The organism is Pseudobdellovibrionaceae bacterium (assembly GCA_020635075.1).
Lineage (GTDB): Bacteria > Bdellovibrionota > Bdellovibrionia > Bdellovibrionales > UBA1609 > JADZEO01.
Map to the genome: position 1 here is coordinate 56,715 of JACKAM010000002.1, position 57,671 is coordinate 114,385.

The window sequence follows — 57,671 nt, forward strand, 5'->3', positions numbered from 1 at the left end:
CGCATTGTGATCATACCGTGGTTATTGCGAGCCGCCTTCTTCTTTAATGGCTCAAGTAGGGACTTCTCAGGAGTCGTCTTAGTGATCTCAGAAAAGTCGTATCCAGAGCTGTTACGACGGCCGGGACTACGGGGTTTAAAAACCTTGATTCCCATCCTTATGCTCCCTCAAACAATGTGATTTTCTCGCCCGGAGCCAGTTTGACCATAGCCTTTTTCCAGTACTGCACCCGGCCTTGCCCCAAACGGTTCCGACGAGCTCTGCCACGACATACAGCTGTGCGGACAGAATCCACCTTCACGCGGAAGAACTTTTCAACCGCATCTTTGATCTGGTTCTTATTTGCCTCCCGATCTACTTCAAAAACATAGATCCCCGCTTCGTTCAGCGCGCTATTTTTCTCAGTAATCAGGGGCCTTTTAATCACGTAATACATGTCAGTTCCCCACTCCACATCGGGCAGCGATCTTATCAACCGAGTCCTTTGTGATGATGGCATAGTCATACTTTAACAAATCAAATACGTTCATTCCCTCGGTGCCGTAGTAACGTACTTTGGGCAGGTTGCGGGCAGCACGAGAGAATAGGTCGTTCTTCTCGCCAGTGATCAATACGGCCTTCTCAACGCCAAAACTCTTCAGACGCTTGGCCAACTCGTTGGTCTTGCCGGCTTCAGAACCCATATCCTCAATAATGGCCAACTTGCCTTCTTTCAAAAGAAGAGACAGAGCTGAGCGCAAGCCCATTTGCTTCACCTTTTTAGGTAAAGTGTAGGAGTAATTGCGGGGGTTCGGCCCAAAGGTGATTCCGCCACCTTCCATCAAAGGTGAGCGGCTAGAACCTTGCCGAGCATTACCTGTACCCTTTTGTTTAAATGGCTTTTTGCCACCACCACTCACTTCAGCTCGGGTCTTGGCTTTGTGAGTTCCGGAGCGACGACTCGCCAACTGCCACTTAACAACTTCATGAAGGATATCTTTGCGCACGGGGGCTTCGAAAACCACCGGGCTCAAATCAACTTCACCTACTTTTTTCTTGCTCCAATTAAGGACATCTACAGTTGCCATATTACACTTTCACCAGTTTGACGATTGTGTTGCGGGCACCGGGAACGGCTCCCCTAACAAACAAAACACCCTCTTTGGCATCCACATCTACAACCTGCAAGTTGCGAGTTGTGACGTTAACAAAACCATAGTGACCGGGCATTTTCCGACCAGGCATTACACGGGCCGGCTCTTTATTATTACCGATAGATCCAGGACGACGATGAGTGCCGGATCCGTGAGAGGCGCGGCCTCCACCAAAATCCCAGCGCTTCATGACACCAGCAAAACCACGTCCCTTGGTGCGAGCTGTGACGTTGATTGTGTCACCAGCAGACAGACTATTAATGTCGATCTTCTGACCCACTTCAATTCCCTCAGGGAGATCCTGACGAAACTCGCGAATGAACTCAGCACCGTTCTCAAAGCCAGCCTTGCTCAAGTGGTTCTTTGCGGCGTTGGTTGTACGAGAAGCTCTTTTGCTTCCGCAGGCGATTTGAACTGCAGTGTACCCGTCTTTGTCCTCGGTCTTAATCTGGGAAATAACCCATGGACGGTACTGCAACAAGGTGACAGGAACCGCTTCACCGTTTTCAAAAATCGTGGACATGCCGAGTTTGAACGCAAAAAGGCCGTTGAGCTTTACGCCTTCGGCTTGTTGCTGTTCGTTTGTGTTTTCTACCTCAGCGCTCATCGTAATACTCCATTACTCAGCTGATAATTTAATTTCCACATCAACACCCGCAGACAGGTCCAGCTTCATCAACTGATCAATGGTCTGCTGAGTGGGCTCAAGAATGTCGAGCAAACGCTTATGCGTACGGATTTCAAACTGCTCGCGAGACTTTTTATCGACGTGAGGAGAGCGCAAAACTGTGTAGCGGTTAATCGATGTCGGCAATGGAATCGGGCCGGCTACGCGAGCACCTGTTCTTCTGGCCGTGTCCACGATTTCACGAGTGGATTGATCCAGAAGCTTGTGATCAAAGGCTCTCAAACGAATACGAATCTTTTGACTCTGCATAACTCTCTCACTTTGGCTTAAAGACTCACCAAATTGTTAAAAAGACAAAGAAACCCCCTACTTAAGGGTCATCGACCTCCCAGTTTCGCGGCGAAATTTACTAATTTCAGCGACTTAGGAGTTTAAGACCCAAGGACGTATGGGGCTACAAGTCGGCGAGTATGCCCCTCGGCAATCTAGATTGTCAAAGGAATTCACCAGAAATTTCCAATAGAAGAAGACCTGCAAATCCCCATAGACAGGGGTTTTGAGCCCTATCGACCCAGGCCCTCAAGGATCTCCTTTTCCACCTTTGGGGGAACCGGCGCATATTCTTGAAATTCCATGCTAAAACTGGCTCGGCCCTGGCTCAAGGAGCGCAAGTCTGTGGCATAGCCAAATAGAGCCATAAGGGGCACTTCAGCCTTCACCACTTGATTGCCCCCTTTAGGGGACATGCTGTGAACCTTGCCCCGGCGGGCATTGAGATCGCCGATGGCATTACCCATAAATTCCTCAGGGGTAATGATTTCGACCTTAAAAATCGGCTCAAGGATTTGTGATTTCGCGGACTTGAGTCCATCACGAAGAGCATTGGCGGCAGCCACGCGAAAGGCCATTTCAGTGGACTCTTTGTCCCTGACCTCACCATCCGTGAGAGTCACCTTGATATCTACTAATTGGTAACCACCCAAGGCGCCCACTTCGGCTGCATCTTTGGCCCCTTTTTCTACCGCCTGAACGAATTCACGGGGAAAATCCTTCCCCATCTTGTTTTCAAACAGATAACCCTCACCCCGAGGCAATGGCTCCAGGTTCAAGCGTACCCGGGCGTATTGGTGTTGTCCGCCGATCTCGCGGTCAAAGGATCCTTCTCCCTTAACCCCGCCGACGATGGATTCGCGGAAGGCCACCTGGGGCTTACCCACGTTGGCTTTGACCTTGTGCTCCCTCAGGAGGCGGTCCACTAGAATCTCCAGGTGGAGTTCACCCATTCCGGATAGGAGCATCTGCCCCGTCTCCTGGTCCGTTCGCACACGGCAGGAAGGGTCCTCCTTCAGAAGAGCTTCAAGCCCAGACATCATTTTAGGCTGATCAGCCGTTGTTTTTGCCTCGATCGCAACTGAAATAACCGGCTCCGGATACTGGATAGGCTCCAGGGCTACCGGCCTCTTGATGTCGCAAAGCGTGTCCCCAGTGATGGTGTTTTTCAAGCCAATAACGGCGCCAATATCTCCCGCTTTTAGGACAGAGACTTCCTCCCTGGAGTTGGCGTGAAGCTTAACCAGCCGTTGAATTCTTTCTTTTTTGTTCTCGCGAACATTGAGTAGGGCCATTCCCTGCTTTATTTGACCTGAGTAGACACGGACGAATGTCATGGTACCGGCAAAACTATCCGAGGCGACCTTGAAGGCCAGGCTAGCCACTGGTTCATCGAAATCCGTGGGACATTCAATGGCCTTTTCCTCGTTTTCGGGATCAAAACCAACGATGGCCGGCACCTCCAAGGGGCTAGGCAAAAGAGACACCACCGCGTCCAACAGGGGCTGAACCCCCTTGTTGCGAAAGGCCGCACCACATAATACGGGGGTTGCCTTGAGCGAAATGGTTCCCTGGCGTAGGGCTTGGATCAGACTCTCAGTCGACATCTCCTCACCCTCAAGGTACCTCTCCATCAAAGAGTCATCAAACTCAACAATACGCTCGATCATCTGTTCCCGCTGAGCCTGGGCTTCATCAGCCAAATCAGCAGGAATCTCTTCGCTTTCGTACTTTTCCCCGAGGCCATCGCCCTTCCAAACCAGGGCCTTCATGGAGAGCAGATCCACCACTCCGACAAAGGCATCTTCACTGCCAATGGGGATTTGAATGGGTATGGGATTGGCTCCCAACTTGTCTCTTATTGTACCGACACTCATATAAAAATCAGCGCCGATTCGATCCATTTTATTAACAAAGCAAATCCGTGGAACTTTATACTTATCAGCCTGCCGCCAAACCGTCTCTGACTGGGGTTCAACCCCATTTACGCCGTCAAAAACAGCGATCGCACCATCTAAAACCCGAAGCGACCGCTCAACCTCAATGGTAAAGTCTACGTGTCCAGGTGTATCGATAATATTGATCCGATGATCCTGCCAAGCACAAGAGGTCGCCGCAGCAGTAATGGTAATGCCCCTTTCCTGCTCCTGCTCCATCCAGTCCATGGTGGCATCACCGTCATGGACCTCGCCAATTTTATGGCTTTTTCCGGAATAGTAGAGAATTCGCTCTGTCGTCGTGGTTTTACCGGCATCGATATGAGCCATGATCCCAATGTTACGGGTGAACTTGAGATCCTCTACCTTTTGTGGTTCTCCAGCTGGCATGTTTGGATCATATTCTGTCGGTTAACCGACGGCTTTACCAATTGTAGTGAGAGAATGCCTTGTTGGCTTCCGCCATGCGGTGCACATCCTCTTTCTTCTTAATGGCATTACCGCGATTGTTGTAAGCATCAACGATTTCGCCGGCAAGACGGCCAGCCATGGATTTCTCGCCACGCTCACGAGAGTAACCAACCATCCAGCGCATCGCCAAGGTCACGCGACGAGAAGGCCTTACATCAACAGGAACCTGATAAGTTGCTCCACCCACGCGGCGAGAACGAACTTCCAGAGAAGGCTTACAGTTTTCAACGGCCTTTTTAAACACTGTCAAAGGCTCTTCACCAGATACCTTTGTGCGAAGATCATCCAAAGCTGAATAGAAAACCTTTTGGGCAAGACTCTTCTTACCGCGCTCCATGAGCTTATTAATGAACTTGGCAACCAAGACATCATTGTAAACTGGATCTGGAGCAACTTCCCGCTTGTAACTACTTTTGCGACGAGACATATCCTTCTATCCTTATCCGAATTAGTTCTTCGGTCTCTTGGCGCCGTATTTAGAGCGACCTTGTTTTCTATTAGCCACACCCTGAGTGTCCAGTACACCACGAACAATATGGTAGCGAACACCGGGCAGGTCTTTCACACGACCACCACGGATCAGGACTACACTGTGCTCCTGAAGGTTGTGACCGATCCCAGGAATATAAGAGTTCACTTCAAAACCATTCGACAACCTTACCCGAGCCACTTTACGAAGTGCAGAGTTTGGCTTTTTAGGAGTCGTGGTAAATACGCGAGTACAAACGCCTCGACGCTGAGGACACCTGGTCAATGCAGGCGACTTTGATTTAGTCTTTTGAATACTACGTTGCTTACGAATCAACTGATTAATCGTTGGCATTTGTACCTCTAGCTACAGTCAAACGGAAAAGCCCGTCATTTCAATAGTTTGCGCTTGTTTCAGTAACATCGCAAAGCTTCCCCGTAACGAAGCATGCAAGCTACCGAATTTCGACCTCATCCGTCAACCCAAAATACCTAAAATCCCCTAAAATCAGGGGGTCAGGAGCTCCCAACCCCCAAATTCCTTAGGAATTCAGGCCCATGCTATGACTGGAGGCCATTCCGGACATCCCGCCAGGAAGTGCTGCAGACGGGGCCTCAATGGCCGTATCGTCCACTACAATTCTCCAGCGCTTATAAGAGGCCACACCTGTTCCAGCCGGAATCAGCCGTCCCATGATAATGTTCTCTTTCAAGCCGCGGAGGAAATCCGTCTTGGAATTCACGGCAGCCTCAGTCAGGACCTTAGTGGTCTCCTGGAAAGATGCTGCGGAAATCCAACTATCAGTGCTCAAGGAAACCTTGGTGATACCAAGTAAGAGAGGATCAGCAATTGCTGGCTGTCCGCCCTCGGCGATCACTCTTTCGTTTTCCTCTTCAAACAAATATCTTTCAACCTGCTCAGCATTGAGGAAAGGGGAGTCTCCAACGTCGGTGACTTCCACTTTTCTCATCATCTGGCGAACAATCACCTCGATGTGCTTATCATTGATTCCCACACCTTGCAGACGGTAGACCTCTTGGATCTCGTTCACCAGGTAGGCCGCCAGCTCCTTGTCTCCCAATACCTTGAGGATATCGTGAGGGTTGGTCGGTCCATCCATCAAAGCCTCACCAGCCTTAATGAATTCACCTTCGCGGACAGCTACGTGCTTCCCTTTGGGAATCAAATATTCTTTTTGCTCGCCAATCTCTGGTGTCACGATCACCCGCTGCTTACCCTTGACGTCTTTACCAAAGGTTACATAGCCATCGATCTCAGAGATAATTGCACTCTCTTTGGGTTTTCGAGCCTCAAAAAGTTCAGCCACACGAGGAAGACCACCCGTAATGTCACGGGTTTTTGTCGTTTCCCGGTGAATCTTGGCAATCACATCTCCAGCGTGAATTTCCTCATTGTCAGAAACCAGAAGCTGGGCTCCAACCGGAATCACATAGCGAGCAGGAATGTTTCTGTTTGGCAGGTTCAACGAGCCACCGTCCTGATCTACCAGGTAAACGGTTGGCTTGTTGTCGCCCGATTTGGAATCCGTGATCACCTTTGTGGCAAATCCAGTTACTGGGTCCACCTGCTCAGCCATTGTGACACCCTCTTCGATGTCAGCAAACTGAACCTTGGCTGTCAGATCGGCAATAATCGGATTCGAGTAGGGATCCCACTCAGCAATAACATCACCCTTCTTGATGTCTGAGCCCTCTTTGAAGTTCATGATAGATCCATAGACCAGCTTGAACTTCTCACGCTCACGACCAGTGTCGTCGATGATAATCGCTTCACCGTTGCGGTTCATAACTGTCAATCGACCGGCGCGGTTCTCAACCACGTTGACCCCTTCGATTTTCAGTTTACCTTCGTAACGGGCGGTGTGAACTGATTGCTCTACTGCGCGAGAGGCCGTTCCACCTAGGTGGAAAGTTCTCATTGTCAGCTGAGTACCAGGCTCACCAATTGACTGAGCGGCGATAATTCCCACCGCTTCACCCAAGTTCACGGTAGCACCACGGGCCAAATCACGACCATAACACTTTACGCACACGCCACGGCGGGTACGACAAGTAAGCACTGAACGAATTTTGACGTTCTCAATTCCCGCATCATCGATCTTTTTGACCAGGTCTTCTGTCAATTCATCATTCGCACGAACGATGACCTCTTCCGTGTAAGGATCAACAATGTCATCCAGTGCCACACGACCCAAAATTCGGTCGCCCAAAGGCTGAATCACTTCACCACCTTCAAGGAGAGGACGAACAATCATGCCATCTGTTGTGCCGCAATCAATTTGCGTTACGATCACATCTTGGGCGACATCCACCAAACGACGCGTCAGATATCCTGAGTTTGCCGTCTTAAGTGCAGTATCCGCCAAACCTTTTCGCGCTCCGTGAGTCGAAATGAAGTACTGGAGAACCGTCAGGCCCTCGCGGAAATTTGCCGTAATAGGGGTCTCAATAATCTCACCTGAGGGTTTCGCCATCAGTCCCCGCATTCCAGCCAACTGACGGATCTGAGCTGCGGAACCCCGCGCACCAGAGTCAGCCATGATGAAAATCGGGTTAAAACTGGCACTCTCAACTTGGCTACCTTCAACCTCAAAGGACTCAGTCTCCAGGTTGCTCATCATCTCTTTGGCAACCTTGTCACCAGCCTGGGCCCATATATCTACAACCTTGTTATAGCGCTCACCATCAGTAATCAGACCCTCGTCGTACTGCTGACGAATTTCCGAAACAGAAGATTCCGCATCCTTCAGAATTGTGTTCTTGCCATCTGGAATGACCAAGTCGTCGATACAAATGGAAATACCGGCTAAAGTTGAATACTTAAATCCCATCTCCATGATCTTATCGGCCAAAATTACCGTCGCTTTGGCCCCGGACAAACGGAAGGATCGGTCAATCAGTTCAGCAATAGCCTTCTTGTTCATCACCCGGTTAACAGCTGAGAAAGGAACACCCTTAGGAACGATATCACTTATGATCGAGCGTCCAACTGTCGTTTCAACCACTTTGCCATGCAAACGACACCTAATAGCCGCCTGAAGATCAACCACACCTGTATCAAAGGCATAGAGAACTTCCTGAACACTACTAAACACCTTGTTGGTTCCACGAGCACCCGGACGACTACGAGTCATCCAGTAAATTCCCATCACGATATCCTGAGAGGGATTGATGATCGGTTTACCGTTGGCAGGGCTTAAGACGTTATTGGTCGACATCATGAGTACTCGGGCCTCAACCTGTGCCTCCACAGACAGGGGCACATGCACAGCCATCTGGTCTCCGTCAAAGTCCGCGTTAAACGCTGTACACACCAGGGGATGCAGCTGAATGGCTTTCCCTTCGTGCAAAACCGGCTCAAAAGCCTGAATACCCAAACGGTGAAGGGTCGGGGCTCGATTAAGCAGTACCGGGTGTTCTTTCACACAGTCAGAAAGAATATCCCACACTTCTACGGTTTCCTGCTCAACCAACTTTTTGGCCTGCTTGATCGTGCTGGCCAGTCCCCGCTCTTCGAGTTTGTTATAAACAAAGGGCTTGAACAGTTCCAGAGCCATCTTCTTTGGCAATCCACACTGATGTAATTTCAGGTTGGGACCAACGACGATCACTGAACGACCGGAGTAGTCCACACGCTTACCAAGAAGGTTCTGACGGAAACGACCCTGCTTTCCTTTAAGCATATCACTTAAAGAACGGAGGGGACGCTTGTTCGGACCAGTGAAGGTCTTACCACGGCGACCGTTATCCAGAAGGGCATCTACAGACTCCTGAAGCATCCGCTTTTCGTTACGGATAATGATATCAGGAGCGTTGAGCTCCTGAAGACGCTTCAGGCGATTGTTTCTGTTGATCACTCGACGATAAAGATCGTTCAAATCAGAGGTGGCGAAACGACCGCCATCCAAAGGTACTAGCGGACGCAGGTCCGGAGGAATCACAGGAAGAGACTCGAGCATCATCCATTCAGGCTTGTTACTAGACCCCTTAAAGGCCTCTACAACCTTGAGACGCTTGGTCAGCTTTTTGATCTGTGCCTCAGATTTGGTCTCTTTAAGGTCCATGCGGAGTTTGCGGGAAAGGTACTCAGAATCCACCTTTCTCAACATTTCGCGAATGGCAACTCCACCCATACCGGCCTTGAAGTTAGGGCCAAACTCATTAAGAGCATTTTGATAACTCTCTTCAGAGAGAATCTGATTCTCTTCCAGAGTTGTTTCCTGAGGATCCAGCACCACATAGGCTTCGCAGTAAAGAATCCGCTCAACGTCCTTCAGGGACAGATCGAGCAGGTTTCCGATACGGCTAGGAAGAGAACGCAAAAACCATATGTGGGCAACCGGAGTCGCCAATTCAATGTGTCCCATGCGCTCACGGCGGACCTTACTCTGTGTGACTTCAACACCACACTTTTCACAGATCACACCGCGGTACTTCATCCGCTTATATTTACCGCAAAGACATTCGTAATCCTTAATCGGACCAAAAATCTTGGCGCAAAAAAGACCGTCACGTTCGGGCTTAAATGTCCGGTAGTTAATGGTCTCCGGCTTTTTAACCTCACCATGTGACCAGTCCCGAATCATTTCGGGAGAGGCCAGGGAGATTCTAACGGCATCAAAAGAAAGAGGATCTTTTGGTTTATCGAAGAAATTCAATAGATCTTTCAAGGTATCTCTCCCTTCCCTTACTGCTCAACAGTGTTGTGAGGTTTCTCAGTCAAAATGTCGGACTCAATAAGTTCAACATTTAGAGCCAAGCTCTGCAGTTCTTTGACCAACACGTTAAAGGATTCAGGAAGTCCTGGTTCCAGAACATTCTCACCTTTAACAATGCTTTCATACATCCTTGTTCTTCCTGCGACGTCGTCTGACTTCACTGTCAGGAACTCCTGCAGAGAATAAGCCGCACCGTAGGCTTCAATTGCCCAGACTTCCATCTCTCCCAACCTCTGGCCTCCAAATTGGGCTTTACCACCCAAAGGCTGTTGAGAAACAAGGGAGTAAGGACCAATCGAACGAGCGTGGATCTTCTCCTCAACAAGGTGATGCAGTTTCAACATATACATAATTCCGACCGTCACTGGGGTCTGGAAGGGAATGCCCGTCCGACCATCAAACAGTACGGTCTGGCCCGTCGACGGCAGGTTTGCTTTGGCCAAGAAGTCTTTAACATCTTTCTCCTTGGCTCCATCAAACACTGGAGTTGCCACGTGAACTCCATGAGAAAGACGTTTCATCATCTTCTTCATAGAAAGCTCATCGGCATCATCGATCTTTTTGGTAATTGGCTCCAGCTCGTAAACATCTTTTAGGAAGTTCCTTGCTTCACCATCATTGTATTTCTCCAGCATCTCACCAATCTGTTTGCCGAGCGAATGAGCCGCCCAACCCAGGTGAACCTCAAGAATTTGACCAATGTTCATCCGCGAAGGTACGCCGAGTGGATTTAATACCATGTCCACCGGAGTTCCATCGGCCAGGAAGGGCATGTCCTCTTCTGGAAGAACCTTGGACACCACACCTTTGTTCCCGTGTCGACCAGCAAACTTGTCACCCACCTGAAGCTTGCGCTTAATGGCGATGTAGACCTTTACCATCTTGATCACGCCCGGGGGTAACTCATCACCCTTCTTTAGGCGCTCAATCTTTTCATTGAATACCATCTTGATGGCTTCAAGCTGGTTTCTGGCCGCGTCAATGATTCTCGTACACTGATATTCCAACTCGCTCTCAAGAGGAATGTAGGCCAACAGTTCAAATGGAATGGTTTCCAAGTCTTCGTTGGTAATCTCCTGCCCTTTGGAAAGAAGCTTCACAGAGCCATCCTCGTTCAAAAGAACTCCGGTCGTCTTTTTGTTGACCAACAGATCCTTGAGCTTATCCAAGGCATTCAGACGAATGACGTTTTGCTCGACGTCGAAGTCTTTCTCCAACTTCAGACGCTTTTCCTCGATAATTAGCTGTAAACGCTCGTCCCGGTCAGAGCCTTCGCGACTATAAACCTGAGCATCGATTACAGTTCCGTAAACGCCCGAGGGAACCCGCAATGAGGTATCGCGCACGTCTCCAGCTTTTTCACCAAAGATCGCCCGCAAGAGCTTTTCCTCAGGCGAAAGCTGAGTCTCACCTTTAGGAGTCACCTTACCAACCATGATGTCGCCAGGGCCGACCTCAGCACCAATACGGATAATACCGCTGGCATCCAGATCTTTTAGGGCCTCTTCACCCACGTTGGCAATATCGCGAGTGATCTCTTCTTTACCCAACTTGGTATCACGAGCCACACACTCAAACTCTTCGATATGAATAGATGTGTAAGTGTCATCTTTAATGAGGCGCTCAGAAATCAGGATCGAGTCCTCAAAGTTGTAACCCATCCAAGGTGTAAACGCGACCAGGATATTCTGGCCCAGAGCAAGCTCACCCAACTCGGTGGAAGGACCGTCAGCGATCACATCCCCCCGCTTCACCCGATCACCAACCGAAACAATTGGCTTTTGATTAAAGCAGGTATTTTGATTGGTTCGCTGATACTTTGTCAGGTTGTAAATGTCGACGTTGGCACCCAATTCACCACCTTTGGCAAATCGGCGGACAACAACTCGTCCCGCATCAACGCCTTCAACAATACCATCATTTGTACACACCACACTGGTTCCAGAGTCACGAGCGACATAGTGCTCAACACCCGTACCTACTAGCGGCGCACGAGAGCGCAACAAAGGCACCGCCTGCCGTTGCATGTTCGATCCCATCAAGGCACGGTTCGCATCATCGTGCTCAAGGAAGGGGATCAAAGAGGCTGCAATCGACACCAGCTGGCTGGGCGATACGTCCATCAGGCTCACTTTGTCCTTTTCAACAAGCTCGTATTCACCGTTCACCCGAACCGTATAGTGCTCCCCAAAAACATCCTTCTCTGCCGAAAAAGCTCCGGCCTGGGCCACATTGTGCCCCTGCTCCTCAAGAGCTGACATATAGGAAATATCAGTAGAAACTTTGCCGTCCTCAACCTTGCGGTAGGGGGTTTCGATAAAGCCATAGTTGTTAATTCGCGCATAGGTTGCGAGCGAGGCAATCAAACCAATGTTTGGTCCCTCAGGGGTCTCAATCGGACAGATTCGACCGTAGTGGGTCGGGTGAACGTCACGAACTTCGAAGCCCGCTCGGTCACGTGTCAAACCACCAGGTCCAAGGGCCGACAAACGGCGCTTGTGGGTGATTTCAGACAAAGGATTGGTTTGATCCATAAACTGTGACAACTGGCTGGAACCGAAGAACTCTTTTACAACGGCGTTGACCGGTTTGGCGTTAACCAGGTCGTGAGGCATCATGGATTCAACGTCCTGAAGACTCATGCGCTCGCGAATCGCCCGCTCCATGCGGACCAATCCAATGCGGTATTGGTTTTCAAGCAGTTCACCCACGGAACGAACACGACGGTTACCCAAGTGGTCAATATCGTCAATGCGACCCTGACCGTTCTTCAATTCGATTAGGGTGCCCACAACGCTCATTATATCCTTGTTAGTGAGCGTACGATGATCAACAGGACACTCATCAAAAGGAATATTGAAGCGATGGTTAATCTTCAATCGACCCACTTCACTTAAGTCGTAGGTCTCAGGATCGAAAAATAGGCGCTGAAACAGGTTCTCTGCTGCTTCTGGAGTTGGAGGTTCACCTGGTCGCAATCTCTTATAGATTTCGAGCAGAGACTCTTCACGAGTCGTTACCTTGTCAATCAACAGAGTGTTGCGTAGGAAGGGGCCTACTGCCAAACCATCAAAAAAGATCATCTTAAATTCGCTGATTCCGGCCTCATGAGCTCGATCCAGATAGTCACCGGACATCTCGCTGTTGGCATCGGCGATGATCTCACCGGTGGTTTCATCGATAATGGGTTTGGCTACAACTTTGCCTTCCAAGTCCTCACGAGAGATTTCAATCTCAGTCAGATTCAACTGTTGAACCTTTTTAACTGAAGCCCTGGTAATCCGGCGACCCGCCTTAACCAGAGTTTCTCCGGAGTTGGGATCAATGATATCAGACAGTGCCCGCTGACCAGCCATCTTCTCGATGTCCAATCCACGCAAGTACTTGCCTTCTTTAGTGCGGCGGACCGTCACTAGGTCATAATACATTTCAAGAAGATCTTCAGTCGTGTGTCCAAGTGCCTTCAAGAGAACGGTCACTGGGAACTTACGTCGGCGATCAATGCGCACGTAAACGAGATCTTTCTGATCAAATTCAAAATCCAACCATGATCCGCGGTAGGGGATCACCCGAGCGGAATAAATCAACTTTCCGCTGGCGTTATTCTTTCCGCCATCATGATCAAAAAACACACCGGGTGAGCGATGCAATTGGCTCACAACAACGCGCTCTGTACCATTGATGATAAAAGAGCCATTCGCCGTCATCAGGGGAATTTCACCCAGATAAACTTCCTGCTCTTTCACATCGCGAATGCTGCGAGCCTCAGTCTCCTCATCGACATCGAAAACGATGAGTCGCAGGGTCACCTTGATTGGAGCAGCGTAGGTCATACCCCGCTGGCGACATTCATCAACGTCGTACTTAGGAGGCTCCAGCGTATAGGAGACAAACTCCAGGCTGGCCGTATTATTAAAATCTGAAATCGGAAATACCGATTTAAAAACTCCATTTAAACCCTGGATACCACGGCGGTCCGGGTCCATTTCCTTCTGCAGGAATTCCTCGTATGATTTTTTCTGGAGTTCAATAAGATTGGGAATATCAATCAGGCCCTGGGTTCTAGCATAACTACGTCTCAGACGTAAGTTAGATGCTGTGACTGGAGTGTTACCCATTCCTTCTCCTTCTTTCCTAAAAAAGTCTCTCGATCCCTAATTTCGCTTTTTGGTCTCTAAACTGGCGGAGTCCAAAAAAAGACTCCGCCATATGTTACCGAATACAATCGATCAATTACTTGATCTCTACAGTGGCTCCAGCCTTAGTCAGAACGTCCTTCATTTTGTCGGCTTCTTCCTTAGTGGCGCCTTCTTTCAGAGCTTTGGGAGCACTTTCAACCAGGTCTTTGGCTTCTTTCAATCCAAGACCAGTTAAAGCACGCACTTCCTTAATCACGCCAATTTTATTGGAACCAGCGCTAGCAAGGATGACGTCGAATTCAGTCTTCTCCTCAGCAGGAGCAGCGGCAGCAGCACCAGCCACAGCAACAGCAGCAGGAGCAGCGGCGCTAACGCCCCACTTCTCTTCAAGATCTTTAATCATTTCGGCCAGCTCAATCACTGGCATATTAGAAAGAAAATCAATTACTTCTTCTTTATTTAAGGCCATTTTATCCTCCAAAAATTTTCAAAAATTCAAACTTGTTACAGTTACTCTTCTCACGCTTGCTTGTCTTTGTAGGCGCTGAGCACGCGTGCAAATCCACCAGGAACAGCTTCCAGCGTACGAACGAATTTGCCCATCGGAGCTTGTAGAAGTCCCAGGAACTGGGCTCTAAGCTGCTCTTTTGAGGGCAAGGTTGCCAGGTACTTGATCCTGGCTTCGTCCAACGCGGTTCCGTCCATAACACCTGACTTTACCTGGAGCTCTTCCACGTCTTTGCTAAAGTCAGCCAGCAGCTTCGCAGGAGCGCTGACGTCATCGTAAGCAAAAACAATGGCATTGGTCCCCACAAACTGGTCTTTTAGTGCAGACTCAGATTCTGGGTGATCCATAAGTGCCCGGCGGGCCAAGGTGTTGCGAACCACCCGCATCTCCGATTGGAGTGGGTGTAGCTGCTTACGCAAACTGGTGACCTCTTCAACAGTTAATCCTTTGAAGTCGACCAGGAAAGCAGCTTTCGCTCTGGCGAACCGTTCAGAAATCTGACTGATTTCTTGCGCCTTATCGGCTCTAGTCATCATACGGTTCTAACCTCCCTTCCTATGTTACGCCGCATATCAGATAACGAAGAGAGGGTCCTAAAAATGGCCTTCACTCGCTTGTCTCGGCAGGATGAGTTCTCGCTCGATTAAGCCCGAAGGCTCCTACTGTCTCTGACTGCGAACAATGCAGTTAATGTTAATACAACCTAAATCAAACCAAACTCTGGGTCTCAGCGATATCCAGCCGAACACCAGGTCCCATAGTGGAAGCTACTGAAATCCCGCGCAGGTAATTTCCCTTGCTGGATGCCGGCTTTGCTTTCACCAGAGCACTCATAAATGCCACGTAGTTTTCTTTCAATTTGTCCGCACCCATGGACTTGCGGCCGATGGTGGCGTGAACAATTCCAGCCTTATCTACGCGGAACGCCAGTTTCCCCTTCTTCTCCGCCTCAACCGCTGGTCCAACAGTCATAGTCACTGTTCCCACTTTTGGGTTCGGCATCAATCCACGGGGCCCAAGAATTTTAGCTACCTTGGAAACGGTAGCCATCATATCGGGAGTGGCGAGGCACTTATCAAAATCCAACCAGCCGCCTTGAATCTTTTCGACTAGATCATCGGCGCCCACAAAGTCGGCACCAGCCTCTTTCGCTTCGGCCTCTTTAGGGCCCTTAGCAAAAACTACTACGCGAACGGCCTTTCCCAAGCCATTGGGAAGAGAGACTGCTCCACGAACTTGCTGATCCGATTGCTTTGGGTCCACACCGAGGCGAACTGCAACGTCTACTGATTCATCAAACTTGGCCTTCGCAGACTCGACCACGAGGCTAAGAGCCTCAGCGACGGGATAGCGGTTGGCTGAATCAATTTTTTCACTCGAACTTCGGTAATTCTTTCCTTTTTTAGCCATTTCTGCCTCCGCTTACTTAACTTCTAAGCCCATGCTCTTGGCTGTTCCGATAACCTGAGCCATCGCCGATTCAACTGAAATACAGTTGAGATCAGGAATCTTGGTCTCAGCGATCTCTTTTACAGCCGCCATGGTGACGGTTCCACATTTGTCCTTCTGGGGCATTTTCGATCCACTTTGAATCTTTGCTGCCTTTTTCAAAAGAACTGATACCGGGGGCGTTTTGGTGATGAAGGAAAACGATCGGTCCTGATAAACAGTAATGATCACAGGGATGATGGTGTCACCAACCTTCTGTGTCTTTGCATTAAACTGCTTACAGAAATCCATGATGTTAACCCCATGCTGGCCGAGCGCCGGTCCAACGGGAGGTGCCGGATTGGCCTTCCCTGCCGGTATCTGTAACTTAATTTGTCCTGTTACTTTTTTTGCCATTTCCCACTCCTAGCAAGTGAGGGTTTGTTAATAAAAACTCTTACTTCTTGTTTCGATCAGGCCTTTTCCACCTGAATAAAATCCAATTCAACCGGAGTGGGACGACCAAAGATGCTAACCAGCACTTTGACCTTACCTTTCTCCTCATTGATCTCCTCAACCGTTCCGTTAAAGTTGCTAAACGGACCGTCGATCACCATAACCGACTCGCCCAGCGAGAAGGTAACTTTTGGCTTGGCCTTTTCCAGGCCGGTTTCTATCTGCTGAGTGATTCTCAGCACTTCATGCTCAGGCACTTCAGGTGGGCGGTTATTTGTACCGCCGCCAACAAAGCCGGTAACTTTCGCCGACCCCTTTACCAAGTGCCAAGTATCATCGCTCAAGTTCATGTTGACGAAAATATAGCCGGGAAAAAACTTGCGCGAACGGGTCGCCTTTTTGCCTTTTACCAACTCCACAACATTCTCAGAAGGGATGAGGATTTCTCCAAACAACTCGTCTTTGCCAAGATCTCTAACACGCTTTTCGATGGACGCCTTTGCTGTGGCCTCACACCCTGTATGCGTATTGACGATGTACCATTTCTTATCCACGACCACTTCCCTGTCAGTTAATGAACATCTTGATAAGGTTTCGGGACACAAAATCAAACACTCCCAAAAGAGTTCCAGAAATGAGAAGCATGACACAGGTCACAATGGTCATCGCCGAAGTGTCTCGCCGAGAGGGCCATACCACCTTGCGAATCTCCACAACCACTTCATCGGCCCACAAAACGACCTTGGAGTTGAATTGCAGACACGCGAAAGTAATCAGGCCAACAGCAACAGGTAAACCATGGGCCACAATGTCCATGGAGCGAAACCGTGCCACAGCACCGATCGTCGCCGCCAAGGAATCGAGCAACACGTCGACGACCAAGGCCGCCACGAAGGCCGTTACAACAAAGGCAACAGTCATGATTTTTTTAGTGCTATTATCCATATATAACCACCGTCTTTCAGCTCTCAGTTGGCAGGGTAGGTAGGATTCGAACCTACAACCTACGGATTTGGAGTCCGTTGCTCTACCAATTAGAGCTACTACCCTCCGAAACACATATAGGGACCCCGGTATTGGGCCCCTATATGTCTGCCTATCAAGCGCCTAAAATTACTCAACTACTTCCGTTACAACGCCCGCACCAACAGTACGACCACCTTCACGGATCGCAAAACGCAGCTCCTTTTCCATCGCAATCGGAGCAATCAACTCAACTTCCATTTCCACACGGTCACCAGGCATAACCATTTCAGTTCCAGCCTTCAATGTTGTCACGCCGGTTACGTCAGTTGTTCTGAAGTAAAACTGGGGACGATATCCATTGAAGAAAGGAGTGTGACGTCCGCCCTCTTCCTTAGTCAGGATGTAGGCTTCACACTTAAATTTCTTATGAGGAGTGATTGAACCAGGGATGGCCAATACTTGTCCGCGCTCAACTTCTTCTTTCTTGGTACCACGAAGCAAGCAACCAGCGTTGTCACCAGCGCGACCTTCATCAAGAAGTTTACGGAACATTTCAATTCCAGTCACAGTCGTCTTTGTGGTGGGACGCAAACCGATGATTTCGATTTCATCACCAACTTTGACGATACCGCGCTCAATCCGGCCTGTTACAACAGTACCACGACCAGAAATTGAGAACACGTCCTCGATTGGCATCAGGAAGGGCTTGTCAGTCAGACGCTCCGGTTCTGGAACATACTTATCAACTTCTTCCATCAACTTAACAACTGAAGGAGCTCCAATATCAGAAGAGTCGCCCTCAAGAGCTTTCAAAGCAGAACCCTTTACGATCGGAATGTCGTCGCCAGGGAATTCATACTTGGAGAGGAGCTCACGAATTTCAAGCTCAACCAGCTCAAGAAGTTCAGCATCGTCAACCATGTCAACTTTGTTCATGAAAACAACAATCGCAGGAACACCTACCTGACGAGCAAGCAGGATGTGCTCACGAGTCTGAGGCATGGGGCCGTCAGCAGCAGAAACAACCAGGATGGCACCGTCCATTTGAGCCGCACCAGTGATCATGTTCTTCACATAGTCAGCGTGACCAGGACAGTCTACGTGTGCGTAGTGGCGGTTAGATGTTTCGTACTCAACGTGTGCAGTTGAGATCGTAATACCGCGCTCACGCTCTTCCGGAGCTTTATCGATTTGATCGAAAGCAACCGCAGCTCCGCCACCGTATGTTTCGTTCATTACTTTGGTGATAGCAGCTGTCAGAGTCGTTTTCCCGTGGTCAACGTGTCCAATAGTACCGATGTTGACGTGCGGTTTGGATCGGTCAAATTTCTCTTTTGACATTGTAGGCTTTCCTCCTGGTTCCTGAATTTTTCCCTGAAAAATTCTGGTTTAAATCCAATTTTTAAAAAATCCTTAAGTTTATCTTTCTACTTCACTTTCCAACTTCACTTCGTTCACACTCTTCAAAAGAGAGTGGAGCCCATGGTGAGACTCGAACTCACGACCTCACCCTTACCAAGGGTGTGCTCTACCCCTGAGCCACATGGGCGGAGAAATTTGGAGCGGGAGACGGGTCTCGAACCCGCAACCCTCAGCTTGGAAGGCTGATACTCTAGCCAATTGAGCTACTCCCGCTCTCCAATTGAGTTCCGCAACCACGGCTCTCAATAACACTGGTGGAGAGGGTAGGATTCGAACCTACGTAGACATAAGCCAACGGATTTACAGTCCGTCCCCTTTAGCCACTCGGGCACCTCTCCGCCAAAATCCTTCGTTCAATGCAAGACTGAGAATTAGTCTTTTGCGTTCAACGAAGCACTTTAGCTTGGCTAAACTAGTTTTTGGAGCTGGGTAAGGGACTCGAACCCGCAACCTGCTGATTACAAATCAGCTGCTCTACCAATTGAGCTAACCCAGCTTGATCGCGGCACAAATATCCATTTAGCATTGATATTGCAAGGCCTAGGTTTTTTATGACACGTAACCGCCATTTTTACTTGATGGGTCGGACCCCAGTCAAAGGATATTTCTTGATAATTCAAGGGGTTTTGTGCTGTCGAAAGAACTCTCCCAGAGCCAGGGATGCGGCGACGCTGGCGTTGTAACTCGCCCCCTTTTGCCTCTGGAAAATGCTCACAAATTGGTCACATTGACCTCTCACCGAGGTGCGGATACCTCGCCCCTCGGAGCCCACGACAAGAGCCACTTTGTCGGCAAAACTCACTTCCCATAGATCCTTTGAACCCTTCTCTTCGAGTCCATAAATCCAAAAACCCTTTTCTTTTAAAAGAGTTAGGGCTCTCGGCAGATTGGCGTGGGTATCGACCGGAATATGCTCAGCACCCCCAGAGGCGATCTTGCCAACGGTGGGCGTAAGTTCGGCGGAGCGGACCTGGGGGGTCAAGATACCATCGGCCCCCATAAGCCAGGCGGTCCTCATCACCGCACCAAGATTATGGGGATCTTCGATTTCATCGAGGACGATTAATATAGATATCTCTTTTTCATCGAGCAGGTCCCAATCCAGCTCTGGAGTCTCCAGAACCCGGCAGGCAACGCCCTGATGTCCACTACCTAAGTAGTCAAAATGGCTGCCTTTCATCTTTTCCACGGGAATTCGGTAGGTTTCCGCCTGAGATTCAATATTAGAGTAGGCCTGATCGACGGGGCCTTCGCTACGCAGACAGATTTGACCAATTTTTCCCGGCCGCACTCGCAGCGCCTCGTGGACGGAGTGCCAGCCGATCACCCAGCGCCCCGGTGGACTGGAAGTGAAAGGGTTTCGAGATTGCTGTGGCGAGACCGGCCTCCGCCCAGACCTATGTGGTCCACCGCGGGGTTTCTCACTTTTCCGGCCAGCACTGACCTTCTTCTTACCTCGTCCCATTCAGCCATTACCCCATCTAGATTTGAGCTTCAGAGAAGAACCTTTCAGCAGCTACCGCTGGGTTCTCCGCATCAACAATCGGTCGACCCACGACCAAGGCGGTTGCCCCGGACTGCATGGCTTCGCGAGGACCCATGATCCGTTTTTGATCCCCCTGATCCCCTTCACGGAGACGAATCCCCGGTGTGACTACAAAGGCTCCAGGGTGATGATTCTTCACCCTTTGGACCTCGTGAGGGGAACAGACCAATCCCGAAAGTCCCGAATCCATCGCCAATTGAGCCAACAAATCCACCTGCTCGGGAATCTCAATGGCATTAGAGGTTGGAGGAAGTCCCTTCTGGTCAAAGCTGGTCAAAATCGTCACAACCAGGATGCGAAAGGGGCGCTCCCGGTTGAGTTCACGCTCCACTTGAGCCAAACGCTTGAGGGCCTCGGTCCCTGATTGAGCATGGACTGTGGCAAATGTGGCTCCGGCCCGAAAAGTTGCCCGGATGGCGTGCTCCATCGTATTGGGAATGTCGAAGTATTTATTGTCCACAAAGACATGACCTAGCTCGGACAGCTCCTTAACCAGATCACCGCCATACTTCATGCATAATCGAGGTCCCACCTTGAAGCCGCCAACATAGGGCTCAACCTGTTTGGCGACTTCCAGCGCCTTAGATTTTTCGTCCACATCGAGAGCCACAAAGATGGGCGACTTAATTCCGCGAAACATTAGGACCACCCATTTTCCTTAAGCCAGGTCACCACATGTTCCACAATGTCCGCTGGGGGAACTTTGGCCATATCCTTGGTTCTGCGATTGACGACTTCAATGCCGCCGTCCTTAAGGCCTCGGGCTCCAATCGTCAGACGCAAGGGCATGCCCAGCAGATCCGCATCTTTGAACTTCACGCCGGGCCGCTCTTTTCGGTCGTCGAGCAGCACATCCACACCCTTGGCGGCGAGTTCCTTGTAGATCTTCTCCGCCAGTGCGTTTACTTCCTGATCCTCAGGGTCTAAGTGGCAAATGTGAACATGAAAGGGAGCAATAGACACAGGCCAGACAATTCCGTCTTTGTCGTTATTCTGTTCAATGACGGCCTGGACCGTCCGGGATATACCAATGCCGTAGCAACCCATCTCAATCAGCTCAAGCTTGCCATCGGTATTCAAATAGCTGGCATTCATGGCCTTTGAGTACTTGGTGCCCAGGTAAAAAATGTGGCCCACTTCAATCCCGCGATAGGCCTTGAGAGTGCCTTTGCCATCGGGAGACTTGTCTCCTTCGCGAGCCATGCGCAAATCTCCGACCTTGGTGACCTGATAGTCCCGCCCGTGGTTCACGTGGCGCAGGTGTTCGTCATCCTTGTTGGCGCCAACCATGTAGTTGCGCATGTTTTCCACAGCCTTATCCATATAAATGGGAATTTTAAGACCCACAGGACCGCAAGACCCCGGCCAAGCTCCGGTGATTCCTTGAACCTCTTTGTCGGTCAGGAGTTCGGGCGGATTGGCCAAGCCGAGGAGGTTCTTCACCTTGATGGGGTTCACCTCATCGCTCCCACGCAACAGGACAGCAACTGGCTTGAGATCATCCGTGGCCCCATCTGCGGCTGAAAAGAACATGGTTTTGACCAATCCCTTGTCTGGCACACCTGTGGCCTTGGACAAATCGACAATTGTTTTGAGTCCTGGAGTCGGAAAGCTTTCCAATGTCCTTAGGTCTTCGCCAGATGGCATTTCTGGGTTGGCATCCTCCGCGGGGCAAATTTCAATGTTGGCCGCAAAATCTCCGTCGCTGGAAACCAGGAGCTGATCTTCGCCACTTTCAGCAAGGATTTGAAACTCATGGGACAAACTTCCACCAATATTTCCACTGTCAGCCTGAACAACCCGGAACTCCACACCCAAGCGGCGAAAAATGGCGGAGTAGCAGTCATACATGACGTCGTAACTCTTACGGGCCTCTTCCGGGGTCAAATCAAAGCTATAGGCGTCCTTCATAATGAATTCACGGCCACGCATGAGTCCAAAGCGAGGGCGAATTTCATCCCGGAACTTGGTTTGAACTTGATAGAGGGTGACTGGAAGGTCTCGATAACTCTTTACATCCCTGCGAACGTAGTCAGTGATCACTTCCTCGTGGGTGGCGCCAAGACAAAAACCATGGCCATTGCGGTTTTCGAATTTGAGGAGGCCGTCACCCATCTCAGACCAACGGTTGGTCTCCTCCCACAGTTCTTTCGGTTGCACCATCGGCATCAACAACTCCACCGCACCCCTACTGTCATGCTCCTCGCGCACGATCTTCTCGAACTTACGAATCGCCTTAAGTGCCAGGGGACCGTAGGTGAAAATTCCTGGGGCCAGCTTTTTGATATAGCCGCCCCGAACCATCAATTTGTGACTGGGAATCTCCGCATCTGCAGGACTCTCCTTGAGAGTGTAAATAAATGCCTTAGACCATTTCATTCTGCCGCCTCACCAGATTTCGGAGATTTATACATGAAGCATTATATAACTCATCCCAATGAGCCTGAAAAGGATTATCAATTCTGGATTTGGCTGCTAGCCTGTTTAGCAATGGATCAACTACTTTCAAACACCCCACTACCTCCTACGTTTTGTCTCTACCCATGGACGCAATTGGCCACATCTGCCACTGGGCGGATTCGACTTTGTTGCCACACTCCCACCTTACGAGATTCCAGCGGATCAGAAGTCACCCTGTGCAATAAAGGCGAGATTGAAGCTACCTGGAACGGGGAAGCCATGAGGGCTGTGCGGAGGAGCATCCTGAATGGTCAATTGCCCGATCTTTGCCGTCGCTGCAAACTCCAGGAGAAGCAAGGTCTTGAGAGTCGAAGATTGAAAACTCTCCGCACCCGCCCCCCCTGGACCAGCGATGTTGAAGCCCGGGTTCAATCCACTCACAAGACAGGGTATCTACCTTTCCCACCGGCCAGCTATGATTTGCGCTTGGGTAACGTTTGTAATCTTAAGTGCGTTATGTGCAGACCTCAGCTTTCCACCCATTGGATCCCAGACGCCAAAGCAATGGTAGAGATGGACCGTTTGCCCAAGTCCGCCAAGGAACACCTCCAGTATTCCAAACAAGTCAACCAGACTGACTACAGATGGTACGAGAGTTCTGACCTGGTTAACTACCTTCACAAGAATGTTCAATCCATCCGCCAGCTCTACTTTGCAGGGGGAGAACCCCTGCTGGCCCGGCAGCATTGGTTGATTCTCGAGTCCTGCGTTGCCCATGGGGTGGCCAAGAGTGTGGATCTCACCTACGACACCAATGGCACCATGATCAACCAAGAATGCCTACAGCTGTGGGAGCAGTTTAACAGTCTGGATTTGAGAATTTCCCTCGATGATCTGGGAGAAAAGCTTGAGTACATTCGCGACGGGATTTCTTTTACAAAATTCCTTGATCTCATGAGTCTGCTGGAAAACTGGGATTATCCGCGCGTTGAAATTCGATTGCTGGTGACAATCCAGATACTGAATGCCCTGGATTTAGTCGAAATTTGTGATTGGTTTTGGAATCAGAAATGGGTTCAATCCCGAGGGGACCAGGTATCGATCGTCTGGAGTTTTTTGGAGTGGCCAAAGAGCTTGTCGGTTGGTCTGCTTCCAGAAAAGACAAAAATCCACATCATTGACAAGGTGGATAAGGCCATGAAAACAGCAAAGGCTGATCACTACGACACCCCCTATTATCGTTCCCTTTGTCGACTTAATTCCATACTCCCTTATGCATTTAGCCTGTGGGCAGATGAGGATTCTTCAATGGGCGAATTTTTTGATTTCGTGAGTTGCCTTGATCAAACCAGAGGTCACAGCTGGAAACACATCTTTCCTGAGCTGGAGGAGCTGATCGAGTGAGTAGTAAACTGCCAGAGATCTTCTGCTATATGCCCTGGACCTCCTTGGCACTCCTGCCTGATGGGCGGATCTCCGCCTGCTGTGTCTCATCGAGTAAAGGTTTGGAGCTCGGTGACTCCAAGGTGGGGGACACCCTTTTGGACGTGTGGAAGGGAGAAAAACTCAAAGTCATCAGACGGCAGTTTCTTGCCGGTGAGTGGCCAGCGTCCTGCGTTGCATGCAAAGTCCGGCACGAAGAAGGCTATATCTCTCATAAGGACTATTTTTTCGCGACCTTAAAGCGTTACGACTTGGTGGAATCGGTAGATTTGGTTGGCGATGATCCACCTCTCTTGAATCTCGATCTGTCCTTTTCAAACCTTTGCAACCTCGCCTGCCGTATGTGCAGCTCACAGTACAGCACTAAATGGATATCCATTGATCAACACTTGGCACAAGAGGGACATGAGTACCGATCAACCGTGGACCAGGAACTCAATGGACGTGAATCTGATCTGGAAACTGTAAAAAGTATTGAGCAATCATTTGGCAGCCTGCGCTTTATCACTGTGAAAGGTGGGGAGCCACTTCTGGCCAAGAACTTTATTCCGTTTCTCCAGAGCCTTGATAAAAGAGGCCACTCCTCGAACATTGATTTAACGATTGTCACCAATGGCACCGTAGCTCCGAATGAGGAACTCCTTTCTCTACTAGCAAAGTTCAAAAAAGTTGTCCTTTCCATTAGTGTTGATGGCGTTGGGCGCTTGTTTAACTATATTCGCGGGGGGCGAGGCCATGACCTGACTCTGGTTGAAAATTCGATCCAGAAGTACCAAACCCTGAACAACGCCTATCTGGACATCTACCCAGTTGTTCAGGCATATAATGTTTTTGATATCGAGAACATTTTTGATTGGAGCCGCCGGGTTAAATGCCATGCGAGCTTCAGAGCACTCATCAAATTTCCCCATTGTCTGCAGGTAGGTGTCCTGCCAAAGCCACTTAGGCAATTAGCTCAAGAGAAACTCCGCTCATTTCTGAAAAAAATAGAAAACGAGGAACAAAACTTCAACGAGATCGAGCATCTTATAAGAGTATTGGACGTGAGTATAGAGCCCAAATACTTCGACCAGTTCCTTCGCTACACTCGAGAGCTGGATAAATACCACCAAATCCATCTAGAAGACATCGTCCCCGAATTCAAAGGCATACTAACCAGTAACCTAACTTGATAAAAGGACTTGCTACCACGTTGACGGTTAAGCCCTTTTCAGTATCTGACTAGATTTCGATGCCGTATGATTTGATTTTGCGGTGGAGATAGCTGCGTTCAAGACCAATGGCCTCAGCCGTTTTGCTGATATTACCATTGTTTTCGCCAATCTTCTTAAGCAAGAAGTCTCTCTCAAACTGGGCACGCGCCTCGCGAAAGGTTGGCAACAAATCGCCGGTGGCTGGATCAGTGCTTTCAGTAAGGCCCGCAAAGCGAAGGTCATGATCCTCAATAAAATCACCCGGTGTGAGAATGTACAGCCTTTCTACAAAGTTTCTCAATTCGCGCACGTTCCCCGGCCACGAATAAGACTTCAAGCCTTCCATCGCCGCTTCTGAGAGAATTTTGCGCCGGTATCCACCCTGGCTGGCAATCTGATCACCAAAATGAACAACCAAACCTGGAATATCTTCGATACGTTCACGAAGGGCGGGTACATAAAAGGGAATCACGTTGAGCCGATAATAGAGGTCCTCGCGAAACCGGCCCTCTTTGATTTCCTCTTCGAGATTCTTGTTGGTCGCAGCTACTACCCGCACATCCACTTCAATCGTTTCGTTGCCACCGACCCTTTGAAACTTTCGCTCCTGAAGGATTCGCAAGATTTTAGCTTGAGCATCTAAGCTCATGTCGGCAATCTCATCGAGAAAGAGAGTGCCGCCATTGGCCATATCAAACTTACCTTTCTTACCCTTTTCCGCTCCAGTAAAGGCGCCCTTTTCATAGCCAAACAGCTCGGACTCAATGAGGTCCTTTGGGATGGCCGCGCAATTGACCTCTATCAAGGGTCTTCCCGCTCGAGGACTCAAGTAGTGGATATTCTGAGCCACTAACTCTTTACCCGTACCGTTTTCACCAGTAATCAGGACCCACGAGTCCGTGGGTGCCACCCGAGAAATCATCTGCTTCAGAACCACCATACTCTTTGACTCGCCAATAATGGCGATGTTCTTCCGCAAACGATTGAGAAGAGCGTTCTTTTCGCCCCTCTCGTTTTCAAAGGAAAGAATATTCTTGATGAGAATTAAAATCTTATCCATGGAGAGGGGCTTTTCAACAAAGTCCCAAGCGCCAAGCTTAGTGGCCTTAACCGCCGTCTCAATTGTTCCATGACCTGACATGATGATGTACTGGGTGCCAGGAAAGCGGGATTTGGCTCGCTTCAAGACTTCCAATCCATCCATTTCACCCGGCATCCAAATATCTAGTAGGACAATGGCTGGTCTAAACTGCTCAATCGCCTGAAGGCCCCTCAGGCCATCTTTGGCCGTCTGGACCTGGTAGCCCTCATCCCGCAACGAAGCAGACAGCACCTGGCAGATTGCAGTTTCATCATCGACCACCAAAATACGAGGTGAATTTTTAATCATATTCCCTGTTCCTCTCGCCGGACCAAGGTCCTAACCATAGACTGTTCGTGATCCACTTCAATCACCGGCAATTCAATCACCATCTTTGTACCACGGGGCTGGTTTGGCAAGGCCCGGATAAAGCCATTGTGGTCTTCTATTGTTCTTTTTACAATGGCCAGACCTAAGCCCGTGCCCTGTTCTTTAGTCGTGACATAGGGCTCAAAAATCCTCGACCTCATCTGTCGATTAATGCCCTCGCCATTGTCGGCAACTGTTAGACGTACAATCTTAAGCAATGGGTCAAATTCAGTTTGCACATCGACCCTCGGGTGACTCAAGCGCTGAGTCGCACCCAAGGCATTATCAATGAGGTTCGTCACGGCCCTCTTCAATTGATCATGATCAAAGCGAAAGCGCGGAAGCTCTTCATCCGGCTGGAAGGTCAGACGTTGACCTCGCTCGCCGGTCTTAAACAAAACCATGGCTTCCTGAATGACTTTATTAAGGTCCCCAACCTGAGGGTTGGACTTGGGCATACGAGCGAAACTACTAAACTCATTAACCAGGGTCTTCATGTCATCGACCTGTTCGATAATCATGTGAATGGACTCCTTAAAAGCCGAATCCTCAATCTGGGTGCCAAACTTCTTCTCTAATCTCTGCGCCGCTAACTTAATTGGCGTCAGAGGATTCTTGATTTCATGGGCGATCCGCCTTGCCACCTCTGTCCAGGCCGCCGCCCGCTGGGCACTCAATATCGGCGTAAGATCATCAAAAACCAAGACCTTGCCCAACTCCCTCTTATTGTCATCGTAGAGCACGCTCAAGGTCATTCTCAAAGGAACGGTCCGTCCATTCACATTAATATGGACTTCTTTTTCAATACTGACCGCATTGTGCTGCTTCATTGATCTGAGCAAGTCGTCGAAAATTCCATAATACTCGGGACTAAGAACGTCCTTGGCCTTTTTGCCAACCAATGTGGAGGGTTCGATTTCCAAAAGCTCCGCTGCATGGTGGTTGACCATGGTGATAATGCCCCTTTCATCGACAGACACCACTCCTGTGCTTGCATTTGAGAGCACAACCTCAATGTATTTGGAGTGCTCATCGAGGCGTTCGAGCGTCTCCTGAAGGGTGCGGTTGGCAGCCAACACCTCCCGCTCGGAGGTTTCCAGCTGTCTGGTCATTGAGTTAAAACTCTCGATGAGATGCCCCATCTCCGCAGAACCGGCCGTTGCCTCGACCAACTGGTAGTCTCCCTTGGCCAATCTCTTGGTTGCCTCTCCCAGTCTCTCAAGAGGGACCGATAACTGCCGGGCAAGATAAAAGCCAAACCAGGTTGCAGCCAGCAGAATAACCAGGGTCATAAGGATCAGAATAATCAAATAGATGGACTTAAGCGGATATTCGATTGGGTTGAGATCGCGAAAGTCCTCATAGGCACCCATGATGGCGTCCATCTTGGCCAGAAGGGACATGGGGATGTAGCTGGATACAACAACAGCACCTTTATTGGCCACAGGTACGATCACTCGCACCAGGTTGCCCTCAGCAAAATGGTGGAGAGTGCTACCTTCATGCCCCTGCTCAATCCCCTTTTGCAGAAACTCCATCGAGGCCCGAGGAACCTCAGGAATGGCATCCGCCCGAGACACCTCAATGAGACGCTCACCAAATAAAGACGGATAAAACTCCACCGCATCCAAGCGGTACTTCTCACGCAACTCGCTCAGTTGAAGCCGAATTGTATCGCTGCCCTCCTGACGCTTCAGCTCAGTCGCAATCTGGTTGGCAAAGTGATAGTTCTTCTTTTTGGCCGACAATACATAGGCATTGGTAACCTCCAGAGCGCTCTTTAGAACTCCGGAGATCTTCTCGTTGAACCATTTGTCAAAACTGGAGTTAATGTAAAAGACCGAAATCAAAAACATCAATATGGTAGGGATGGTACTGAAGGCCACAAATGCGGCAATGAGCTTACCTTTAAGGGTGCTCCCCATGACTCCGCCCTGCTTCTCCGCAAAGACCTTTACAATGTTGCGAAAAATCAGAAACAGCAGGAGCAGGAGAATAACAATGTTGAAATTGACGAGACCAAAGAAAAATACAGAGTGAACAAAGGGCAGGGACTGACTGTAGCCAAAGAGCTGAAACTCGATCCAGGTCAGAACAAGGAATAACAGGCCAAGCGGAATGAGAGCTAGGATCTCTCTCTTCCGCTTTTGCTTTTCTTGAATGTCGCCTGTTCGAGGCCCATGTTCATCTCGGGTCATTCACACCTGTAAGGGTTACTGAAAACGCGTATACATGTCCTTGCCCACTTGAAAGGCAGGACCACCCTTTTTTATCAGCTCAAGGCAAATCGCCTTAGCATCATCTACATTCAACTGCTCTTCGTGGCTGCTGCCAAGACCAGATTGCAGCACAGCTCGCTGAATCAACAATCTTGCGTTATATGCACTTACGCGATCCGCCAGTTGATTATAAAAATCGTTGATTGTTACGCCAGAAAGATTTTCGCTGGACATCTCTTCTTCTCCTTTTAGCCTAGGTGTTTTTGTTCTCTTTTAACTTTTTCATCAAATCGATTAACTCAATCACCACGTCGACGGCCTCAGCGCCTTTGTCGCATTTGTCGCCGCCACTTCTTGCCAACGCCTGCTCTTCATTCTCTGTGGTCAGAACTCCGAAGGCCACAGGCTTCTTGTATTTGATCTGCAGATGGGAGCATCCCCGCTCGGCCCCGGCACACACATAATCATAATGGCTGGTCTCACCACGAATAACCGCTCCAAGAGCCACCACACCATCACAGCCGTGCCTCAATAAGGCCTGGACAGCAAAGGGGATCTCTAGGGCACCCGGGACCCGAGTGACCACCAACTGACTCTCTTTAAAACCAAGGTCTGCCAAGCGTTTGAGAGCACAGGTTTCCAATCTCTCAGTGATTTCCTGATTGAACCGAGAGGTGACCAGACCAATCTTTAGATCTTCGCGATAGTTCAATTCACCCTGGATGAGATTCATTGAATACCTCCCCTAGAAACTGATTAATTGCATTTCCTAATGTTGGGGACGTCCGACGATCAATTGGCAGTTCAACTGTGTCCACAATCTCTAGGCCGTATCCCGGTAAGCCAACCCGCTTGGACGGATTGTTTGTCATCAAACGGATTTTTTTCAAACCCAAAGCCCGGAGGATTTGCGCTCCGACTCCATAGTCCTTGTAGTCCGCGCGAAATTGTTTGGGCTGAATATCCAGGCCCTTTTCCTCGTCAGCCATTTTGGCGTATTCCTTCACTCGATGAAGAAGTCGGCCTTCCATGTCCTCCATACGCAAATAGACCAATGCACCCAAACCTTCCCGATTGATCAAATCCATGGCGGATCGCAAATACTCACCACTTTGGGACCTCATACTGCCAAACACGTCGCCAAGAAGGTTGGAGGTATGTACACGCACCAAGGCTGGTGTCTGAGGGTTCAAATCTCCCTTTACCAGAGCAAGATGCTCACGACCGTCCAGCTCATTGCGATAAACCCGAACCTCAAATCCTTCACCCAATGAGGATGGAAGAGGTGAGCGGGCGATCTCTTCAACAAACATTTCGTTCTGGATGCGGTATTCAATAAGACTTTCAATGGTGCCTATTTTGATATCGTTGGCCTGAGCAAACTTCTTTAAATCAGGAAGGCGGGCCATCGTTCCATCCTCATTCATGATCTCGCAAATGACAGCAGATGAATTGAGACCGGCCAAGCGGGCGAGGTCTACACTGGCTTCGGTGTGTCCGGCCCTACGGAGAACTCCACCTTCTTGAGCACGAATGGGGAAAATGTGTCCTGGAGTCACCACATCATTGGCCTGAGCCTGAGGGCTGGCTGCCACTCGAATGGTATGGGCTCTGTCAGCTGCCGAGATACCAGTGGTCACTCCTTCGGCCGCCTCAATTGAAACGGTGAAGGCCGTCTTGTTGGCCGAGGCATTGCGCTCGTCCTTGACCATCAAAGGCAGGGACAGACGTTGAATTTGACCGGTCGTCAGCGAAAGGCAAATCAGGCCTCGGGCATGAGTGGCCATGAAGTTGATTTTTTCCGGTGTGACGTGATCAGCCGCAAGAATGAGATCACCTTCATTCTCTCTGTCCTCATCGTCGATGAGGATCACCATTTTGCCATTACGAATATCCTCGAGCAGTTCAACAACAGTGTTCATCAATTCTGCTCCTGTTGATGCTGCTCAAAAAAGAAACGCGAGGTCTCTACTACACCTCGCGCGAAAGGATCGACTTCCAAATTAACGGTCCCTTGAGAAGAAAGACCTCCGAGGTTAGTCCGTTTCAAGGTCTCCGGGATCAAACAGACTTCGAGGCTGTTTCCCTCTACCCGGTTAATCGTAAGGCTTACTCCGTTTATTGCCACACTTCCCTTTCGCCAGAAGTAAGGAGCCAATTGTTCTGGAAAACCAATCTTCAGGAAGGCAATCTCACCATCCTGGGAAAATCTCATTACCCTTCCCAGGCCTTCCACGTGGCCAGTCACCAAGTGCCCGTGAACGCGGGCGCCAAATGCCAGGCTCCTCTCTAAGTTCACGGTTTTGCTTGGCAATTCCGCCAGGCTCCAACCTGTAACTTGCAAAGTCTCTGCCGCCAGGGCGAAGACCATCTTTTCTTGGTCAAAGCTCTCAATGGTCAGACAGACGCCATCGACACAAATACTCTCACCAATGGACAAATCATTGAAATCACTTGGTCTCTTAATGTGGATTTCGACCACCCCAGGCCTGGGACGAGCACTCAATATGGGAGACTGGGTTTCAACAATACCCGAAAACATTGGCCCCATTTCCAGCTGGGCCGCCAACTTTGTCACCCAACTGACAAATAACGAAAGAATTACATGGTCGGAAAGAGGCCAGATCTCCCAATTGCGAGAAGTCCGTTTCCCAGAGGATAAACTGTGCCTCGGATGAGCGCGAAAGTACTCTTGTATAAGGATTTCGTCAAGAAATCAGCCAGTGCAAATTGGCCCTGGCCCCCTTATTTGGAGCTGAGTCCTAGAGACTGAATTCGAGTCCCAGGTCATTTGCTCCAATCGTCAATTTATCCTCGGCCTTCACCGTACCGCCGATAAGTTTTTTGGCCAGCACATTCAGTACCTCAGCCTGAATCACCCGGCGGAGGGGGCGGGCCCCGTAGAGAGGATCAAATCCCTTCTTGGCCAAATAGGCGACCGCTTTCTGATCAAAGACGAGGTCGATCTTCTTTTCTGCCAATCGTTTGCGAACCTCATCCAATTGAATCTCCACGATCCCATTGAGCTGATCTTCGCCGAGGCTGTTAAAAATGACGACTTCATCAATGCGATTTAAAAACTCGGGGCGAAAGCTTTGCCTGAGGGCTTCGCGGGCAGCCAGTTCTTTCTCCTCTTGCGACAACTTGTCATCGACAAGGGCGTGGGAACCGACGTTCGACGTCATGATCAATACCGTGTTGCGAAAATCAACTGTCCTTCCCTGGCCATCAGTCAGGCGGCCATCGTCCATCACCTGGAGAAGCACATTGAAAACCTCCGGGTGAGCTTTTTCCATCTCGTCAAGCAGGATGACACTATATGGCCGACGCCTCACTCTTTCGGTCAACTGACCTCCCTCTTCATAGCCCACGTAACCCGGAGGAGCTCCGATCAGACGGGAGACGGAATGCTTTTCCATGTACTCGGACATGTCGATGCGAACCATAGCCTCTTGTGTATCAAACATGAACTCTGCCAAGGCCTTGGCGGTTTCAGTCTTTCCAACCCCTGTAGGCCCGAGAAAAAAGAAGGTGCCAATGGGCTGATTGGGATCAGAGATTTCAGCGCGAGCGCGGCGAATGGCATCCGCCACGACAGTAAGAGCCTGATCCTGGCCCACCACCCGTTCACGGAGAATGTTCTCCATCTCCAACAGCTTTTGCATGTCGGACTGAAGCATCTTGCTAACTGGTACACCCGTCCATTTGGAAACCACTTCGGCAATTTCCTCGGGCCCTACCTCTTCTTTCAACATTCGTGACTCATTGGGCTTTCTGTCGGCATCCTGTTCATAATCAGAAAGGCGCTTCTCCATCTCGGGGAGTTTTCCGTATTTGAGCTCCGCCGCTTTTTCCAGGTTGCCTTCACGCTCGGCCCTTTCGATATCGACCTTGATTCGTTCAATCTCTTCTTTGGTGGTTTTTAACCCACCGATCTCACCCTTTTCCGACTCCCACTGCTGGCGTAGGGTCTGCAGCTTGCCATTCAACTCCTTGATGTCGTTCTCAACGGTGGACAAACGATCTTTGGCGCCCTTATCCTTCTCCTTCTTCAAAGCTTCACGCTCAATTTGCAGCTGCATGATCTTGCGTTCGATCTCATCAATGGCGGAGGGAACACTGTTAATCTCAATACTCAAACGGCTCGCAGCCTCATCCATCAAATCAATCGCCTTGTCCGGCAAAAAGCGGCTGGTGATATAGCGGTGGGAGAGCTTCACCGCCGACACAATTGCCGAATCTGTGATTCTCACTCCATGGTGAACTTCGTATTTTTCCTTTAACCCGCGCAGGATAGTAATCGCATCCTGAACACTGGGTTCTTCGACAAAAACCGTCTGAAAGCGTCTCTCCAGAGCTTTATCCTTTTCAATGTATTGGCGGTACTCATCTAATGTGGTGGCACCAATACAGCGCAGCTCCCCGCGCGCGAGCGCCGGCTTCAAAATCTGACCAGCATCCATGGCACCATCGGTTTTTCCCGCCCCGACCAGAGTGTGCATCTCGTCAATAAACATGACGACCTGTCCATCGCTGGAGGCGACCTCCTTGATGACGGCCTTGAGGCGATCCTCAAACTCTCCGCGATACTTGGCACCGGCAATGAGGGCTCCCATGTCGAGAGCCATTAATTTTTTACCCACCAGTACATCGGGTACATCTTGATTTATAATCCTCAGGGCAAGACCTTCGGCAATGGCTGTTTTTCCCACTCCGGGTTCGCCTATAAGAACCGGATTGTTCTTGGTCCGTCGGGATAGGACTTGAATGACTCGTCTGATTTCCTCGTCTCGGCCCACGACAGGATCCAATTTTCCCTCTTCGGCCAGGTGGGTGAGATCCCTGGCATACTTTTTTAGAGCATCGAATTTGGCTTCTGGATTGTCGTCTGTCACTCGTTGATTACCACGCATTGTACTCAGTGCCTCCACAAATTTTTGCTCTGTAACTCCAAACTTTTTCAAAGTTTCGGCGACCGCTGGAGCATTTCCCTTAAGGGCCGACAAAACAAAGTGCTCAGTGGACACATAATCATCATCCATTGAGCGGGCCTCTTTTTCCGCCCCCTGGAAAAGGCGAACCAGGTCAGGGCCGGCGTGAACTCGAATATTGTCACCCGTCACCTTTGGAAGGCGGTCCACCTGAGAATCCACGTCTTTTCTAAGGCCCCTCAAGTCAGCCTTGAGCCCCTGCTCCAAGACACGGGTAACGATCCCATCATCTTGATCCAATAATGCCAGCAACAGGTGCCAGGGCTCAACCGCCGGGTTTTGATTCCCTTCAGCCAATTGTGCGGCCGATTGCATGGCCAGTTGGCTCATTCGGGTCATTTTTTCTATGTCGTTCATAAGCCACCTTTTAGGTTGCAATCCCCTCGGGAGGGGCTAGACTTGCCGCCGATCGTTAACACTAATCTGAGGCCAAATGAGGATTTGTCAATGTCAGCAGGATACGTCGCCAGCCGACGCCTGAACCCAGGCAGAAAGAGTGTGATCCTAGACGGGATTCACCCCAAGGACTTCCGCACTCTCAAATTCACCTATTGCTGTGAGCAGTGTGTTCATTTTGACGGCGATAAAGTGGACTGCTCCATGGGATTTAGCCATGACCTCCATGGTCGTGATGCCCAATTGCGCACCTACAATTTAACGGGCAAAATGGCTATCTGCCGTTTTCTTGAGATCGACTAAAAACTGGTGCCGACCAAGGGATGGGAATGGATTCCGACCTCATAGAATTTTTCAGCCAGTATGGCTACTGGAGCCTGGCTCTTATCCTAGGGGTTCTGCTTGTTGCCCTGGGTCTCTGGGTTTGGCGGCGCCGCTTGCCCCCGGCGCGACCATGGTCCCCAGACGTTCAGTTTGCCAACATCGATGGCTTTAAAATCCGCTATATAATAGAGGGACGAGGCCCCAACCTCTTGCTGATTCATGGAATTGCCGCCCACATCTATGCTTGGCGAAAGCTCATTCCGCTGTTAGCCCCCCACTATCGTCTGATCGCCATTGATCTGCCTGGCTTTGGCTACAGCAGTAAAAACCCCAAGGCCGACTATGGACTGGATGCCCAATGTGAACGAATAGAGAAACTACTGGACGCACTCGGTATCGAACAAACCCGGATCCTCGGCAGCTCGATGGGTGGTTCATTAGCCCTTCATCTGGCGCGGCGAAATCCCAGGCGGTTTTGGGAAGTGGTCTGCATTTCCCCGGCGACCAGTCGCAAATTAATGCCGGTAAAGGCGCACCGACTGAGCTGGGCTTCCAGTGGCCTCCAGTATTTGGTGACTCCGACGTTTGTCAGCTCCATTTACAAGACTGTGGTTCATCGCCAGGATCAGATTGATCGCCAGGTAATCGATGAATACCATCGCCCTTATCACCGCAATCCTGACTCGATTAAGACCTTCCTCTCGGCCAGCCAGTTCCTTCTCGACTCACGTATTGAAGACAACCCAGGAAAGGTTGAAATTCCGGTGTTGTACCTATGGGGAAAATGGGATCGCATCGTTCCTCTCAAATATCTCAGGCGACTGGAACACAAGTTTGGCAGCAAGATTCGATCGGCCATACACCCAAATGCCGGCCATCATGTGATGGAAGATGATCCTGAATGGGTGTGCAAAATGTGTTTGGGGTTCTTTGGTCATCACGACTTTTGATGTGTCAGCAATGCCCGGAAATCCACGACCATAGCACATTCTAGACTCAGCTTAGGTGTTGATTTCAAACCCATAGTCTTAAGACCTCGATCAGCCCTTCGACTAATCTTCCTTCACTTGAGTCGGAATTAGCCTCACGTCCTGTCAAGAAACCGTCCCCGCTCCCGAATAAGTGCTTGTAGTCGGGGTGATACTATTTCAGTCGCCCTTATGTTTAAGGGGGTTAATGGATTAACCAGGGAGCAGTTGGTCGCGCTCTCTTGCTAAACGCGAAAGGAGGCATCAAGGAAGACAGTAGAGTACAAGGAAAACTTATAGCAGTAAGTTTATAAGTACATAACCCCAAGGCTTGGACGCCACCCCAGAATGGGGATTCTGACAAGGAGGTATTTAATGAATTTGAACGGAGGATAAGTAAAATGGGATTTCGTGTATCAACTAATATCGCTGCGATTAATGCGCAGAGAAATCTACTCAGCAGTCAAATGCAGATCAATGACAGCATGAGCAAGCTGGCATCTGGTAGTCGGATCAATAAGGCAGCTGATGATGCCGCTGGTCTGGCAATTTCTGAAAGTATCAAAGCTCAAGTCCGCTCAGCCCGCCAGGCGAACCGTAACGCCAATGACGGTATCTCCATGGTGCAAACCGCTGAGGGTGGCTTGAACGAAATCGGTAACATTATTGTTCGTCTTCGCGAACTGGGCATCCAGGCCGCTTCAGACACTGTGGGCGATACTGAGCGCTCCTTTATTGATAAGGAAGTTCAGCAGCTGAAGAACGAGGTTCAGCGTATTGCGTCGGTGACGACTTGGGGAACTACCAAGCTCTTAGACGGGTCTACCCCTGTCTTTGACTTCCAGGTTGGTCTCTTCAATGACGACTTTGAGGATCGAATTTCCTTCGACTCCGCAGAGAACGTGGCGACTCTTGATGCTTTGGCTTTGGAAGGTTTGGACTACGCCTCTAAGGAAGGTGCTCAAGAAGCCCTTGGTTTATTGGATGACGCCCAAACTAACGTCAACGGTATGCGAGCCAATCTTGGCGCCCTGCAGAACCGCCTGACGTCTACTGTCCAAAACCTCTTGGTTGCGGAAGAGAACCTGTCAGCCGCCAACAGCCGGATCCGGGACACAGATGTGGCAGAAGCCTCAGCTGAGATGACCCGCAACAACATCCTGCTTCAGGCAGCGACTTCGACTTTGGCTCAAGCCAATCAAGTCAACGCCACAGCCTTGAAGTTGATTGGTTAATAAAAAGTTTAGTTTTATCCGTCCAACGACCGTAGTGGCCCGGGCCTAGTGCCTGGGTCATTTTTTTTGCCCTCGACAGCGACAAAAAAGGGCTAGGCAAGCTTTGGAAATCCCAGTAGGATTCCGATATTGACGCATATGATGCTTCAGCCTATAGGGAAACGAAGCGACCGAGTTTAATGGGAACAATGGGGAGAGTATCCATGGCCAAAAAGAAGAAAAAAGCCGCAAAAAAGAAGACCACTAAGAAAAAAGCCACCAAGAAGAAAGCCAAAAAAGCGACTAGGAAAAAAGCCGCAAAAAAGAAAGCTAAAAAAGCGACTAAGAAAAAGGCTACTAAAAAGAAAGCTAAAAAAGCGACCAAGAAAAAGGCCGCAAAAAAGAAGGCTAAAAAAGCGACCAAGAAAAAGGCCGCAAAAAAGAAAGCCAAAAAAACAACTAAGAAAAAAGCGGCTAAAAAGACAACCAAAGCCAAGGCCAAGGCCAAACCAAAGGCCAAGGCGAGCAAACCCAAAGCGGTAAAGCCTGCTGCTCCAAAAGCGCCTAAAGCTGAAAAACCCCATGTCCCCAATCTTGAGGACATTGCCAAGGGCACTTCAGCAACAGCTCCGGTTGGTAATCCCTTCCGCGCTGAGGACGCTGGTGTAACTTCCAGTCCGGCAATGGAGGCTGATGCTGATTTTGAGTCTATGGAAGAGAGTTTTAGTCCCAGTGACGACTTTGCTGACGATGATTTGGATCAGTTCGATGATCTAGATGACAGCGACAACCTGGACTCTGATGACGAAGGCTACTTCTAAGCGTCCCCTACCCGGTCCTAGCCTCTAATTAGGCAAAAAAAAAGCGAGCCACTAGGCTCGCTTTTTTGTTTCCATTTCATAATACAAATTAGTTTGATCCGGACTTGGGCTTCGAGTGAACAGCGTAACGCTCGAATTCACCGTATTCATGAAGCTTGTTGTAAAGCGTCTTGATGGTGATTCCAAGAGCGTTGGCAGCCTGGGTCTTGTTACCATCAAAGTAGTTCAAGGCCTTCAGGATGTAGCGCTTTTCCAGCTCATGCAAAGTCATGGTCGGATCATAGTCATCAATCACAATCTTATGATCAGGATTGCGAATGTGTTCTGGCAAATCACCAGGCATAATGACATGACCTTCAGCCAAGATCTGCAGACGTTCACAGACGTTTTGCAGTTCACGAATGTTACCCGGCCAATCGTAGCGCATGAGGATCTTCACTGCCTCTTCACTCATCTGACGACCACGGTTCAGATAGCCATGGGGGCTACGAGCCAAAAAGTGGTCAACAAGTGAGTTGATGTCCTCTTTACGACGACGCAGAGGAGGAGAGTGCAACATGATCGTATTAATTCGATAGAAGAGGTCTTCACGGAAGTTTCCGCGCATGACTTCTTTGTCCAATTCCTTATTGGTCGCACTGATTAGGCGGATATCGACTTTGATTGGGTCTTTTCCACCCACTCGGTAGATTTCGCCTTCCTGAAGGAATCGCAACAACTTAGCCTGAATTCCTGGGCTGAGTTCACCGATTTCGTCCAAAAAGAGAGTTCCACCAGTCGCCACTTCAGCCAAACCGATCTTGCGAGTGTAAGCACCTGTAAAGGCGCCTTTTTCATGTCCAAACAACTCGCTTTCGAGAAGGGTTTCGCGAAGAGCACCACAGTTGATTGCGACAAAAGGCTTGTTCTTACGGTGACTCTTTTCATGGATGGCGTGAGCAATCAGCTCTTTGCCTGTTCCACTTTCACCAAGAATCAGCACGGTCGCATTTGACGGAGCCACGCGCTCCACCATGCGAATCAACTGGCGCATGACTTCTGATTTGTAGACAATTCTCTTGTCTTCTATGATCTTACTAGTGGGGTTCACACCAGGTAATACCTGGTTTTCGCTCGGAGGGAGGATCGAGGAGTTATCCATTCCTGACATACGTACAGCCCCTTGGTTAACTGATTTGAGTGAGCTCCCAACTCTACTGAGCTGGGGATACTTGTTGTCACGTAGCATTAAACACGGTGTTTCTAACAAATGCGTGTTTTTTGTGCAAGGTATTTTTGCAAAGCATCATGAACGTTTTATAACTACCTGAAAGGACTTGGTAATTGTCTGCTAACCGGAGACTAAATTTGCTGGCTCATGTGGTCAATTTTCTGAAAAACCTTCACTATGTGGAGGGAGCCTCACCCCTCACTCTTAAGGCCTATGCATTGGATTTATATCAAGCATTTCATGATCTTAGTCTTCCACGAGTCCATCTCTCCCAGGGCACAAACACATTTAATATTGATGCGGAGCATATCGAGTCGCCGGATTGGTCTGAGGAGTTGCTCATGGCTTCTGCCAAGAAGGCCCTCAATCGATGGAGCACCTTGAGCCCTGCCACCCGACAGAGAAAGTGCGCCACGCTCAAGAGTTTTTTCGGCTACTTGTTCCGCGAGGAAGTCACCGATAGAGATTTGGGTTCACAGATTGTTCTTCCCAAATCACAACAAAAGATTCCCCATTTTATTTCCGTTGATGAAATCATTTCTCTGGTTAGTTCAATCGACAATGACATTGAAAAAAATCATGGAGACAAAACTGCTGAGATTCTGAAGGCCCGGGCATTGATTCTTCTTCTTTATGGCGGGGGACTACGAGTCAGTGAGGCCTGCAATCTCAGGTGGGCGGAAATCAATCCATCACAGCGAACACTACTGATAAAGGGAAAGGGCGGAAAGGAACGACAGGTGGTCGTACCTGCCGTAACGATTCGCTCCCTCGACGAGCTTGACCGCGCCCAAGAATATATCTTTGGTGAAAAACCTCTTAATACGCGAACAGCCTACTCCTGGGTGCGTGAATGGGGAGCAAAAGCTGGCCTGATCAAACCGCTTCATCCCCATGCCCTTCGTCACAGTTTTGCCACCCATCTTCTCGCTGGAGGAACAGATTTGCGCATTCTTCAGGAAATGTTGGGACATGAGTCGCTGACTTCCACACAAAAATACACTCACCTCAACATGGCAAATTTGTCTCGCACCATTGAGAGCCATCACCCACTGGGTCATAAGGAAAGCCTGGCAAAGGCTGACAAACCCGGAAAGCCCTGATAGATTGAGTTCTTTATTGTAGGAGATTCTGGGTGAAGAAAAAGGCCGTCTTTTTTGATCGCGACGGAACGTTGATTGTCGATAAGCTTTATCTCAACGATCCCGATCAAATTGTTTATCTCCCCGATGCCTTCGAGTCCCTGCGTCGCCTGCGGGATGGCGGATACCATTTTGTGGTCGCCACCAATCAGTCTGGGGTGCCTCGCGGTTTGGTTGACGTGAGTAACCTCAAAAAAATCCACTCACTCATTCGTGCGGAGTTTTCGCGCCATGGAGTGGACTTCCTGTCTTTCCATGATGCTCCCTATATGACGGATACCGACCATTGGTATCGAAAACCCAATCCTGGAATGATTCTCGAAGGGGCCAAATTCTATGACATTGACCTCGCCGCCAGTTGGATGGTGGGCGATCGCATGACGGATGTGGAGGCGGGTCATCGGGCGGGCACCAAATCCATTCTTCTCGGCTCTCTCGAGTCTCCGGACGGGTCGGAGTTCGCCCCGCCAGAAGCCCATGTTCAAAGCCTGCTCGAAGTGGCCGATTTCATTTTGAGACATTCCTGAGTTTCAATGAGACAGTTTAAAATCTTCGTCATCTAGGGTTCATTGCCGGCCACCGCAGGCTTGTGAAATTCCCCTCATAGCCTGAACCATTTCAAGACTTTATCTTAAGTGGGCCAGGGCCAAAACCGATGAAAGTATGTGGCCAGAAGTAGACGTATGAGGGGGCCCTAATGGGTAAGATAGCCGGCCGGTTGGCCTTAGCAGTATTGTTCTTTTCCACCTGTCTTGTACTTTCCCTACCCGCCGTTGGCGCTCAGGTTCATGGAGTGCTGACTGTCGTCAAGGGTAAGGTGATGGTAAAATCAGGCAAGACCGGCAGTGACAAGCGTGCCAAAGCTGGAATGAAGGTTTACCCAAAAGATACAATCACCACGGCCGCAGATTCTCGGGCCAAGATCGTGATGATCGACAAAAACGAGATAAACGTTTCTCCTGAATCCCACGTTGTCATTGAAAATTACGAGTTTGACCCTGAGAAGGGCAAAAAGAACGTCCTCATCGATGTGCTTTATGGAAAAGTACGCTCCAAAGTCGAACAAAAGTACGATGGTGAAGGCAACAAGTTCCAGGTCAAAACCCCCTCGGCGGTGGCCGGAGTGCGCGGTACGGACTTTTTTACTTCGTTTAACAAGACCACCAAATCTTCTAAGGTCGTGACCTTTAGGGGTGAGGTTGCCTTCGGTCTTCCTGGTCCTAACGGAACGATTTTGAATCCCGTGTCTGTGCGCGTGGGACAATTTACTGTGAGCATGGGGAGTGCTCCACCTGCACAGCCCGCCCAACTCCCTCAGCATGAATTGGCCAACTTTGACCAGGAAACCAATGTGGTCGAACCACCTAAGAACGACCCTCGGGCTCCTGCAAATGATCCCGCTGGCCGAGGTGGAGACGACGGAGCTGGACCAGATCAACAAGGCGGTCCGGATCAAGGAAAACGGGATGAGCGAAAGGGACCCCGTGGAGAACCGGGCGAAAAAGGCCCTGATCACCAAGCGGGAACTGATCCCAATCCCGATAAAGGTCGGGATGGAGACCGTCGCGGTGGACCCGACGACAAAGGCCGCCGAGGCCCTGGCCCTGGCCCTGGCGATCAAGCATCGGGTGGCCCGGGAATGCCCGGTCCTGGTATGTCTGGCCCTGGGGGACCTGAGATGGGTCGCGACCCAGCCGGTATGCCGATGATGGGACCAGAAGGTGGTGGGATGTTCCTACCCGATGACTTTGCTAACTGCAATGACTGCTCTATCATTGCCGCCCCTCAATTGCCGAAATTTGAACCTCCGCCTCTTCCCCCTCCACTCCCTGGAACGGGGGACATTCGTTGTGAGTTCTGTAATGAGCACATTCAGGACGGGCAAACACGATTGATCATTCGTGTTCGCAATGGGACTCCATAGTCGTCCCAATCTTTAGGCTAGCATTTTGGACAACCCCTTCCCTTTGGAAGGGGTTTTACTTTGTCCCCTGCAACATTGCTTTGCCCCTCCGGCTGATAAGGCTAATATTCTAATATAACTAATATTTTTCCCGACCATGATCGTCTTCCAACGAGGAGTGCAACTTTGAATTGGCAGAATCTAATGCCCGCCTTACTTCTTTCAATTTTGTTAACACCCGGCACCCTGTTCGCTCAAGACGAGGCCAATTCAGAAAATGCAACTGCCGAAACCAAGACGACAAAAAAGGCAGCAAAACCTTCGGTCTCCAAAAGCCACGGCTTGAGAATTCTCTACGCTTCCTCTCCCTGGAACTTGGACAGCACCCAGGCTGATTCTGCCTTTCTGTTCTTTCGCGACAAGAACACAGGTAAAGTGGCCAAGATCCTGCTTGAAGAAACTGAGCCCGACTCCAGCACCTTTCAAGGTGACTTTTCCATCGGCTGGGCGGATATCGAAAACATTGAGCCCGAAGTTTATATTCCACCTCAGAGCATGAGATCTGATTCCAAAGATGCCCTCGCTAAGTTCTACCGTATGCTGAAAGAGGACAAAGTCACCCGCAAACCGGTGGTGTTCCGCAAATCGCCCGAGGGCCAGCAGATGCTGGACGTCTACGATACCCCAGAACAGGCACAGCGAGCCCATGAAGCCTTTAAGAAGGAACTGGAATTAGCCCGTCAGGCCGAGGAAGCCAAGAAAGTACTGGCCAAAAAGATTCCCGACGAGGCCGCCATGGCAGCGGCAAAGATGGCTGAGCGTAAAGCACAGATGGATGCGCTGGCCCAAGAGGCTGCCAAGCGAGAGGCTGACCGTGTTCGTCTAGAGCAAATTGAGAGACAGAGAGCTGAAGAGAGAAAACGCCAGCAGGCGGAACTGGCCGCCAAAGAAAGGCAAAAACGCCTCGAGCAGGCGAAGGCCTTTGCCGAAGCGGGATTGGATCACTACCGCCTAGGCCAGTTTAAGGAAGCCGAAGAGAACTTCCGCCAATCTGTGGAATTGGATCCCAATAATACCAGCTACTACTACAAGTACGGCATTACCCTCTATCGCAATGAAAAATTTAACGAAGCCCTAGTCACCTTGAAAATCTCTGAAACGACGGAAGACATTCGCCTGGAGAAAGAGTACTACATGGGACTGATTCATTTTCGCCTCAATGAATTGGACCCGGCGGTGGAAAAGTTCACCATGGTTCATCAGGCCAATGCCCCCGTGCTTTCCCCAAGTGCTGCCTTTTACAAGGGAATGATTCTTTACAACCAAGAGAAATTTGAAGAGGCAAAAAAGCCTTTCGAATGGGTCATCGACAATTCGAAGGACCCCAAGCTGGATCAACGGGCTGAGGAATACCTGGAGAAAATCGCCCGCATGATCACTTACAATAAAAACAAGGCCAAGAAGTTCCTTCTCAATATGACCGTGGGAGCCATGTATGACTCCAACGTTCTATTGGCTCCAGACAATGTTGAGTCCCAGGGTTCGGCTACCGATGAAGGCGATGTGCGAGGCCTAGTGAGCGCTACTGCTGAATACCGCTTTCACTATGAGAAGGTTCACGAAGTCAGCGCCAAACTCAATTCGACTTACATCCACTCCTCAAACGCAGACCTATCCGCAGCTGACCCCTTTCTCAATACTTTGAGTGTTCCCTACATTTACAAGGGCACGGTTGGTGACAAAGGCTATCGCCTGACGGTCGAGCCCGGCTACGAAATGCTCATCATGGAGGCAGATACGGCCGGCAAAAAGGAAAACATCCTCAACTCCATTATCCTGAATGTCGACAACACCTTCGTCATGAACGAAAAGTGGTATGCCTCTTACATCTTGGATGTCCGTCAGGATGATTCGCTTTTGGCGGATTCCATTGGCGACGCCGATGCAGATGCTCTCAAATACACCCTGTCAACCAGTCATACCTTTTTTCGTGACAAAACTATGCGTCGTGCGGTGCTGGCCAACTTCGGACTTGTCCTCAACAGCGCGAAGGGCGACGACAAGAAGTACCACCGTATCGAAGGGGGCGTAACCTACATGGCTCCAGCCAAAAAAGACGATAATTGGTCGGCTGGACTTGCGGTCTATCAGCTCAACTACCCGGATTCTTCTGATAGTCGCAAAGACACTAATGTGACCTTGACTGGAACTTATACTCATCCCTTTAAGGATTGGATTCTCGGCGGATTAACGGCCAGCTATACGAATAACACCTCAAATGTGGCTACCAACCAGTACAGCAAGTACTCCCTAATGGCGACAGCCACCTTTGATTGGGGCTGGTAAGACCTGAATTCGGCTCAGGTATGTAGAATTTTCCTGCGTTATTCCGCGAGCGTAGCTCCAAGCCACAGCCCTGCCCGGCATGGGCCCTGCACAGGGTTCGGGCACAATGATAATCAGATATTTGCTGCCTTCATTCTTATTATATGGGCTGTTCTTTGCTCTGTTTCCACCAATGGGAATCAGCAAGGAAAAGGAACGCTGCCAGAAGTCCCCTGAGGCCTTCGTAAGCCAGGGACTCAGTCCGGACAATCTGTCCGTCTGTTGGAAAAACCAAACGCAACTTCTCTTTTGTGATGGAGAGCCTGTGCAGAAGGGCTTTGTTTGCAGCCGCCCAAGTCTTCCCGGTCAGCTGAGATCCATGACTACCCAGGAAAAGATCTGGCCCAAGAAAGACCGTGACCTATTGGCCGCCTATTCCGCCATTTTACCCACTGATCGGCTTAAGGTTGGACACGAGTTTTCGATTCAAACAGGACAATATGGACACTTGAGTTTTGATCCCGGAAAACAATCTCCCTGCTGGAAGACCATTTTACGGTCGGCCCTGAGCCTTCATCAAAACTTCCCAGAAATCACCTTCGTGATTTCTGATCGAATAAAAAACTGCAAAGCCCTAAAAGACGGAACGGCACTGCTGGTTAAACGAAAAGACAAGGTGAGGAAGAATCTCAGTGGCATCACGACACCTTTACATTCAGTGTTTCTGACTGACACCTCAAAATTCAATCATTATGTCATGGGCCAGATGGGCCTCTATGTAAATGTCAATCGCCGTGGTGAGATTGCCAAGCGACTGATTGATTTCCGCATTGGCCGTGATCAAATCCCCCATGAAACCAGTTCCGGGCGAGTTGGCGGCCTCAGACACTAGGCCTTTAAGCGTGAAGGTAGGATTCTAACAGCTGATTCACTTCTCTTCTAATGATAAGTAGATCTCCCTCGTCGATGTTAATTTCCGCATGACTCTTCAAGGGATATTTGAGGAGATGATAGCCTTCCACTTCGGACGACAGAACTCCCTGCTGAAACAACAGCTTGAGCTCAAAAAGAGTTCGTAACAAACCAAGATGAGAAGTGCTCTGCAACGATTTGAGTGCATTGCCCAGTAGATCAAAAACCTCGTTATTGTCAGGAGTCCCTTCTAGACTAATTTTACTCACCACTTGGAGAAAATAGAAGCCCAACTCCAATCGATCATAATCGCTTCGCAAAGACGCAAAGTCCTCTAGGATCTGCGCCTCCTCCAACCAATGGAGCAAATCCTGATCATCGTTCTTCTTGTTGGATTCCTTGTAGGCCAACTGAATATAGTTAAGAGGTTCTAAGACCCCTCCTCCAAAGCGGCGGCGGCTTTTGAGGGCACCCTTTGCCATCAAACTCAAGCGGGAGCCATTGCGGGAGAGACATTGAACAATGAGGTTGGATTCCCCATGTTTAACAGTCTTGAGAATAATGGCCCTGTCTTTAATCATGAACCAGCCCTATCCAAATCCATGGAGGAGGCCAAACAATACCGCCACTGCACTTAAGTCAGCAATAGCTGTAAACAGCGGAACACTTCCAACCGTAGGATCCATTCCTGATCTGTGCATGGCGATCGGAAGAAAGCTCCCCACCGCCATGGCGACGAATATCTGAATAAACACTGCACCGGCCATAATCTTGCTTAAGCCATAGCTGCTAAAAATCAGTTCGCCAAACATCAACACCAAAAGACCAAAGGCCAAACCAAAAATGAGGCTTAACTGCAGTTCCGTGCGAATATGAAGGCCGGTTTTCCCTAAATCAAAGCGACCAGCCCTGATGGCTCCCACCGCAACCGTGGCAGCCTGACTTCCCGTCGTTGCACCAAGGGAAAGGATCAAAGGCAAAAAGGCCGCCACCAGCCAAAGCCGATCGACTCTTAGTGACCCATCCTCGCCGAGAAAACCAAAAAAGAAAACAATTGAGAAACAAAGGCTCCCGCCCAGAAAAGCCAGTAGCAACCAGGGACTGCGGGCCTTCATTTGGTCGAAAAGACTGCCATCAACGCCATAGCCCGCCTGGCCCATAGCCAATAGGTCTTCCGCGGCTTCCTCACGAATGACGTCAATCACGTCATCTACAGTAATGACCCCCTCAAGTTGATTGTTGGGACCAACAACAGGAACCGACAAAAAATCGTAGCGTTCAACTGTCTTGGCCACCTCCTCCTGATCCGTGTCGAGGGGAACGCTAATCACATCGGGACGCATGATATGCTGCAATTGAGTGGATTTCTTAGACAGCAGAAGTTGCTTTAGACTGACCACTCCGACCAAGTGATCATTATCATTGACCACGTAAACATAAAAAACTCCCCCCAGACTCTCTTCATCCTCCTGAATAGCCTGAACCGCATCTCCCACTGTCTGTTCTTTGTTCAAGGCCAAATAATCGGAGCTCATCAGTCCACCGGCCGTGTCTTCCGGGTAGCCCATGAGATCAGCCACATCCTGTGAGTCTTCCTTAACCATGGAACCCAAGATCTGCCTGGACTCCTCTTCAGGAAGTTTTCCCAGCAGGTCCGCTGCATCATCGGACTCCATCAAAGCCACCAATTTGATAACTTCGTCCTTCTCCAGTCGACCAATGATGTTTTGCTGAACTTCCTGATCCAGATAACTAAAGACCTCAGCCCGCTTTTCCGAGGAGGGCTCCATCATGAAAATATCAAACCTCTCCTCGGGACTCAGTCCATGAAGAATGGCGGCCACATCCGCCTGATGGGTCTTTGCCAGAATCCTTTGAATGTTGTGACGCGCGCCCCGAGACCTGAGCTTTTGGATGGTGGCGATCAGCATCTTTGTGTGGTCTTCGATCATGTCGAGACCTCGGTGACTACAGGCTTCTTTCTTTGTGCGTAGAATATCGCCCCAACAATTCCCCAGGCGAGCAATCCAATTTGGAACGCCGTAATCACAGTTTGACCCAAGGTGGTCTCTGTGCCGGTAAACATTTTAAACAAGACCAAAAAAGCTATCTGACCCACACCAATTCCCGCCGGAGCAATGGGGATGGCCATAATGATAAATCCCAAGGGAACCGCAAAAAAGTAGGTTGATAGAGAGATATGTTCTCCCAATGCCCAACCCACATAGGCCATGTTAAATACAGCCATCGCCTGGGCCAACAGGCTGGCGACAAGACCCTTCATAAGTGCAGATTTACAGTCGCCATAGGAGTGAATCGCATCATAGAGCTTTACAAAAAGGCCACCACCAGGAAACTTTGGAGCCCATTTGAGAAGAGGGTTTTTAGCTTTCACCCGCGAGGAAAACATAAAGGCTGCCACGATTGTCATCACCACCAGCCCCGCAAATGACATGATGGCTACCTGCAATAGAGACGGACGAGTGAGAACAAAGCTGATGCTAAGCAAGATAGTGACGACAGCCATCAACACCATCGCATAGAGGCCAAGCAAGCGGTCCATCAGCACCGTGGTGGCCGCTGCCATACGTTTCCCCGGGTGGTTCTGGGTCACGTAAAAACCCTTCACCAAATCACCACCCACAGCACCAGGGATGGCAAAGTTAAAAAACATCCCGATCAAAGTTAAAGGAAATGTAATGCGAAACTGACTTGGCAATCCCTGAGAACCGAGAAGAAGAGACCAACGATAGTTATTCAGAGCAATATTGCCAAAGATCAATCCAATGCAAACGGTCATATGAACAGGAGTGAGTAGCTGCCCCAAAAGGGAAAAGTCCAGCAGACCCTTTTGCACCATCCAATAGATCAAGCCACCGGCAATTCCAAATTTGAGTAATTTGGCGGAAATACCCTTAACTGACGCCGCCATACGACCTCTTTCTGACTGGTTGACATGCCTTAGCAAGTGATTCATTACTACTTTGATTTCAATCCCTTGCCAAGGAGAGATCAATGGATATTGCCATGGTCGGAACGGGTTATGTGGGGCTTGTCGCCGGTGTTTGCTTCGCCGATGCAGGACATCGCGTTATTTGTGTGGACTCTAACAAAGACAAAGTTAGCCAACTTCTCGATGGAAAACTCCCCTTTTATGAACCGGGCCTGAGCGATCTCTTTCTTCGCAATTACAAGCGCATGAAATTTGTCTATTCGGTGGCCGAAGCGACAGAGAAAGCGGATACCATTTTTATCGCCGTTGGCACTCCGGAACTCCCGGATGGCAGTGCTGATATGAGCTTTACCTTTAATGTCCTGAAGGAAATTTGCGAATCATCCATTACACCCAAGACAGTCATCCTCAAATCAACTGTCCCCATCGGTACCGCCAAAAAAGCCCAGGCTTTTTGTGCCGAACGCGCTAAGGTCGACATTGAGATCGTCAACAATCCGGAGTTTCTAAAGCAAGGGGCTGCTGTGAATGACTTCCTTCGCCCGGATCGGGTGGTGATTGGCTGTCGCACGGAGAAAGCCAAGCAACTGATGACGAAGCTCTATGAGCCTTTCGTCAAAAATGGCCATCCCATCTTGTTTATGGACAATGCCTCGGCAGAAACCACAAAGTACGCGGCAAATTCATTTCTTGCTCTCAAGATTAGCTTCATTAATGAGCTATCTTTGCTGGCTGACAAGGTTGGTGCCGACATTAACGAAGTCCGACGCGGATTTACTTCTGACTCGCGGATCAATCCTGCCTTCTTTTACCCAGGCATTGGTTACGGCGGCAGCTGCTTCCCTAAGGATGTTCGCGCTTTAGTTCACACCGGCGAAGAGCATGATGTGGACATGAAACTGCTCAAAGCAGCCGATGAGGTTAATGAAAGACAAAAGACGATCCTCGCGCAACGGGTGAAAGGGCGCTTTGGTGACCTTAAGGGGAAGACGATTGCTCTTTGGGGACTGAGCTTTAAGCCCCATACCGATGATGTTCGTCGTGCTCCCAGTTTGAAGCTCATTGAGGACCTGGTCAGTCAGGGGGCGATGGTGAAGGCCTATGACCCGGTTGCGCTCAAAAATGCCCAATCTTCCTGTCAGGCGACATTTGAGGCTTCTGAAAGTGCCACTGAAGCGGCAAAAGGTGCCGATGCCCTGGTTTTGGTCACGGAATGGAATGAGTTTAAGAGTGCCGATCTTCAAGAGCTCAAATCCTTGATGAACACACCCATCGTGTTTGACGGTCGCAATATTTATGATCCTGGTAAGATGAAGTCCCTTGGCTTTGAGTACTATGGAATTGGCCGTCAGGCTCTGGCAGAAAACGAAAGATAAGCTTTTTTTGCACTAAAAGCCCTGAAGCTCTCGAACTCTCTTAAGACTGCCGTCGAGAGCTTTGATCAATTGATCTGAAATGACCGAAGCATGGATGACAATGGTCCCGCGAATCTGCTCAGCCGTCATCCCCTGGTGCTTAAGCCAATCCATGGTGCGCAACCCTCCCCAGCGACTCAGACTGGTGGTCTCTAATCGACATTCGTAACCAGGCTCTTGTAGAATCCAACCCATCGCGAAGGCTAAAGAATCAATTATCGCATGTCCGTCCATGTCTTCCCAGAATAACACCGCTCGATCAAAAAGACGCGGGACGCCCTTCTTCCACAGAGGTTGACCACCTCCCGGTACGGCGGCCTCAAGACCTTGAACCTTCTTGTTGAATCCATCGAAGTCAGTTTGGACATCATCAATAACTGGGGTGACATCCACAGCCTCCCACTCCAAAAAGGGCGCAATAGCACTACCAATTTTTGCTTTGCTTCCTAGGTGAGCCACTGCAAGATCTGACCGAAACGACTTGATGTCTACCGCAAAGGGAGACTCGGCGTTCAGCCATTCATCCTGTAGATGGCAATGGTGACTCACCTTCACAGCAAAGGCCTTATTTTTATCACAGATTTCAGGCACACCCTCAAAATTAAATCGGCGACCGAGAATGGGATCGTCTTCAGAGTAAAGAAACATGAGGGTGTCTTTACCGATCTGATCTTGCCAACTCTTGGGATCGTCAATTTGATCTATAGGAAGACTGATTACCTCAAAGCCATCCCTCAAAAGGGTAAATATCGCATGGTCATGAAAAGGATCTTGATACTGAAAATAAAGCACCTTACGGCGATGCGGAAACAGCCTGGAAAGACCTTGGGTGACTTCCCAGATCGCGTGCTCCGCTCCCTGATAAAGCCTGATTTCCTGTTTGCTCTCCTCCCCCAGCAGCTTTTCTGTCAGCTCGCGGTTGAGGATGTTCCATTTTTCAATTGGTCGCCAGTCTGTTAACACCGCAATCCCCCACTGAATATTCTAGTTAAGCGGCCTTTTTCTGCCTACAAGACCTCTACGGTAACGCGACCAAAGGCCAAGAGCAGGGCGCCCTCTTGAGGCCCTGAGGCCTAGGCATTATCCTATGAGCTGAACTTTACGAGGAGTGCTCTATGCAAAAGGGACGTTTACTTCAATCCTTGATCCTTATGATGGGATTTGCCCTCATCACTCTGGCCGCTCAACCTGCCCATGCCTTGATTCAGCTGAGAGCCAGCTACGGACTGAACACCGTTAAACCCGATCAAATTGGCTCATACCCGACTCTATCAAAATTGACGGGTTTTAGTGCTGATCTGATAGTATCACCTCCTCTCTTCCCTTTTGCATTTGGTGTTCGCCATGAAATATTGGGAGCCGAAGAGTCAAATAGCTACGGAAAGCTATCCGTGGACATGACTCGAACATCGGCTCTGGTCTCCTTTCGCCTCATCGACACCCTCATTTTCGTAGGCGCCATTGGCTCATATGGCTTATCTCACGGTGGGGATCAAACATTGGAGATCAGTGGTGGCGGCAAAACAACGGCCGACATTGATACCAGCGGCTCCTACTCAATTGGAGTCGAAGCTGGCATGAAGTTAGTTGGGTTTCTCGTAGGTGCCGAAGTTGGCTATCTGGGACTTGAGATCGGAGAAGGGGCCAACAAACAAAAACTTGATGGCGCCTACACCAAAGTTCACGTCGGCCTGGATTTTTAAAATCTCCAGGACCTCTATGGCACTAAATTCCGAATTTGTGCCTTTCCTCATCATCCACACGACTAAGAATGCCGCCCTTGAGCTGAGGGCGGTAAGCCAGCTGCTGGATATCATAGGTGAAGCTGGAACCATTTAAGCCTGCCGTCTGCCATTCTGGACCCATGCGAATCGCATCCACCGGGCAAGCCTCTTCGCAAAATCCACAGTAGACACAACGAAGAACATCGATCTCGTAACTCTTGGGATACTTTTCGACGGAGGGGTCCTCACATTCAGCAGCAACGATGGAAATACATTGAGCCGGGCAGTTGGTCGCACAAAGCATACAGGCCGTACAGCGAATGGAACCGTCTTTTTTAACGGTCAAAACATGGTTACCCTTAAAGCGTGGGCTATATTGGTAGATTTCCTCTGGGTAATTCAAGGTCGGCATCTTGTTGCGATTAAACAAGTTGCGCAACATATACTTCAGAGTCAGCCACAGGCCCTCTAAAATACCGGGTAGATACCAGGAAGAAACCGCACCAGGCTTATGCACAATACTCATAATGGTCCTCGTTGCTGCACAAAGAAGTTAGTCTTCTTCCAATCCAAGTCCGACTTATCACCCTGAGAGGCGCCTTCACCCCGTCCACTCAACACCTTGGTGACATCTGTCAAGCCCATTGCCTTAGGGACAATGGTGGCTATCCGCTTAAATTCCTGCTTTTTACCTTGAAAGTTAACAAAGGTTCCGTCCTTCTCAAAAAAAGTCTTCAACGGAATTTGCCATGTGGGTGTTGTCACCTGATCAACGATCTCAGACTTAGTTGATGACAGCCACAGAAGCTTTTTTGCCTTACCGAATAAATGGAGCTTCTCCATTAAATCCGGAAATACAGAAGGATCTTCAGGTCCGGCGACCACGAGGACATCAACAGAGTCTTGATTAAGGCGATCTTCCAACTGTTTCCAAGGAGCATTAACTTTCTCTTTGGCCAAGATACCTAGAAGTCCCTTGGTATTAGGATTGCGGTCTCCACGATAGAGAATTCCATCGAACTCTTCCATTTGTTCTGGGTTATTGATCCAGTGGTAAATTTCCCGACAAGCCAGATCGCCCAAGTAGAAGTTGACCAACTCTTGGTACTCCTCCTGGCTGTGCTGACCGGTAAGAACCATTGCTACACGAGTCGGGCCAACGTCCTTCACCGCTTGGCGGATAGCATCGCCGGCTTCTTTTAGACATTCAGCCGACTCTCTGACCTGCCAGTTTCCGGCCTGACCCGAGCGAGCCTCGGTCAAACGGGCATCAAGGTTGATGTGTTTGTAGATCTCGCGACCCTTGTCGCACATCCAGTAGACGTTCACATCGGGGTTGGGCTCCGGCTTAATGCGAAACAGGCCTTCCTCATTGTAATAGGCTTTAATGTTGCATCCAGTAGAACAGCCCGTACAGATGCTTGTGCCATTCTTCAAATACCAGACCCTCTGACGGAATCGGAAGTCCTTGGAGGTCAGTGCACCCACCGGACAAATATCTACTGTATTCATAGAATAGTTGTTGTCCAAGGGTTTGCCGTCAAAAGTACCGATCTCAGCACGATCACCACGATTAAAGATGCCCAGCTCATTGGTCTTGCTGACTTCAGAAGTGAAGCGCACACAGCGGGAGCAAAGAATACACCGTTCAGAGTCCAGCACCACGCGCTCACCAAGGCTAACCACCTTGTGCTTCTTGACTTTGTGCTCAGACATTTCAGGCGTGTACTTGCCAAACTTCATGTACTGATCCTGAAGACCACACTCACCGGCCTGATCACAGATCGGGCAGTCCAATGGGTGATTGATCAAATGGAAGTCCAACCCCCACTTGACGGTCTCTTTGATTTTGTCCGAGTTGTTACAAGCGGACATCCCTTCGGTCACCACCGTGTTACAAGCGATCTGCAAGCGTGGGTTGCCTTCGATCTCGACCATGCACAATCGACACACACCAGCCGTTGAAAGGCCGGGGTGCCAGCAATAGTGAGCGATGTCCTCTTTGGCCTGTTTAAAAGCCTCAATCAGCAGAGTGCCCTCTTTGACTTCGATTTCTTTACCGTTAACTTTAACCTTAGGCATGGAGGCTACCTTTCACTTTTGATCGCCCCTCGCGCACGTAAAACTCAAATTCGTCGCGAAATTTTTCAACAAAACTGATGGCCGGCATGGCGGCCGCATCACTGAGTGCACAAATGGTCTTCCCCATCATTTGCCTGGACACTCTCAGCATCAGATCGATGTCCTGGAGGCGTCCTTCTCCAGTGACAATGCTATTGACGATTTTATGCAACCACCCTGTGCCCTCACGGCAGGGAGTACACTGTCCGCAGGACTCATGATGGTAAAAGTGCATAATCACTTTCAGCATATCCACCATGCAGTTGGTGTCGTCTATGACAATAACGGCTCCTGAACCCAACATGGAACCCATGCCCTGAAGACATTCATAATCCATGGTGGCCTTCATGGCCTCTTCCGCGGTCAAAACCGGAGCTGAAGACCCACCAGGAATCACGGCCTTCAGTTTGCGACCAGGCTCCAGGCCACCACATTCCACATTGATAAGATCAATCAAAGGATATCCCAGCGGAACTTCATAAACGCCCGGCTTTTTCACATTGCCACTCACCGAGAACAACTTGGTTCCCGCTGACTTTTCGGTGCCATGCTTTCGATAGGCCGCAGCCCCATCACGAATAATCGGACCGACGGCAGCCAGTGTTTCGACATTGTTCACAATTGTGGGCTTTGCCAGATAGCCCTGTACCGCAGGGAAGGGGGGCTTTAACTTGGGCTGCCCCTTCTTGCCTTCAAGTGAGGAAATCATGCCGGTTTCTTCGCCACAAATGTAGGCTCCAGCGCCAGAATACACATCCATGTCGTGGTCAAATCCAGAGCCAAGGATATTCTTTCCAAGGAAACCGCCATCATAGGCTTCACGAATGGCCTTCTCCAGCTTGCGAATACACATTTGGTATTCGCCCCGCACGTAAATATAGGACTTATTGGATTTGACGGCAAAAGCCGAGATAATCATCCCCTCAATGAGTTGATGAGGAGCTCTTTCCATCATCGCCCGGTCCTTGAATGTCCCAGGCTCACCTTCGTCCGCATTACAAAGCAAATAGCGAGGCTCGCCGTTATCCGGTAAAAACCCCCACTTTACACCAGTCGGAAATCCCGCGCCGCCCCGGCCTCGCAAGCCAGAGGCTTTAACCTCTTCGATAATGGCCTTGGGGTCCATCTTGAGGGCCTTCTTCAGGACCTCATAGCCGCCGTGCTTTTTGTAGCCGTCCAGGCCGATGTACTCGTCTTTGTCATAATGTTCTGTCAGCAGTTTCGTTTCCATAATTCTCAATCCAATTCGCGAAGGATTTTGACAGCCTTATCCACGGTCAGGTTTTCATAGTAGTCATCATTCACCTGCATCATGGGCGCCGTTCCGCAGGACCCGAGACATTCCACCCGCGAAATAGTGTAGCGCCCATCGGAGGAGACGGCACCTTCTTCAACTCCCAAGGATTTACTGAGGTTTGCCGCCAATTCACGACCCCCCCCCATAGAGCAGGAGATGTTACAGCAAACCTGAACGTGATACTTCCCCACCGGCTTTTGGTTGAACATGGTGTAGAAGGTGGATACCTCTTGAACCCACTTCTCTGGCACGTCCATCAATTCCGCCAAATAGGCCACACTCTCAGAACTCACCCACCCGCCGTTTTCCTTTTGCACACGGAACAGACAAGGAATGATGGCCGAACGCTTGGTTTCGTACCTGGTCATTTCTTTTTTAACAAACTCGACACCATCTGGTGATAATTCAAACATGGCCAGCTCCTTATCTATCTAGCTCGCCGGCAATAACGTTTTGACTTCCCAGGATCGAAATCACGTCAGCCACCTGGCCGCCGGTGATTTGCTCTGCGAAGGATTGATAAATGGCAAAACAAGGTGGACGGACTTTGAGACGATAGGGATTGGCAGAGCCATCGCTAATCAGCCAAAAACCCAACTCCCCGTTTGCTCCCTCAGTTGCATCGTAGATTTCCCCAACGGGCGGACGAAGACCCTTGATGACCAGCATGAAGTGATTCATTAGGCCTTCGATGTTGCCGTAAACGTCCTTCTTCTCAGGGAGTACGATGCCTCGATCTCGAATGGTAAAGTCACCGCCGGGGACATTCTTGGCCACTTGCTCAATAATCCTCAGGGATTCACGCATTTCAGCCACGCGCACCAGATAGCGATCAAAGACATCGCCATTCGTGCCAATGGGTACCTGAAAGTCCAGAGTCTCATACCCATAATAGGGGTCTGCTTTGCGCAAATCCAAACTGACGCCAGCAGCGCGAAGGAGTGGTCCGGTGTAGCCCCACTGGATGGCATTCTCTGCGGAAATGGCACCCACATCGCGAGTTCGCTGAATCCAAATCTTATTGCCTGTGAGAAGGACATCAAGGTCGTCCACTCCCCGGCGCATTTCTTTGCAGAACTCAAGAACGTCGTCGAACCAACCCTCGGGGGCGTCCTGAGCCATTCCCCCGATACGAGTGAGAGCCACGGTCAAACGTGCTCCGCAGAGTTTTTCGAATAAGGTGTAGACCTTTTCCCGGTAGGTAAAGAGATGGAAAAAGCCTGTCAGAGCCCCCAGGTCCACAGCGTTGGCGCCAATACAAACCAGGTGGTCGATAACTCTCGACAACTCAGATAGGATCACCCGCATGGCCTGTGCCCGTGGAGGGATCTCCACACCCAAGAGTTTTTCAACCGCTTTGCAGTAGCCAACGTTGTTGATCGGTGCCGAACAGTAGTTCAGTCGATCGGTATAAGGAATAACCTGGTTATAGGCATGAGTTTCAGCCATCTTCTCAAAACAGCGGTGCAGGTAACCAATCTCCACACTGGCCCGGTGAACCATTTCGCCGTCGAGATGAGCCATCACTCGCAGTGTACCGTGTGTGGCAGGATGAGAGGGGCCTAGGTTAAGAGGCACCACCTCTCTGCCGTCGTCGACAAAGTTGGGGTCATAATCAAAATGAATCGGCAAAGCCTGGGTGCAGTGTTGTTGGTGGTCGGCATCGTAGTCCTTGCGTAAAGGATGACCGACAAACTGATGGTGAGTCAGCAATCGACGGAGATTAGGGTGGCCTTCAAACTGAATCCCATACATATCCCAACACTCGCGCTCGAACCAGTCAGCCCCTTTCCACAATGGTAGAGCTGTAGGGATGGATTCCCCTTCACCCACCTGGGCCTTAATCCTCACCCGGTTGGCATTTTTTGAGGAAAACAGCTCGTAAGCCACTTCAAAGCGCTTTTCCCGATCAGGAAAATCAGCGGCAGCCACCTGCATTAGAAAATCAAAGCGACCGGTGTTTTTAAAGTGTTCAAGGATGCCGAATACACTGCCCTTGTCGGCTTCAATCACGTTGTTACCAACAGCGTGAGAGAAGGCAAAACTATTGCCTGGGAACTTTCTATTCAAATCTTCGCGGAGACTTTCGATGATATTCATAATTTACCTGTACTCCCCGGGCTTCCAGTTGTCGCGCCAGGGGCGAGGATGTTGATCAGTGATCATCTTCTGCACGACCATAACGCCATCCAAAACCGCCTCAGGGGTGGGAGGACATCCAGGAACGTAAACATCGACGGGGATCACTTTGTCCACCCCTTGCAGAACATGATAGGCGCGGTAAAAACCGCCAGACGACGCACAGGCGCCCATGGCAATCACATACTTGGGCTCCAGCATCTGCTCATACACGCGGGTAATAATGGGTGCCATCTTTTCAGTTATTGTCCCTGCGACCAACAGCAGGTCTGCCTGGCGCGGAGAAAAACGCACCACTTCAGCGCCAAAGCGGGCCAGGTCATAACGAGGACCCATGACCGACATCATTTCAATCCCGCAACAGGCCGTACCGTAGGGCATAGGCCACAAGGAGTTGCGTCGACCCCAGGCAATGATTTTGTCCAGTTGGGTGGTGAAGGCAAAGGAGCGCGTGGATTCGACTAAATCCCTGTCCATTTGTCGAGTGGCAGTCATCGCCTGAGACATAGCTGTACTTCTCCCATCTACCGAGATTCGCTTTTTCCGAATGATATAGTTGTCAGGGATGTTTGATTTCTCTCCCCGACACGAGCCAAATTGCCAATCTCACTTGGTTTTCAAGCTATTAACATCCTTAATATAAACTGTCACGATCAATAGACTGGAGACGGCTCTCGAAATCCACTCGCGATGGACGTCGGAAGTCCCATATTGCGCATCGCACAAGGTCTCCTGCCAACGATTGGGTTCGACCCTCTTCCCCATCAGGTTGCGCCGGGCTCCGAAAGGGCTAGTTTTGGGTATGACAGGTGGTTTCAATTTGAAACTGGGCCAAGGTTATAAATAGAATTTTCCCTACTATGCGGACCATCGCCTAGTTGTTCTCTGACCAAAGCTCTCAAAGGGACTGGGGGCGGATCAGAGTGGACACAGACCAACC

51 protein-coding genes and 5 tRNA genes (1 of these 56 only partly in view) are annotated in these 57,671 nt (G+C 49.8%); 13 read left to right on the plus strand and 43 right to left on the minus strand.

From position 1 onward, the window contains the following. The 25 genes from rplB to H6624_10110 all read right to left on the minus strand — a co-directional run. On the minus strand, positions 1 to 155 hold the start of the coding sequence (gene rplB, locus H6624_09990) for a 50S ribosomal protein L2 (GenBank protein ID MCB9084668.1). It extends 670 nt beyond the left edge of the window; 155 of the gene's 825 nt are visible here — the first part of the coding sequence; it begins with the start codon at positions 153 to 155; the stop codon falls past the left edge of the window. Positions 156 to 157: 2 nt separating this feature from the next. After that, positions 158 to 436 (minus strand): 50S ribosomal protein L23, encoded by a 279-nt coding sequence (gene rplW / locus H6624_09995; protein MCB9084669.1) that lies wholly within the window; start codon positions 434 to 436, stop codon positions 158 to 160. 1 nt (position 437) lies between these two features. Further along, the gene (rplD, locus tag H6624_10000) at positions 438 to 1,067 is read right to left on the minus strand and encodes a 50S ribosomal protein L4 (protein ID MCB9084670.1); all 630 of its coding nucleotides are present in this window, start codon (positions 1,065 to 1,067) and stop codon (positions 438 to 440) included. 1 nt (position 1,068) lies between these two features. Beyond that, positions 1,069 to 1,740: a 50S ribosomal protein L3 gene (rplC, locus tag H6624_10005; protein MCB9084671.1), complete on the minus strand. Its 672-nt coding sequence runs from the start codon at positions 1,738 to 1,740 to the stop codon at positions 1,069 to 1,071. A 12-nt stretch (positions 1,741 to 1,752) separates the two neighbouring features. Further along, positions 1,753 to 2,070: a 30S ribosomal protein S10 gene (rpsJ, locus tag H6624_10010; protein ID MCB9084672.1), complete on the minus strand. Its 318-nt coding sequence runs from the start codon at positions 2,068 to 2,070 to the stop codon at positions 1,753 to 1,755. 254 nt (positions 2,071 to 2,324) lie between these two features. Beyond that, positions 2,325 to 4,418: an elongation factor G gene (gene fusA / locus H6624_10015; protein ID MCB9084673.1), complete on the minus strand. Its 2,094-nt coding sequence runs from the start codon at positions 4,416 to 4,418 to the stop codon at positions 2,325 to 2,327. Positions 4,419 to 4,452: 34 nt separating this feature from the next. Next, a complete protein-coding gene (gene rpsG, locus H6624_10020) occupies positions 4,453 to 4,926 on the minus strand; it encodes a 30S ribosomal protein S7 (GenBank protein MCB9084674.1) in 474 nt (157 codons plus the stop codon). Positions 4,927 to 4,947: 21 nt separating this feature from the next. Then, on the minus strand, positions 4,948 to 5,322 hold the full coding sequence (locus H6624_10025; GenBank protein MCB9084675.1) for a 30S ribosomal protein S12: 375 nt from the start codon (positions 5,320 to 5,322) through the stop codon (positions 4,948 to 4,950). A gap of 187 nt (positions 5,323 to 5,509) precedes the next feature. Continuing rightward, the gene (rpoC, locus tag H6624_10030) at positions 5,510 to 9,658 is read right to left on the minus strand and encodes a DNA-directed RNA polymerase subunit beta' (GenBank protein MCB9084676.1); all 4,149 of its coding nucleotides are present in this window, start codon (positions 9,656 to 9,658) and stop codon (positions 5,510 to 5,512) included. A 17-nt stretch (positions 9,659 to 9,675) separates the two neighbouring features. Further along, positions 9,676 to 13,824, minus strand: a complete 4,149-nt coding sequence (rpoB, locus tag H6624_10035) for a DNA-directed RNA polymerase subunit beta (protein ID MCB9084677.1) — start codon at positions 13,822 to 13,824, stop codon at positions 9,676 to 9,678. Positions 13,825 to 13,939: 115 nt separating this feature from the next. Further along, on the minus strand, positions 13,940 to 14,314 hold the full coding sequence (gene rplL, locus H6624_10040) for a 50S ribosomal protein L7/L12 (protein MCB9084678.1): 375 nt from the start codon (positions 14,312 to 14,314) through the stop codon (positions 13,940 to 13,942). 50 nt (positions 14,315 to 14,364) lie between these two features. Beyond that, positions 14,365 to 14,889, minus strand: a complete 525-nt coding sequence (gene rplJ, locus H6624_10045) for a 50S ribosomal protein L10 (GenBank protein MCB9084679.1) — start codon at positions 14,887 to 14,889, stop codon at positions 14,365 to 14,367. Positions 14,890 to 15,061: 172 nt separating this feature from the next. After that, a complete protein-coding gene (locus tag H6624_10050; protein MCB9084680.1) occupies positions 15,062 to 15,763 on the minus strand; it encodes a 50S ribosomal protein L1 in 702 nt (233 codons plus the stop codon). A 12-nt stretch (positions 15,764 to 15,775) separates the two neighbouring features. Then, positions 15,776 to 16,198, minus strand: coding sequence for a 50S ribosomal protein L11 (rplK, locus tag H6624_10055; protein ID MCB9084681.1), 423 nt, complete (start codon positions 16,196 to 16,198; stop codon positions 15,776 to 15,778). A 56-nt stretch (positions 16,199 to 16,254) separates the two neighbouring features. Then, positions 16,255 to 16,791 carry a transcription termination/antitermination protein NusG gene (nusG, locus tag H6624_10060; GenBank protein MCB9084682.1) on the minus strand — a complete coding sequence of 179 codons (537 nt, stop codon included), beginning with the start codon at positions 16,789 to 16,791 and terminating at the stop codon, positions 16,255 to 16,257. A gap of 13 nt (positions 16,792 to 16,804) precedes the next feature. After that, positions 16,805 to 17,182 (minus strand): preprotein translocase subunit SecE, encoded by a 378-nt coding sequence (gene secE, locus H6624_10065; GenBank protein ID MCB9084683.1) that lies wholly within the window; start codon positions 17,180 to 17,182, stop codon positions 16,805 to 16,807. A 28-nt stretch (positions 17,183 to 17,210) separates the two neighbouring features. Next, a tRNA-Trp gene (locus tag H6624_10070) sits at positions 17,211 to 17,287 on the minus strand. 63 nt (positions 17,288 to 17,350) lie between these two features. Then, positions 17,351 to 18,544, minus strand: coding sequence for an elongation factor Tu (gene tuf / locus H6624_10075; protein ID MCB9084684.1), 1,194 nt, complete (start codon positions 18,542 to 18,544; stop codon positions 17,351 to 17,353). A 133-nt stretch (positions 18,545 to 18,677) separates the two neighbouring features. After that, a tRNA-Thr gene (locus tag H6624_10080) sits at positions 18,678 to 18,752 on the minus strand. Positions 18,753 to 18,761: 9 nt separating this feature from the next. Continuing rightward, a tRNA-Gly gene (locus tag H6624_10085) sits at positions 18,762 to 18,838 on the minus strand. A 39-nt stretch (positions 18,839 to 18,877) separates the two neighbouring features. Continuing rightward, a tRNA-Tyr gene (locus tag H6624_10090) sits at positions 18,878 to 18,963 on the minus strand. An 82-nt stretch (positions 18,964 to 19,045) separates the two neighbouring features. Further along, positions 19,046 to 19,121 (minus strand) — tRNA-Thr (locus H6624_10095). A gap of 120 nt (positions 19,122 to 19,241) precedes the next feature. After that, positions 19,242 to 19,952 (minus strand): 23S rRNA (guanosine(2251)-2'-O)-methyltransferase RlmB, encoded by a 711-nt coding sequence (rlmB, locus tag H6624_10100; GenBank protein ID MCB9084685.1) that lies wholly within the window; start codon positions 19,950 to 19,952, stop codon positions 19,242 to 19,244. 154 nt (positions 19,953 to 20,106) lie between these two features. Further along, complete coding sequence (pyrF, locus tag H6624_10105) at positions 20,107 to 20,811, minus strand: orotidine-5'-phosphate decarboxylase (protein ID MCB9084686.1); 705 nt, start codon at positions 20,809 to 20,811, stop codon at positions 20,107 to 20,109. Further along, on the minus strand, positions 20,811 to 22,550 hold the full coding sequence (locus H6624_10110; protein ID MCB9084687.1) for a proline--tRNA ligase: 1,740 nt from the start codon (positions 22,548 to 22,550) through the stop codon (positions 20,811 to 20,813). The genes pyrF and H6624_10110 overlap by 1 nt, the downstream gene beginning before the upstream one ends. Positions 22,551 to 22,583: 33 nt before the next feature. Between H6624_10110 and H6624_10115 the strand changes: the two genes are divergently transcribed. Together H6624_10115 and H6624_10120 are read left to right on the plus strand one after the other, a co-directional pair. Continuing rightward, positions 22,584 to 23,975, plus strand: coding sequence for a twitch domain-containing radical SAM protein (locus tag H6624_10115; GenBank protein MCB9084688.1), 1,392 nt, complete (start codon positions 22,584 to 22,586; stop codon positions 23,973 to 23,975). Then, the gene (locus tag H6624_10120) at positions 23,972 to 25,186 is read left to right on the plus strand and encodes a twitch domain-containing radical SAM protein (GenBank protein MCB9084689.1); all 1,215 of its coding nucleotides are present in this window, start codon (positions 23,972 to 23,974) and stop codon (positions 25,184 to 25,186) included. The genes H6624_10115 and H6624_10120 overlap by 4 nt, the downstream gene beginning before the upstream one ends. Before the next feature lie 49 nt (positions 25,187 to 25,235). On the opposite strand, the gene H6624_10125 is transcribed toward H6624_10120, so the two are convergent. The 7 genes from H6624_10125 to clpB all read right to left on the minus strand — a co-directional run bounded on the left by H6624_10125 (position 25,236) and on the right by clpB (position 34,206). Further along, positions 25,236 to 26,597: a sigma-54-dependent Fis family transcriptional regulator gene (locus tag H6624_10125; protein ID MCB9084690.1), complete on the minus strand. Its 1,362-nt coding sequence runs from the start codon at positions 26,595 to 26,597 to the stop codon at positions 25,236 to 25,238. Continuing rightward, entirely contained in the window at positions 26,594 to 28,855 is a 2,262-nt protein-coding gene (locus H6624_10130) for a PAS domain-containing protein (protein ID MCB9084691.1), read from the minus strand. The genes H6624_10125 and H6624_10130 overlap by 4 nt, the downstream gene beginning before the upstream one ends. A 15-nt stretch (positions 28,856 to 28,870) precedes the next feature. Then, complete coding sequence (locus H6624_10135) at positions 28,871 to 29,110, minus strand: hypothetical protein (protein ID MCB9084692.1); 240 nt, start codon at positions 29,108 to 29,110, stop codon at positions 28,871 to 28,873. Positions 29,111 to 29,129: 19 nt separating this feature from the next. Then, entirely contained in the window at positions 29,130 to 29,609 is a 480-nt protein-coding gene (locus H6624_10140) for a 6,7-dimethyl-8-ribityllumazine synthase (protein MCB9084693.1), read from the minus strand. Continuing rightward, positions 29,590 to 30,798, minus strand: a complete 1,209-nt coding sequence (gene ribB / locus H6624_10145) for a 3,4-dihydroxy-2-butanone-4-phosphate synthase (protein MCB9084694.1) — start codon at positions 30,796 to 30,798, stop codon at positions 29,590 to 29,592. The genes H6624_10140 and ribB overlap by 20 nt, the downstream gene beginning before the upstream one ends. Then, on the minus strand, positions 30,798 to 31,418 hold the full coding sequence (locus H6624_10150; protein ID MCB9084695.1) for a riboflavin synthase: 621 nt from the start codon (positions 31,416 to 31,418) through the stop codon (positions 30,798 to 30,800). The genes ribB and H6624_10150 overlap by 1 nt, the downstream gene beginning before the upstream one ends. A gap of 220 nt (positions 31,419 to 31,638) precedes the next feature. Then, positions 31,639 to 34,206 (minus strand): ATP-dependent chaperone ClpB, encoded by a 2,568-nt coding sequence (gene clpB, locus H6624_10155; GenBank protein MCB9084696.1) that lies wholly within the window; start codon positions 34,204 to 34,206, stop codon positions 31,639 to 31,641. 108 nt (positions 34,207 to 34,314) lie between these two features. Between clpB and H6624_10160 the strand changes: the two genes are divergently transcribed. The 4 genes from H6624_10160 to H6624_10175 all read left to right on the plus strand — a co-directional run bounded on the left by H6624_10160 (position 34,315) and on the right by H6624_10175 (position 37,590). After that, a complete protein-coding gene (locus tag H6624_10160; protein MCB9084697.1) occupies positions 34,315 to 34,566 on the plus strand; it encodes a hypothetical protein in 252 nt (83 codons plus the stop codon). Between the two features lie 26 nt (positions 34,567 to 34,592). Beyond that, positions 34,593 to 35,537, plus strand: a complete 945-nt coding sequence (locus H6624_10165) for an alpha/beta hydrolase (protein ID MCB9084698.1) — start codon at positions 34,593 to 34,595, stop codon at positions 35,535 to 35,537. 419 nt (positions 35,538 to 35,956) lie between these two features. After that, on the plus strand, positions 35,957 to 36,790 hold the full coding sequence (locus tag H6624_10170; protein MCB9084699.1) for a flagellin FliC: 834 nt from the start codon (positions 35,957 to 35,959) through the stop codon (positions 36,788 to 36,790). 203 nt (positions 36,791 to 36,993) lie between these two features. After that, on the plus strand, positions 36,994 to 37,590 hold the full coding sequence (locus H6624_10175; GenBank protein ID MCB9084700.1) for a hypothetical protein: 597 nt from the start codon (positions 36,994 to 36,996) through the stop codon (positions 37,588 to 37,590). Between the two features lie 88 nt (positions 37,591 to 37,678). On the opposite strand, the gene H6624_10180 is transcribed toward H6624_10175, so the two are convergent. Next, positions 37,679 to 38,740 (minus strand): sigma-54-dependent Fis family transcriptional regulator, encoded by a 1,062-nt coding sequence (locus H6624_10180; GenBank protein ID MCB9084701.1) that lies wholly within the window; start codon positions 38,738 to 38,740, stop codon positions 37,679 to 37,681. Between the two features lie 197 nt (positions 38,741 to 38,937). Between H6624_10180 and H6624_10185 the strand changes: the two genes are divergently transcribed. The 5 genes from H6624_10185 to H6624_10205 all read left to right on the plus strand — a co-directional run bounded on the left by H6624_10185 (position 38,938) and on the right by H6624_10205 (position 45,062). Beyond that, a complete protein-coding gene (locus H6624_10185) occupies positions 38,938 to 39,903 on the plus strand; it encodes a tyrosine-type recombinase/integrase (protein ID MCB9084702.1) in 966 nt (321 codons plus the stop codon). Between the two features lie 32 nt (positions 39,904 to 39,935). Next, positions 39,936 to 40,469: an HAD family hydrolase gene (locus H6624_10190; protein ID MCB9084703.1), complete on the plus strand. Its 534-nt coding sequence runs from the start codon at positions 39,936 to 39,938 to the stop codon at positions 40,467 to 40,469. Positions 40,470 to 40,639: 170 nt separating this feature from the next. Beyond that, positions 40,640 to 41,866, plus strand: coding sequence for a FecR domain-containing protein (locus H6624_10195; protein MCB9084704.1), 1,227 nt, complete (start codon positions 40,640 to 40,642; stop codon positions 41,864 to 41,866). Between the two features lie 165 nt (positions 41,867 to 42,031). Further along, entirely contained in the window at positions 42,032 to 44,191 is a 2,160-nt protein-coding gene (locus tag H6624_10200) for a tetratricopeptide repeat protein (protein ID MCB9084705.1), read from the plus strand. A 106-nt stretch (positions 44,192 to 44,297) separates the two neighbouring features. Further along, the gene (locus tag H6624_10205; protein MCB9084706.1) at positions 44,298 to 45,062 is read left to right on the plus strand and encodes a hypothetical protein; all 765 of its coding nucleotides are present in this window, start codon (positions 44,298 to 44,300) and stop codon (positions 45,060 to 45,062) included. 4 nt (positions 45,063 to 45,066) lie between these two features. Here H6624_10205 and recO read toward each other — a convergent pair whose 3' ends face one another. From recO to H6624_10220, 3 genes are read right to left on the minus strand one after another with little or no spacing between them, the layout of a single operon-like run. Beyond that, positions 45,067 to 45,663: a DNA repair protein RecO gene (recO, locus tag H6624_10210; protein ID MCB9084707.1), complete on the minus strand. Its 597-nt coding sequence runs from the start codon at positions 45,661 to 45,663 to the stop codon at positions 45,067 to 45,069. A 9-nt stretch (positions 45,664 to 45,672) separates the two neighbouring features. Further along, positions 45,673 to 47,034, minus strand: a complete 1,362-nt coding sequence (mgtE, locus tag H6624_10215) for a magnesium transporter (protein ID MCB9084708.1) — start codon at positions 47,032 to 47,034, stop codon at positions 45,673 to 45,675. Continuing rightward, positions 47,031 to 48,014 carry a flippase-like domain-containing protein gene (locus H6624_10220; protein ID MCB9084709.1) on the minus strand — a complete coding sequence of 328 codons (984 nt, stop codon included), beginning with the start codon at positions 48,012 to 48,014 and terminating at the stop codon, positions 47,031 to 47,033. Before H6624_10220 ends, mgtE begins: the two co-directional genes overlap by 4 nt. Before the next feature lie 83 nt (positions 48,015 to 48,097). Here H6624_10220 and H6624_10225 point away from each other — a divergent pair, with 83 nt between their 5' ends. Continuing rightward, positions 48,098 to 49,411 (plus strand): UDP-glucose/GDP-mannose dehydrogenase family protein, encoded by a 1,314-nt coding sequence (locus H6624_10225; protein ID MCB9084710.1) that lies wholly within the window; start codon positions 48,098 to 48,100, stop codon positions 49,409 to 49,411. 12 nt (positions 49,412 to 49,423) lie between these two features. Here the strand turns inward: H6624_10225 and H6624_10230 are convergent, their stop codons facing one another. Then, positions 49,424 to 50,413 carry a hypothetical protein gene (locus H6624_10230; protein MCB9084711.1) on the minus strand — a complete coding sequence of 330 codons (990 nt, stop codon included), beginning with the start codon at positions 50,411 to 50,413 and terminating at the stop codon, positions 49,424 to 49,426. A gap of 152 nt (positions 50,414 to 50,565) precedes the next feature. Here H6624_10230 and H6624_10235 point away from each other — a divergent pair, with 152 nt between their 5' ends. Next, positions 50,566 to 51,153: a hypothetical protein gene (locus H6624_10235; GenBank protein MCB9084712.1), complete on the plus strand. Its 588-nt coding sequence runs from the start codon at positions 50,566 to 50,568 to the stop codon at positions 51,151 to 51,153. 22 nt (positions 51,154 to 51,175) lie between these two features. On the opposite strand, the gene H6624_10240 is transcribed toward H6624_10235, so the two are convergent. Genes H6624_10240 through H6624_10265 form a run of 6 tightly spaced genes read right to left on the minus strand, consistent with a single transcriptional unit; the run spans position 51,176 to position 57,208 of the window. Continuing rightward, positions 51,176 to 51,700 carry an NADH-quinone oxidoreductase subunit I gene (locus tag H6624_10240; protein MCB9084713.1) on the minus strand — a complete coding sequence of 175 codons (525 nt, stop codon included), beginning with the start codon at positions 51,698 to 51,700 and terminating at the stop codon, positions 51,176 to 51,178. After that, positions 51,697 to 53,256, minus strand: a complete 1,560-nt coding sequence (locus H6624_10245; GenBank protein MCB9084714.1) for a (2Fe-2S)-binding protein — start codon at positions 53,254 to 53,256, stop codon at positions 51,697 to 51,699. The genes H6624_10240 and H6624_10245 overlap by 4 nt, the downstream gene beginning before the upstream one ends. Then, positions 53,249 to 54,529 carry an NADH-quinone oxidoreductase subunit NuoF gene (gene nuoF, locus H6624_10250; protein MCB9084715.1) on the minus strand — a complete coding sequence of 427 codons (1,281 nt, stop codon included), beginning with the start codon at positions 54,527 to 54,529 and terminating at the stop codon, positions 53,249 to 53,251. The genes H6624_10245 and nuoF overlap by 8 nt, the downstream gene beginning before the upstream one ends. A gap of 2 nt (positions 54,530 to 54,531) precedes the next feature. After that, complete coding sequence (locus H6624_10255; GenBank protein ID MCB9084716.1) at positions 54,532 to 55,005, minus strand: NAD(P)H-dependent oxidoreductase subunit E; 474 nt, start codon at positions 55,003 to 55,005, stop codon at positions 54,532 to 54,534. A 10-nt stretch (positions 55,006 to 55,015) separates the two neighbouring features. Then, entirely contained in the window at positions 55,016 to 56,692 is a 1,677-nt protein-coding gene (gene nuoD / locus H6624_10260) for an NADH dehydrogenase (quinone) subunit D (GenBank protein ID MCB9084717.1), read from the minus strand. 3 nt (positions 56,693 to 56,695) lie between these two features. Further along, positions 56,696 to 57,208 carry an NADH-quinone oxidoreductase subunit B gene (locus tag H6624_10265; protein ID MCB9084718.1) on the minus strand — a complete coding sequence of 171 codons (513 nt, stop codon included), beginning with the start codon at positions 57,206 to 57,208 and terminating at the stop codon, positions 56,696 to 56,698. Positions 57,209 to 57,671 lie beyond the last annotated feature (463 nt).

Excerpts from the sequence above, each read along its gene's own strand:
- rplW (MCB9084669.1), bottom strand. The coding sequence starts at position 436 with ATGTATTACGTGATTAAAAGGCCCCTGATTACTGAGAAAAATAGCGCG.
- rplD (MCB9084670.1), bottom strand. The coding sequence starts at position 1,067 with ATGGCAACTGTAGATGTCCTTAATTGGAGCAAGAAAAAAGTAGGTGAA.
- rplC (MCB9084671.1), bottom strand. The coding sequence starts at position 1,740 with ATGAGCGCTGAGGTAGAAAACACAAACGAACAGCAACAAGCCGAAGGC.
- rpsJ (MCB9084672.1), bottom strand. The coding sequence starts at position 2,070 with ATGCAGAGTCAAAAGATTCGTATTCGTTTGAGAGCCTTTGATCACAAG.
- fusA (MCB9084673.1), bottom strand. The coding sequence starts at position 4,418 with ATGCCAGCTGGAGAACCACAAAAGGTAGAGGATCTCAAGTTCACCCGT.
- rpsG (MCB9084674.1), bottom strand. The coding sequence starts at position 4,926 with ATGTCTCGTCGCAAAAGTAGTTACAAGCGGGAAGTTGCTCCAGATCCA.
- H6624_10025 (MCB9084675.1), bottom strand. The coding sequence starts at position 5,322 with ATGCCAACGATTAATCAGTTGATTCGTAAGCAACGTAGTATTCAAAAG.
- rpoB (MCB9084677.1), bottom strand. The coding sequence starts at position 13,824 with ATGGGTAACACTCCAGTCACAGCATCTAACTTACGTCTGAGACGTAGT.
- rplL (MCB9084678.1), bottom strand. The coding sequence starts at position 14,314 with ATGGCCTTAAATAAAGAAGAAGTAATTGATTTTCTTTCTAATATGCCA.
- rplJ (MCB9084679.1), bottom strand. The coding sequence starts at position 14,889 with ATGATGACTAGAGCCGATAAGGCGCAAGAAATCAGTCAGATTTCTGAA.
- H6624_10050 (MCB9084680.1), bottom strand. The coding sequence starts at position 15,763 with ATGGCTAAAAAAGGAAAGAATTACCGAAGTTCGAGTGAAAAAATTGAT.
- rplK (MCB9084681.1), bottom strand. The coding sequence starts at position 16,198 with ATGGCAAAAAAAGTAACAGGACAAATTAAGTTACAGATACCGGCAGGG.
- secE (MCB9084683.1), bottom strand. The coding sequence starts at position 17,182 with ATGGATAATAGCACTAAAAAAATCATGACTGTTGCCTTTGTTGTAACG.
- tuf (MCB9084684.1), bottom strand. The coding sequence starts at position 18,544 with ATGTCAAAAGAGAAATTTGACCGATCCAAACCGCACGTCAACATCGGT.
- pyrF (MCB9084686.1), bottom strand. The coding sequence starts at position 20,811 with ATGTTTCGCGGAATTAAGTCGCCCATCTTTGTGGCTCTCGATGTGGAC.
- H6624_10110 (MCB9084687.1), bottom strand. The coding sequence starts at position 22,550 with ATGAAATGGTCTAAGGCATTTATTTACACTCTCAAGGAGAGTCCTGCA.
- H6624_10115 (MCB9084688.1), top strand. The coding sequence starts at position 22,584 with ATGAAGCATTATATAACTCATCCCAATGAGCCTGAAAAGGATTATCAA.
- H6624_10125 (MCB9084690.1), bottom strand. The coding sequence starts at position 26,597 with ATGATTAAAAATTCACCTCGTATTTTGGTGGTCGATGATGAAACTGCA.
- H6624_10130 (MCB9084691.1), bottom strand. The coding sequence starts at position 28,855 with ATGACCCGAGATGAACATGGGCCTCGAACAGGCGACATTCAAGAAAAG.
- H6624_10135 (MCB9084692.1), bottom strand. The coding sequence starts at position 29,110 with ATGTCCAGCGAAAATCTTTCTGGCGTAACAATCAACGATTTTTATAAT.
- H6624_10140 (MCB9084693.1), bottom strand. The coding sequence starts at position 29,609 with ATGAATCTCATCCAGGGTGAATTGAACTATCGCGAAGATCTAAAGATT.
- ribB (MCB9084694.1), bottom strand. The coding sequence starts at position 30,798 with ATGAACACTGTTGTTGAACTGCTCGAGGATATTCGTAATGGCAAAATG.
- H6624_10150 (MCB9084695.1), bottom strand. The coding sequence starts at position 31,418 with ATGTTTTCGGGTATTGTTGAAACCCAGTCTCCCATATTGAGTGCTCGT.
- clpB (MCB9084696.1), bottom strand. The coding sequence starts at position 34,206 with ATGACCCGAATGAGCCAACTGGCCATGCAATCGGCCGCACAATTGGCT.
- H6624_10160 (MCB9084697.1), top strand. The coding sequence starts at position 34,315 with ATGTCAGCAGGATACGTCGCCAGCCGACGCCTGAACCCAGGCAGAAAG.
- H6624_10165 (MCB9084698.1), top strand. The coding sequence starts at position 34,593 with ATGGATTCCGACCTCATAGAATTTTTCAGCCAGTATGGCTACTGGAGC.
- H6624_10170 (MCB9084699.1), top strand. The coding sequence starts at position 35,957 with ATGGGATTTCGTGTATCAACTAATATCGCTGCGATTAATGCGCAGAGA.
- H6624_10175 (MCB9084700.1), top strand. The coding sequence starts at position 36,994 with ATGGCCAAAAAGAAGAAAAAAGCCGCAAAAAAGAAGACCACTAAGAAA.
- H6624_10180 (MCB9084701.1), bottom strand. The coding sequence starts at position 38,740 with ATGTCAGGAATGGATAACTCCTCGATCCTCCCTCCGAGCGAAAACCAG.
- H6624_10195 (MCB9084704.1), top strand. The coding sequence starts at position 40,640 with ATGGGTAAGATAGCCGGCCGGTTGGCCTTAGCAGTATTGTTCTTTTCC.
- H6624_10205 (MCB9084706.1), top strand. The coding sequence starts at position 44,298 with ATGATAATCAGATATTTGCTGCCTTCATTCTTATTATATGGGCTGTTC.
- recO (MCB9084707.1), bottom strand. The coding sequence starts at position 45,663 with ATGATTAAAGACAGGGCCATTATTCTCAAGACTGTTAAACATGGGGAA.
- mgtE (MCB9084708.1), bottom strand. The coding sequence starts at position 47,034 with ATGATCGAAGACCACACAAAGATGCTGATCGCCACCATCCAAAAGCTC.
- H6624_10220 (MCB9084709.1), bottom strand. The coding sequence starts at position 48,014 with ATGGCGGCGTCAGTTAAGGGTATTTCCGCCAAATTACTCAAATTTGGA.
- H6624_10225 (MCB9084710.1), top strand. The coding sequence starts at position 48,098 with ATGGATATTGCCATGGTCGGAACGGGTTATGTGGGGCTTGTCGCCGGT.
- H6624_10235 (MCB9084712.1), top strand. The coding sequence starts at position 50,566 with ATGCAAAAGGGACGTTTACTTCAATCCTTGATCCTTATGATGGGATTT.
- H6624_10240 (MCB9084713.1), bottom strand. The coding sequence starts at position 51,700 with ATGAGTATTGTGCATAAGCCTGGTGCGGTTTCTTCCTGGTATCTACCC.
- H6624_10245 (MCB9084714.1), bottom strand. The coding sequence starts at position 53,256 with ATGCCTAAGGTTAAAGTTAACGGTAAAGAAATCGAAGTCAAAGAGGGC.
- H6624_10255 (MCB9084716.1), bottom strand. The coding sequence starts at position 55,005 with ATGTTTGAATTATCACCAGATGGTGTCGAGTTTGTTAAAAAAGAAATG.
- nuoD (MCB9084717.1), bottom strand. The coding sequence starts at position 56,692 with ATGAATATCATCGAAAGTCTCCGCGAAGATTTGAATAGAAAGTTCCCA.
- H6624_10265 (MCB9084718.1), bottom strand. The coding sequence starts at position 57,208 with ATGGACAGGGATTTAGTCGAATCCACGCGCTCCTTTGCCTTCACCACC.